The following is a 56,328-nucleotide window of genomic DNA, read 5'->3' on the forward strand; positions in this document are numbered from 1 at the left end:
GCTCCACTCCGCGGTTTGCGGGTGTTCGGTGCGCGAACACCGGTGTTCTGCGTACTGGGCTCTAGCGGGAAGCCGGCCCCACGATCCGCGGGTCGTGGAACGTGCCGCCGAAGACACGCTCGGAGGCCCCGGAGCGGTCGAGGTACGGGCTGATCCCACCGGCCTGGAACGGGTAGCCGGCACCGAGGATGAGCCCGAGGTCGATCTCCTCGACGTGCTCGACGACCTGGTCCTCGAGCATGCGGTGCAGCTCGTCGGCCAGGGCATCCTCGAACCGGCGCTGCATCTCCGCGGCGTCCACCGGCTTCGCGTCCTTCTTGGACGGCGCGACGAGCTTCACGGCGGCGGGGTCGTACCCGGTCGCGTTGCCCTTCTTGTCGCGGGTCAGGATCGTCCCGTGCTCGGCGATCTTCTTCAGGCCGTCGCCCGGGTAGAAGCGCTCGGGCCAGGCCGCGTGGTGCGAGTCGAGCACGTGCGCGCCGACGGGCAGGCCGACGAGTTCGAGCAGCTCGAACGGCGACATCGGCAGGCCGAGGGGCGCGGCACCCTGGGCGACGGTATCGAACGAGGTGCCCTCTTCGACGCCGCGCATCGCCTCGCCGAGCACCCGGGCGAGCACCCGGTTGACGACGAAGCCCGGCTGGTCTGCGGTGATGATCGCGGTCTTCTTGAGGGTCTTCGCGACGGCGAGGGCGGTGACGAGGGCCTCGTCCGAGGTCTTCGCCGCGCGCACCACCTCGAGCAGCGGCATGACCGCGACCGGGTTGAAGAAGTGGAAGCCGACGAGCCGCTCCGGGTTCGTCAGGACCGACGCCATCTCGTCGACGGAGAGGGACGACGTGTTCGTGGCGAGGATGGCGTCCGGTGCGATGACCTGTTCGATCTTCCGGAGGACCTCCTGCTTGACGGTCATCTCCTCGAAGACGGCCTCGATGACCCAGTCGGCGTCCGCGAAGGCGTCGTAGGACACCGACCCGCTGACGAGCGCGGTGATGCGGTTCGCGTCGTCGGGGGAGACCCGGCCCTTGTCGAGCAGCTTCGCGACCTCGCCGCGGATCCGCTCGACGCCGGCGTCGACTCGGGACTGGTCGACGTCGGTGATGACGACGGGGACACCGAGGCGACGGGCGAACAGCAGCGCGAACTGCGACGCCATCAGCCCGGCACCGAGGACGCCGACCTTCGTGATCTTCTTCGGTTCGACACCCTCGGGAGCGCCGACGGGCTTCTTCGCACGCTTCTGCACGAGATCGAAGGCGTACATCGAGGCCGCGAACTGGTCGCCCGAGATGAGGTCGGCGAGGGCCTCGTCCTCGTCGGCGAAGCGCTCGTCGAGCGAACCCGACTTGGCGGCGGCGACGAGGTCGAGCGCCCGGAACGGCGACTTCGGCACGGTGCCGATCTTCGAGGCGACCTGCCCGCGGGCGACCTTGACGACGGTGCCCCAGGCGGCCTTCTCGAGCATGCCCGGTTCGTTCTTGCGCACCACCTTGGTCGTTCCGCTGATCACGCGGTCCGCCCACGCCACGGACGAGGGCAGGAACGTGACGGACGGGACGAGCACGTCACCGATGCCGATCTCGACCGCGGCCGGACCGTCCATCAGGCGGTTGTTCTTGAGCGGGTTCTCGACGATGACGCGGAGCGCGCGCTCCGGGCCGATCAGGCGGGGGAGCAGCGTCGCGCCGCCCCAGCCGGGGATGATGCCGAGGAACACCTCGGGCAGGCCGATGCCCTGCGCCGCGGACGAGAACGCCCGGTACGTGCAGTGCAGCGCGATCTCGAGCCCACCGCCGAGCGCCAGGGTGTTCACGAACGCGAACGAGGGCACTCCCAGGTCCGAGAACTTGCGGAGCGTGGCGTGCCCGAGGGCGGCCAGGTCGTGGGCGGCCTCGCGCGACGGGACCGCCGCTGCCTGGGACAGGTCGGCCCCGGCGGCGAAGCAGTACTCCTTGCCGGTGATCGCGACGCCCTGGATCGTGCCGGCGGCGGCCTCGGTCTTCAGGGTGTCGAGCACGCCGGACAGCTCACGGAGCGTGCGCGGCCCGAGGGTATTCGGCCGCTTGTAGTCCTTGCCGTTGTCGAGCGTGATGAGCGCCAGCGTGCCGCCCGAGGGCATCGTGACGTGCTTGACGAACGAGTGCGTGACGACCTCGTCCTCGCTGAGTTCGGCCAGTCGGTCGTTGTCGACGATGGTCATGGTCACGCCCCCTTCCGAGCCGAACGCTCGGCCGACTTGCTGTGGTTCGGGTTCTCCCAGATGACGGTGCCGCCCTGGCCGAGCCCGATGCACATCGTGGTGATGCCGTACTTGACGTCCGGTCGCTCGGCGAACTGTGCGGCGAGCTGGTTCATCAGCCGGACACCACTCGACGCGAGCGGGTGGCCGACGGCGATCGCGCCGCCCCACGCGTTCACGTCCGGGGAGTCCTGGGCGATGCCGTAGTTGTCGAGGAACGCGAGCACCTGGACGGCGAACGCCTCGTTGATCTCGAACAGGCCGATGTCGTCGATCGACAGGCCGGCCTTCGCCAGGGCCTTGTCGGTCGCGGGGACCGGCCCGACGCCCATGACCTCGGGCTCGACGCCGGCGAAGGCGAACGAGACCATGCGCATCTTCGTCGACAGTCCGTGCTGCTTCGCACCGTCCTCGGACGCGAGCAGACTCATGGTGGCGCCGTCGTTCAGGCCCGCGGCGTTGCCGGCGGTGACCCGTCCGTGGGGCCGGAAGGGCGTCTTCAACGCGGCCAGGGCCTCCAGTGTGGTGCCCGGACGCGGCGGCTCGTCCGCCGAAACGATGTCCCAGCCGTCGCCCTTGTTGACCTCGACCGGGATAACGTCCGGCTGCAGCTTGCCGTTCGCCCAAGCGGCGGCGTAGCGCTGCTGGGACTGGACGGCGTAGGCGTCCGTGCGGTCCTTCGTGATCGCGGGGAAGCGGTCGTGCAGGCGTTCGGCGGTGGCGCCCATGACGAGGGCGTCGCTCGAGACCATGCGCTCCGCGACGAAACGCGGGTTCGGGTCGGCGTTGAAGCCCATCGGGTGCCGACCCATGTGCTCGACACCACCGGCGATCGCGATGTCCGCGGCGCCGAAGGCGATGGCGCCGGCGAGCGTCGTGACGCTCGTCATGGCACCGGCACACATCCGGTCGATCGCGTAGCCGGGCACCGACTTCGGCAGACCCGCGAGCATGCCGACCGTGCGCCCGAGCGTCAGCCCCTGGTCACCCTGCTGCGTGGTCGCCGCGACGGCGACGTCGTCCACCGCTGCTGTGTCGAAGGTGTTCCGGTCGAGCAGGCCGCGCATCGCGTGCACCGCGAGGTCGTCGGACCGGGTCTTCCAGAACACCCCCTTCTCGCCGGCTCGTCCGAACGGTGTGCGAACGCCGTCCACGAACACGACGTCTGATGCCTTTGGCAATCCGGGCCTCCCAGATCCTCATCGATCGGGCCGGAACGCAGGTCGCTCCGGCCTGGCCGGGCTTCGCCCGGCGACCCTCCCGACGCTATGCCCCCAGCCTGGGCGGCCGCATGCCGGTTGGGTGGTTCCTACGACTCGTCGTCGTTCGTCGCTGCGGGCCGCTGTGCGGCAGCGACAAAGGCCGACGCGATGATCGACGCGAGTTCCTCGACCTGCCACGGACGGGCGTCGTGCTCGGCGAGGGCGGCTCCGACCAGCTCGGTCGACGGCGGCGACGGCGGGGCCCACGACACGAGCCGGAGCGTCTCCGGTGTGAGCAGGTTCTCGAGCGGGATGTCGAGCTCCTCGGCACGCTTCGTCACCGCGGCACGTGCGGCCTTGTACCGGCGGTCGGCCGCCGGGTTGCGGTCCGCCCAGGCGCGGGGCGGGGGCAGCGTCGCCTCGCCGGCACCGCGCAGACGGGGGAGGTCCTCGGTGGTGCGACCTTCCTCGACGGCGGCCCACCAGCGGTCGAGCTCGGAACGGCTGGCGCGACCCGTGAAGGCCTTCAGCGCACCGAGTTCGGCGCGGGACTCGGGTGCGGCGGCCGCCGCGGCGACGATGGCGGCGTCGGGGATGGTGCGCCCGGGGGCGATGTCCGCCTGTCGGGCGTACTCGTCACGAGCGAGCCAGAGCGACCGGGCGATCGCCAGGGCTCGCGCCCCACGGAGCGCGTGCATGCCGGACAGTCGACGCCAGGGCTCGGCTCGGGCGGGCTTCGGCGCGCGGTGCAGGACCGCGTCGAACTCCTCCTGGGCGATCCGGGTCTTGCCGGCCTCGTCGAGCCTCTCGGCAAGGGCGTCGCGGAGGTCGGGCAGCAGCTCGACGTCGAGCGAGGCGTAGATGAGCCACGACTGCGGCAGGGGACGGGTCGACCAGTCGGCGGCCGAGTGCGCCTTCGCCAGGGTGATGCCGAGCAGTTGCTCGACGACGGCGCCGAGGCCGACGCGCGGGAACCCGGCGATCCGGGCGCCGAGTTCGGTGTCGAAGATGCGCGTGGGGACGAGGCCGACCTCCTGCAGGCACGGCAGGTCCTGCGAGGCGGCGTGGAACAGCCACTCCTCGTCGACGATGGCGGCCTGCAGCTCCGAGAAGTCGCCGATCGGGATCGGGTCGAACAGGAAGGCACCGGCACCGCGGCGGAACACCTGGATCAGGTACGCGCGCTGCGAGTAGCGGTAGCCGCTGGCTCGTTCGGCGTCGACTGCGACGGGGCCGTGGCCGGCGGCGATGGCGGCGACTGCCTCGAGGTAGTCCTCACGCGTGTCGATGACCTTGACGGCATCGTGCGAGGCCTCGAAGGCGGGGCCGGCAGCGGCGGCCGGAGCGGCCGAGCCGGCAGCTGGAGCGGCCGAGCCGGCAGCGGGGCCGGCGGCGTCCTGGGGAGCGGGGTCGGTCACTTGGCGAGCCTCCTCGGGGCCAGCAGGGTCACGCCGTCCGATGCGGGAGGCAGACCGGCGAGCATGGCGACGATGTCCTGCCAGGCCCGGACGTGTGCGGTGAGGTCGTCGCCGCGTGGTGTCCACGACGCGCGGAGTTCCAGCTGGGCGCCGTCGCCCTGTGCGGCGAGGTCGCCGTAGCCGCGCGAGATGATCTTGGTGGCCGTGCCCGAGGCGTGGTCGTACGTCGCACCGTGTGACTCGAGCGCGTCGACGAGCCAGCTCCAGGTGACGTCGGCGACGAACTCGTCGACGCCGATCTCAGGCTCGAGCGGCGCCTGCGCGAAGGAGACGACACGGAACGCGCCGCCCCAGCCCTCGGGCTCTTCCGGGTCGTACAGGGCGATGAACCGGCCGGTGCCCAGGTCCGACTCGACGCCGTGCGCGGTGCCGGACACGTCCGCCGCCAGGGCGATCGAGAACGGTGCGATCCGGGTCGGCGAGGGGATCTCGGTGACGGTGGTCTCGGCGCGGCCGCTGCCGCCGGACACGAACGCGCGGAGCCGCGCGAAGGCGTCGGGCTCTCGGGATTCGGACACACATGCAGACTAGGCTCCGGGCCATGTCCCGATCCGCGCGACCCGCCGAGGACGTCGTCCAGGAGACCGCTCGATCGGCCGGGTTCATCGCACTCGGCGCCGGCCTGGCAGCTGCCGCGGTGGGGACGGCCGTCATCGGTGGCTTCGTCGCCGCCGTCGCCCGTGCCGTCGTCACCCCCGACCGCAAGCGCAACGAACGCGTCCCGATCCACGCCGTCGACCCCGTCCGGAAGACCGTCACGATCGAACGCACCGCGGACACCGAGCTGCAGGGCCGCTACTCGCTCTGGTTCGGCGGCGGCACCGGCCACATGCGCGTCGGCGAGGTGCTCGGCACGACCGAGACCACCGTCACGCGCCGCATCATCGCGATCGACGCCGGCGACGCGACGGCCGCCCGCCGCGGTCGCTGGGGCGGCTGGTTCTACCTGACGCCCGGCGAGCTCGACGTGCCCGTGGAGGACGTCGACATCCCCACCCCGAACGGTCCCGCCCCCGCCTGGGTCGTCCGCGCCGACGACCCGGCAGCGCCGTGGGCCGTCCTGGTGCACGGCCGTGGCGTCACGCGCGCCGAGACCATCCGCGCCGTCCCGGTCTTCCGCGCCGCCGGCTACTCGGTCGTCCTCGCTTCGTGGCGGAACGACGGCGTCGCCCCGCCGAGCGTCGACGGCCGCTACGGCCTCGGCAGTACCGAGTGGGAGGACGTCGACTCCGTGCTCCGCTGGCTCACCGCGCAGGACGCCCAGAGCGTCGTGCTGATGGGCTGGTCGATGGGCGGCGCCGTCGTGCTGCAGACCCTGCTCCGCTCGCGCTTCGCCGGCCTGGTCGACGGCGTCGTGCTCGAGTCACCCGTCGTCGACTGGCACGCCGTCCTGAAGTCGCAGAGCCAGCTCCTGCGCCTGCCGCGTCCGGTCCGCAAGGTCGCCCAGCGGCTGCTCCGCACCCCGGTGCTGCACCGCCTCGCCGGCCTGCAGCAGCCGGTGGACCTGCGGGAGCTCGACATGGTCACCCGGTCCGCCGAGCTGACGGTGCCGATCCTGCTGCTGCACAGCGACGACGACGGGTTCGTGCCGTCCTCCGCGTCGCACGACCTGGCCCGCGCCCGACCCGACCTGGTCCGGCTCGAGGTGCAGACCACGGCCCGACACACCAAGCTCTGGAACCACGACGCCGACTGGTTCGACGCCCGCATCCTCGCGTGGCTCACCGAGGTGGTCCAGCGGCGCGGGGCGGCCAGCGCGCGGTAGACGCGACCGAAGGGCGGACGGGAGGCGCGGTGCCAGCTGGCACCGCGCCTCCCGTCCGTCGTTGCGTCCGTTCGGTCGCATCGTGAGCAGAAATGGTCGGGTCGCGATCACGCGCTCGACCATTCCTGCTCACGAAGGGGGTGGTCCGGCCGGAACGTCACGGTCTTCATCCGCTCGCTCTCACGGATCGATCACTTCGTCGAAGAGCGCGGACGAGCGCTCATCTCGTGGGCGTACGCATCTGCTTCGGTCTTGTAGATCTCGCCCCATGCAATGCTCGGAGGCATGGCACGGACAGGCGGATCGACGTCAGGGAGACAGATCTGCACGAAGTGCGGGAATGTGGGGAAGGTCCAGAGGTCTTCGTCCTCGAAGCGACTCCAGAGCAACAGCTCCCCGACACCCAGCGGGTGGCCGAGCTCCTGACCGTTCAGCGGCGGATCGCAGCTGACCATCAGCGCATGGTGACCGTTCGTGAGCTCGATCGGTCGTTCCACTTCGCACCGGAAGACGGACGAGAACCGCTTGCTGTCCATGGACGAGAGGAAGAAGACTTCTTGCATGTCAGAACTCCGGGTTGACGCCGCTGACGCGACCGAGCTGGGTCGCTCCCTTCTCGATGCCGTTCGGGAGGGGCCGCGCGACGTTCCTTCGAGCAGGAACTGCCCCGATCCCACGCGGTGATCGGGCGCGGTCTTCGCTGACGGTAGTCCTGCGACGTCGCGGTGGTTTGCAACAGGGTAGGACGGCGACCACGAGGCACCGGTCGCCTGGGCATCTCCGCCGGAGACACGACGCCCGGATCCTCGCGTGGCTCACCGAGGTGGTCCAGCGTCGCGGGCGGCCAGGCTGCGGTAGACGCAAGAGCAGACGGACGGGAGGCGCGGTGCCAGCTGTCACCGCGCCTCCCGTCCGTCCATGATGCCGTCTGCGAGACTCGAACCATGTGGCCGTTCCGCAACCGCCCCGAGCCGGTGCCCTCGTTGCCGACGAACCCCGTGCTGCAGCAGATCGTGCTGCGGGGCGGCGACCTGTCGGAGCCGCGTGACTGGGTGCACTTCGTGTACTTCCCGGACGAAGGCACCGCCAGGGCAGCCTCCGATCAGATCGCCGCCGCCGGGTGGAACGTCGCAGTCAAGCCGTCGGGTGCGGAGTGGTACGTCGCCGCCGATCAGCAGAACGTGCTCGTCGACGACGCCCGACTGGGTGAGGCGGTGCAGTTCTTCGCGAGCATCACCGCCGAGACGCCCGGCGCGCAGTGGGACGGCTACGAAGCGAGCATCTAGAGCGTCGGCTGCTGTCGCGGCCCGAACTCCTCGAGACGAGTCGCCGGTCGGCGCGGCTGCGCTGGGCCGTGCGTCAGGTCGGAGGTCATCCGGTCTCCTGTGTCGGGCGTGGACCCGGCGAGAGCCCGCCGACGCTCATGGCAGCGAGGACGTCAGTCCTGCCGGGCGCGAACGCCGTGATTCCGACCGAGGTGTCAGCCTGCACGATGCAGAGCCCCAGCTGCTCGTCGCCGAGCGGCACGAGCGCACGGGCGAACCCGTCGAGTCCGCGCACGTCGAAGCCCTTTTCGGCGGCCATCGTGTACTTCGTCAGGAAGGTCCGTGCTGTCGACAGCGCGCCCTGTTCGAAGATGCGGACCCGTTCGTCGGCCGGACACTGCGATACCACCTCGAGCGCCAGTCCCGCCCCCGGAGCGTCCGATGCGCGGAGCCGCGAGCACAGTTCCTGGACGGTGATGTGGACGAGACCCACGGATCGGTCGATCGCCGTGGCCGCCACGAGCGTTCGGTCCCTCGCACGCAACACGACCGTCACGAGTTCATCGCCGTGCTCGACCTGGCAGATCAGGACGAGTTCGTCCCCGAGGGCTTCGAGCGGGTCGATGAACGGTACGAGGTTCGCTTGCTTCTTCGAGTAGGTCCGCCGGATGACCGCTGCGAACGACCGTGCGGACACGTCGTAGACGAGCACATTGGTGTCCGGACCGACAGCGGCGAGGATGTCGACGACACGGTCCGGGAGCTCCACGGTCGGATCGTTGGTGACCGCTCGGAGATGACCGATCGAGATGTGCGGGGGAGCGCTTGTCACCGTCGGACCTCCGCGGACGACGGGCTGTGTCGGTACTGCACGTCGCCGTCGGGCAGGGCGTCGATGTCGACCCGTGCGCGCCCCGGTTCGCTGTAGTGCCAGGACGGACCTCGGCGGTTCGGCCAGCCCTCGAGCAACGCACCCGAGGCGAACCGAATGGCGATCCGCCCGCCCGTCACTGCACCGTCCGACACGACCTCGGTGTGCAGCGCGAGGAGGCCGAGCAGGGACGGTTTGTCACCGGGATCGAGGAACTCGTGCTCCCCGTCAGAGCCGGTCAGCGCGAAGTCGGTCTCGAACCGGAGCGACGCACCGTTCGAGAAGCGGATCGTCACGTCGGATTCGAGGCCGATGAAGTCGACGGTGTCGCCGGTGATGTCCAGCGCGAAGGGTTGGCGCGGAACGCCGCTCATCCTCGATCTCCTTCCGTACCTGTGCTCGTCCTTCCGGTCGGCGGATCGACACGAACCGGGCGACCCTTCGGCTCCGAGACGTGCCAGGACTCGAACTCGGCGTCCGGACCAGCGACGAGGGTCGCTCCTTCAGCGAAGACCAGCGTGAGCGTGTCGCCCTCGACGGATCGCCGAACGAGTTCTGTGCCGAACAGCCGCAGGATGGGGAGCAGCGAGTCCTTCCGCTCCGGATCGACGACCACGCTGCCCCCGGATCGGTCCGTGACGGTGAACGCAGATTCGAGCTGCACGCCGGAACCGTCGGTGAAGCGCAGCTCGAGCCGGAAGTCGACGCCGATGAAGTCGAGCGTGTCTGCAGGGATGACCGCCGGGATCGCCTCTTCGGAATTCCTCATGCCCTCGCCCCCCTGCGCGTCATTCCCCCCTGGTAATGACGGAGCCCTTCTTGCACGGACTCCGACCGGCATCTGGGGACCGGCACGCAGTCGCTGACAAGGATGTTGGGATCCACAGGCCGAACAATTCTGCGCCAGGAGATTGCGAAGCAATCGATCATTCCTCGAATGCAACTTGGTTGGTCCGGGGGATTTCCCGCGGCATTGCGTGGCTGAACCAGGGAGTTCGAGACTGTCAATCTTTCCATTTTTCGCCCATATGAGGATCTCCCCGCCGATTTCCGCCTGCCCATCCAGGTAACAGGATCTGCTGGGGAGGGGCCCGTCCGGCAGCTTGGCGATAGGGTGGTCGTCAAGGTCTATTTGCCAGATTCTCGGAGCAATTGTTCGAAATCCCCGAATCGTTTGTGCCTGATGCTGCAATGCCATTGATTCGGGTGTTTTGAGATGACTCAGGCAGATGCGCACGAGATCGTGCAGCCGTGATTCATCTTCTGTCCACGTCAACATATCGTCCTACATCCTGTAGCTGCCTCTTTGGGGATGTACACAGTGCCGACGCGAGAGATCCCCCCAGCAGTGCTTCCCCGCGCGGACCGATAGGGCCAAGAAAGTAAAGTTCGTCCTCGGTTGCCGTCCCGCTCTCCTCAGGCTCCCGGCTCGCGACCGTCAGGTGCTTACGAGGGCATTTCGGTCGAAGGTCCTGGAGCGCGGGTGGTCATCGCCGGTACTTGCGTTCCCGACCCGAACACTCGAGAAAATGTGGCCCCTATCTTGACCTGATCTGTGTCGATGATGATCGTCCACAACGAGCCGTCACTCATGTCGAGGCGGATGACTGCTTTGTCGATTTTGCCGACATCGGATGGGTGGAATCCGACGAACTCGCCCTCGATGAACTGATGTGTGGCTTCGGCGAGTCGCGCGAACGAGGCACTGTCGAGTACCGGATTTGGCAAGTGGGGCGCGCTAGACACTTGCTCCAGTTCCGCGACGTCCAGTCCGGGATCTGTCGACACGTTGACGAATATGTCCTCAGCCGTCCATGAAAGCTCGGGCAGATGGAGGGAGGCCACAACGTCGGCGAGGTCGAACCATTCGGTATCGCCCTGCTCGGATTCATGAGAAAAAAGTCGCAGCATTGGATCCGATTCAACTAGAAGAGGGGTAGGGCGGTCTTGCTGCGCGTGCGGCTTCCGCCCGTCGCATTGGGCTCGTACGGGTGGAAATGTGGGTTTGGATGGATTGCTGGTCGGTTGTGGTCAGTGAAATCAATGTCTCGAACGATCTCACCATCCCCGTCAAATTCTCGCGCCTGAGGATAGCTAGTCCCGCTCTTGCTCTCGCGCCAACCAAGTTCCGTGTGCGGGTACTCCGACTCCGGCAACCGAACTCCCTTCTGTGAGCTTGGTAGCGGTCGATGAGGGAACCAACTCCCGTCAGGAGTCTTCGGAACGGGGAGTTCGTCCCCGAGCTTGTTCACGGCTGTCGGCAGGTGCACCTTCGACATCGTGCCGCCGGTGGCCGCCGACGTCGCGGCACCTTCGGCCGCGTTCCGGAGCAGACCACCGGGGGTCACGGGCTGGCCACTCACCGCGTAGTTGGCGACGTTCTCGGCCGCACCTTCTGCTGCGTTCTTGACCAGCTGCTTGCCGATCAGGGCACCGGCACCACCGCCGACAGCACCGAAGGCCCCGCTGACGGCGACCTGGCCCCAGTTCACCTCGCCGGTGGTGGCCTTCTGGATGATGGTGTCGGCACCGGCGCTGATGAGCATCATGCCGACCGGACCGCCGACGCCGGTGGCGACGAGCACACCGCCGGCGACGACCATCGCGCCACCGGCGACGTACTCCCAGTTGTCCGCGAACCAGTCACCGGTCGCGGCTGCGGCACGTGCGAGCGGCCCCTGCTGCGCCGCCGCGTAGGCCTCGAGCTCCGCGTCGGTGATCGGCGCGAGGCCGAGCGGGTCGATCGCGTGCAGCGGGTCGTTGCCGGCGAACGAGTACGGGTTGCCGGCCCAGGCTGCTCCTGCTGGCGCGCTGACCGGGTCGACCGACAGGAAGCCGCGCGACGACGGGTCGTAGGCACGCGCCCCCATCCACTCGAGGCCGGCGACCTGCAGCGAACCGTCGGCGCCGAGGGCGATCCCGCCGGGCAGGCCCGAGCCGCCGAGGTCGGCGAGCGTCTGCCACGGATCGGCGTCGTCGGCTGCTCTCGTGGTGCGTCGACCGCTGGCGATCCAGCGGTCGTCCACCCCGATCAGGCCGCCGGGAGCGCGGAGCACCGGCCCGTCACCGACGGCCAAGAGCGTCGGTGCGAACGCGGCGGTGTCCCAGTCGATCGGGACGCCGTCGACACCGGCGAGTTCACCGAGGGCGTCGACGTGCAGGTCGGTCGTGGTGCTGCTTGCCGCGGTGGTCTCCGCCACCCCGGTGAGGTGACCCTGCGGGGTCCAGCCGTACGTGGTCGTCACGCCGTCGGCTCGGAGCGCCTGCACCCGACGACCAGCGCCGTCGTAGGCGTACTCGACTTCGGGCAGTCCGTCCGGAGCGCCGACCCTGCTCAGCTGTCCGGCGGCGTCGTGCGTGACCCGTCGGGCCCCGGAGTCCGTCCGTTCCTCGACCAGACGACCCGCCGCGTCGTAGACCCAGTCCGTGCGACCACCGTCGTGGACGGCGGCCACGAGCTGCGCGGCATCGTCGTGCTCGTAGGTGGTGCTCCCACCGGGTCCCTCGACGCGGGTGATGCGCCCGTCGGCGTCGCGTTCGATCGTGCTGGTGTCCGTGCCGTCCGCGTCGATGCGCGCGTGCCGGACCACGTGTCCGTTCGCGTACTCCCAGGTCTGCAGCTGATCGCCGGCGCGGGCCTGCAGGAGCCGCCCCGCCGCGTCGTGCTCGTACCGGACCTCGCCGAAGGCCGAGTGGTCGACGCGGACGACCCGTCCGGCCGCGTCGTGCTCGTACCGGGTCGTCGACCCGTCAGGGGACTGCACCGAGGTGCGGAGCCCGTCGGCATCGTGGGTCCACCGCGTTTCGCGCGCGCCGGTTGCGCGGCGGACGAGCTGGCCCAGTCGGCTGAACTCGAGGACGTGGGTGGCGGGGGAATCGGGACGGGTCCTGTCGGTGATCGTCACCGTGCGAGCACGCGCATCGCGGTCGATGCGGCCGATCAGCCGATCGCCGGCGTACTGCGCGGATTCCCGACCGGCCGCGTCGTACTCCCACCGCAGGACGCTCCCGTCCGGGTCGGTCTGGGTGAGCTGGCGCCCTGCCGCGTCGTAGGTCGCCGTCGTCGTGCGACCGAGCTGATCGGTGGACGAGGCCACCTTGTCGAGCTGCGTGTACGTGCGGACGGTCACCCCACCCAGCGGGTCGACGGTGCGGACGAGTCGTCCACGCTGGTCGTACTCGTATCGGGTGGTACCCCCGAGACCGTTCACCGCGGCGACGAGCTGTCCGGCGGCGTCGTACCGGAAGCTCCGCTGGCCGAAGCGGGTGTCCCGCACCGAGACCACGCGACCGACCCGGTCGTACCGGTACCTCGCGGTGCCGACTCCGGGGACGTCGGCGTGGACGACCCGACCCTGGCGGTCGTACTCGGTCCGGGCGACCTCGCCGGTCGGCAGGGTGCGCGCGACGACCCGGGAATCGGCGTCGTAGGTCAACGTGGTGCGTGCGCCGGCGGGGTCGATCGCGCTGACCGGGCGACCGCACGCGTCGTACTCGTACCGGGTGGTTCGGCCCGCCGGGGTGGTGACGGCGACGACGCGTCCGGCGAGGTCACGTTCGATCCGGGTGAGGCCCCCGTCCGCGTCGACGAGCTCGACCGCGCGACCGCAGGCGTCGTACGTCGTGAGTTCGGCGGACGTGTCCGCGTGCTCGAGCCGGGTCGGACGCCCGAACTCGTCGGTCGTCACGGAAACGGCGTCGAAGGCGTCGCGGACCGTGGAGACGCCGTCCGCGCGCGAGCGACGCACCTCGGTGCGGACACCGGTCGGGTCGACCGTGGCACCGAGGGCTCCGACCGCGTCGTACTCCCGCTTCCAGGTGCCGCCGGCCGGGTCGATCACGGCTTCGAGCCGGGAGAGCGCGTCGTGGACGAACGCCCACTCGGCGCCGTCGGGCAGGGTCATCGTCGACACGTTGCCGAACGCGTCGAAGTCCTTGGTGATGACGCGACCGAGCGGGTCCGTGGTGGACACGATCTCGCCGTGCTGGCCGTAGGTGACCTCGGTGCGGGCACCGGTCGGATCGATCGTCGCCGTGATCCGACCGCCGTCGCCGTGCTCGAACCGCCACAGCTCGCCGTCCGGGTCCTCACGTGCGGTGAGCAGTCCGGCGGCGTCGTAGCGGTACCGGGTCCGGTTGCCGAGCGGTGTGACCGCCTCGATGATCCGGCCTCCGGGGTCGCGGACCAACTGCGCGGTGTCGCCGACGGCGTTCTCGACCCCGATGAGCTCACCGGACGCATCGTGGTGGAAGGAGACGACGACGCCCATCGGATCGGTCGTTCCCACGAGCAGGCCGTCCCGCCACTCGAGCAGCGTGCGACCGCCGACAGGGTCGATGACGACGGAGGGGTTCCGGTCGTCGCCCGCGTACTCGTACTCGGCGACCCCGCCGTTCGCGGTGACCACCGTCGTCACGCGGTCCACAGCGTCGTACCCGAAGGTCAGGTCGGCGCCCTCCGGTGTCACGGTCCGGACGCGCCGTCCCCGCTCGTCGTACCCGTGGACGGTCACCTGACCATCGCGCTCGGTCACCGAGACGAGGTTGCCGTGCGGGTCGTACGACATCGACTGGCGCTGCCCGTCGGTGTCGATGATCCCGACGACGCGGCCCTTCCGGTCGGCGATCCAGGTGTTCGCGTGCTCCCCGTCGACGTCGGAGACCGAGGTGACCCGACCCGGCAGGTACGAGAACCGGACCCGTCGACCGAACGGTGTGCGCTGCTCGACGACCCGGCCGCGGTCGTCGTAGGTGTTCTCGCACTCGACCACACCCGTGGCAGCGGTCACGCGGTCGATCAGCCCGTCCGCGTTCCAGCGGTATCGACGACTGCCGACGGCATCGGTCGCCCGGACCAGCCGGCGGGCGTCGTCGTAGTGGTACTCCACGCGGCGTCCGTCCGAGGCGGTCGTCGACGCCACGCGGTCGCCCGCGTACTCGACGTCGACGAACCGCCCGAACACGTGCGACAGGCGCGTGATCCGGTCCTGCTCGTCGCGGCACACCGTCACGGCGGTGCCCGCTCCACGATCGCTGCTCAGCCACAGTCCGGACGGCGTGAACGCCCACCGACCGCCGGCGTTGTCCCGGACGACGAGCGAGTCCTGTTCGGCCCGGAGCCACAGGTCCTCGCCGACGCCGCGGCTCCACCCGTCACCCTGTCGCGGGAAGTCGACCTGCCGACCGTCGTCGAGCACGACCGAGGCGGCTTCGTCGGTGATCTTCAGCCGGGTGTCGAGGATCGAGGACCACCCGAGCCCGAACACCCCGGAGCGGCCGTCGAGCGAGTTGTACATGCGCGTGAGCCGGAGCGACGCGGCCTGCCCAGCGAACGACAGGTCGGTCTCGGGCTCGAGGAAGTTGCCGGTGGCCGTGTTGACCGGGTCGTCGGCGAACCCGTTGGTCGGGGGCGTCCCCATCGCCGAGAACGGTCCGATGGTGAAGTCGTCACGTCCGGCGTCGATCCCCGCCGCGGACAGGGCCGCCGCGATCGCCGCGTCCGACAGCGTCGCAGGCCCGGCACCACCACCGGCGGCCTCGAACTGCGCGGCGACGGTGCCCGCCGAGTCGGCGTCCTGCCCGTTCGCGGTGAGCCAGTCGTTGACGGCGGTCAGCAGCGACTGGGCGTTCAGCGTGCCCCAGCAGGGGTTGCACTCGGCCTCGTAGTCGGCCAGGGCGTTGCGGAACGTGGAGACGGCACCCGACAGGTCGGCGTCGAGCGTGCGGGTGGTCGCCTCGAAGGAGCGGAGGTCTGCGGGGGCGGCCGACGACGTCCCACCGCTGGCTCCACCGCCTGCGGGGATCTCGCGGCCCTTCACGCTGACCTCGTCCGCCTGCAGTCGCGGCTCCGGCTCGGGCTCCGGCGGCTTCGGGTCGTCCCCGCCGCCGAACCACGTCGAGATCTCGTGCCCGGCGCCGACGAAGAAGTTCTCCTCGCGTTCACGCTTGCGGGCTTCCCACTCCTTCGCCTGCTTCCGCCGGTCGTCCTCGTCCTTCGCGGCATCGCAGAGCTGCTGCACGAACCCCGACAGGCTCTGCAGCGATTCGACGAGCTTCGTCGCACTCCGCGAGGCGATGTCGGCGTTGTCCGCGAAGACCTCGGAGAAGTACCCCCGGAACTCCGCGCCCGCCGTCGTCACGGACGACGACCGTGAGCCGGACTGTCCCCCGATAGCCGACGCGAGCGCCGTCGACGCCGACTTGAGTGCATCCGCCGCGCTGTACGAGTAGCCGGTCGGATCGTTCCCGTGGATCTTCGCCATCGTCATTCCCCCCAGATGTTGACGGCCTCATCCTGTCACGGCGCGAGCGTGAGGTGCCAGAGGACGGCCTGCGTGCCGACGGCGTGACGGACGGGAGGCCCGTGGCGGTGTCGCCACGGGCCTCCCGTCCGTCACCGGGTCGCGTCTACGCGACCGCCGCCTGCACCTGCCGCTGCACGCGACCGAGCATGCCCACCATGCCGCGGATCCGAAGCGGGCTGACCGCTTCGGACAGGCCGATGGTCAACGGGTAGTCCGTCGGGACGGCGAGCACCTGCTCGACGGTCAGGCCGGACAGTCCCTGCGCCAGGATCGAGGCGAAGCCGCGCGTGGTCGGCGCCTCGCGCGGGGCGGTGGCGTGCATGCGGACGACGTCCGGAGCGTCGCCGTCCTCACCCACCGTCACCGTGATGAACACGGGGGACTGGCACTCCTCGACGCGTTCGAGCTCGTCCTCGTGCCCCTGCAGGCGTTCGGGCAGCGCGGGTAGCTCGTTCGAGAACTCGAGCAGGAGCTGCAGGCGGTCCTTCTGCCCGAGGGCGAGGAAGTCGTCGCGGATCTCGGCGAGGGTGGCGGGGAGTGGTGCGTCGGTGCTGGCGTTCATCGGTTCGGAACAGTACCCGGCTCGGATCCCTGCACGATGGGGACGCGGACGGCGCTGCCCCACTCGGTCCACGAGCCGTCGTAGTTGCGGACGTTGTCGTAGCCGAGCAGGTGCTGCAGGACGAACCAGGTGTGGCTCGAGCGCTCACCGATGCGGCAGTAGGCGATGACCTCGTCGGCGTCACCGATGCCGGCGCCGTCGCGGTAGACGGCGTCGAGCTCGTCCCGCGACTTGAACGTGCCGTCGGCGGCTGCGGCCGTCGCCCAGGGGATGTTCACGGCCGTGGGGACGTGGCCGCCGCGCAGCGCGCCCTCTTCCGGGTAGTCGGGCGCCGTCGTGCGCTCCCCGCTGTACTCCGGGGCGCTGCGGACGTCGATGAGCGGCTTGCCGAGGTGCGCGAGGACGTCGTCCTTGAAGGCACGGACGGGCTCGTCGTGGCGCTCGACGACGGGGTAGTCGACCGCCGTGACCGGGGCCTCGTCGGTGGTCAGGGCGCGGTCCTCGGCGATCCACTTGCCGCGACCGCCGTCGAGCAGGCGGACGTCCTCGTGGCCGAACAGGGTGAACACCCAGAGTGCGTACGCGGCCCACCAGTTGTTCTTGTCGCCGTAGATCACGACGGTGGTGTCGCGGCCGATGCCCTTGCCGCCGAGGAGCTCGGCGAACGCGGCGCCGTCGATGTAGTCGCGCTGCACCGGGTCGTTGAGGTCGGTGTGCCAGTCGATCTTCACGGCTCCCGGGATGTGCCCCGTCTCGTAGAGCAGGACGTCCTCGTCGGACTCGACGACCACCAGGTCGGGCGCGCCGGCACCGGCGTCGAGTTGCTCCTGCAGCCAACCGGTGGAGACGAGGCGCTCCGGGTGCGCGTAGGCGGCGAACTTCTCGGACGGGTCGACCGGTGCGGTCATCGGGGGTACCTCCAGGGGTGCGGGGGAGCGTGGTGCGGGGCGAGCGTGGTGCCCGGTGCGAGCTGCCGGCGCCGGACTAGGATCGGGCGTCGGTGCCTGTGGGCAACGGTACGCGGACGTACCGTTCCCCTGCCGCAACGTGACACCCCACGACATGCTTCCCGGAAGGGTTCCCCGATTGCCCGCTCACCTCGTCGACCGTGATCCCCAGGTGACCCCGCAGCAGATGGCTGCGGCGCTCGTGCCCCCGCCGCAGTTCACGGACGCGTCGTTCGACTCGTACCGGCCGGACCCGGACTACGACTCGCAGGCCTCGGTCCGCGATGCCGTCGCCGCGTTCGTGGCCACCGGTCCCGCGGACGCCCCGCGGCGCGGGCTGTTCGGGCGCCGGAAGCAGTCGGCGGAACCCGCGGCGAAGTCCGGCGTGTACCTGGACGGCGGGTTCGGTGTCGGCAAGACCCACCTGCTCGCAGCCGCCTACCACGCGGCCACCGGCCGGAAGACGTTCGGCACCTTCATCGAGTACACCGCGCTCGTGGGGGCCCTGGGGTTCCAGGGCACGGTCGACCTGCTCCGCGGCACCGCACTGGTGTGCATCGACGAGTTCGAGCTCGACGACCCGGGCGACACGATGGTGATGACCCGGCTCATCAAGGAGCTGACCGAGACCGGCACGCGCTTCGCCGCCACGTCGAACACGCCCCCGGGCGCCCTGGGCGAGGGTCGCTTCGCCGCGCAGGACTTCCTGCGCGAGATCCAGGCCATGTCGGACCGCTTCGACACCATGCGCATCGACGGCCTGGACTACCGCCGACGTGCCGTGGACGAGTCGGCGCAGGTCGTGTCCGACGTGCCGGCCGCGCTGCCGTCCGGCACCGTGACGCTCGACGACTTCGGTGCGGTGGTCGCCCACCTGGGTTCCGTGCACCCGTCGAAGTACGTCGCCCTGGTCGAGGACCTCGACGCCGTCGGGCTCACCGACGTCCGGGCGTTCACCGACCAGACCGACGCGCTGCGTTGGGTCGCACTGGTGGACCGCCTGTACGACGCACAGGTGCGGATCGTCGCCTCGGGGACCCCGCTCGACCAGGTGTACCCCGACGCGATGCTCGAGGGCGGCTACCGCAAGAAGTACCTGCGCGCGGCGTCCCGCGTGGTGGCGCTCACCCGGGCCTGAGCCTCCTTCGCCGTCAGACGGATCTGTCCACGGCGGTCTCCTGCCCCTCGCGCAGGGGACATCGGGCCGGCGGAAACACGACGTTTACAAACGGCGCGGTCGCGTTACATCCGCGAAACAGTTCGTGCTCCCTCGTGAAACCTCGCCTCGCCAGACTCTGTGACACCCGAGGCGGTCCAAGAGCCGCTCGTGCAATCGAGAGGTGAGCAGATGCTTGATCAGGGCAACACGACGTTCGTGTTGGTGATGGCTGCGCTGGTGTTGTTCATGACACCCGGCCTGGCCTTCTTCTACGGCGGCTTGGTGAAGGCCAAGTCCGTCATCTCCATGATGATGATGTCGTTCGGTGCGATCGCGCTCGTGAGCGTGCTCTGGGTGGTCTACGGCTACGCGATCGCCTTCGCCAACCACGGCGACGGCACCGCGGTCTCCGGCGTGGTCGGGTTCTTCAGCATCGACTGGAACCAGATCGGCCTCGGCCAGGCCTTCGAGGAGCACAGTCCTCGGACATCCAGGCGGCGTACCCGTCGATGGCCTTCGTCGGGTTCCAGGCGACGTTCGCGATCATCACCGTCGCACTCATCTCCGGCGCCATCGCCGACCGCGCCAAGTTCGGCGCGTGGATGGTCTTCGCCGGCGTGTGGGTCACGGTCGTCTACTTCCCGGTCGCCTCGTGGGTCTTCAACCTGACCTCCGGCTGGGCCGCCACGTGGGGCGTCATCGACTTCGCCGGTGGCACCGCGGTGCACATCAACGCCGGTGCCGCGGGTCTCGCCCTGGCGATCGTGCTCGGCAAGCGCGTCGGCTTCGCCAAGGGTGCGCACAAGCCGCACAACCCGCCCTTCGTCCTGCTCGGTGCCGCCATCCTGTGGTTCGGCTGGTTCGGCTTCAACGCCGGCTCCGAGGGCGCCGCTGACGGCATCGCCGCGATCGCCTGGGTGAACACCCTCGCAGCCCCGGCCGCCGCCATCCTCGGCTGGCTGCTCATCGAGAAGCTCAAGGACGGCAAGGCCACCTCGGTCGGTGCCGCATCGGGCGCCGTCACCGGCCTCGTCGCGATCACCCCGGCCTGTGCCGCGCTGACCCCGGGCTGGGGAATCCTGCTCGGCTTCCTCGCCGGCATCGTCTGCTGCTTCGCCATCGACTGGAAGTACCGCCTGGGCTTCGACGACTCGCTCGACGTGGTCGGCGTCCACCTGGTCGGCGGCATCTTCGGCACGCTGTTCCTCGGCTTCTTCGCCAACGACACCGGACTGATCTACTCCGGCTCGTTCGAGCAGCTCGGCAAGCAGGCCGCAGCGGCCCTCGCCGTCGGCGTCTACTCGTTCGTGCTCGCCCTGGTCATCGGGTTCGTGATCGAGAAGACGATGGGCTTCCGCGTCAAGACCGAGGACGAGGTCGCTGGCATCGACACCGCCGTCCACGGCGAAGAGGGTTACGTCCTCTACGAGCAGACCGACGACAGCCCGGTCAGCGTCCGCTAGACACCAGGCACCACCCGCACGACGACGGGCCCCGCGCACACAGCAGCGCGGGGCCCGTCGTCGTCTCGCTGGTCGCGTCCTGGTCGTGACCACGGACTGGAGGCGCGGTGCGGGTCGGACCCGCACCGCGCCTCCAGGCAGCTGGTCGCGTCAGCGACCCGTCGGTCCCGTCGGTCCCGTCGGTCCCGTCGGTTCCGTCGGTTCCGGTGGTCCCGCCGGTCCCGTCACCAGGCGTAGTCCTCCGGTGACGTCTGGTGCCCCGGGAAGATCTCGTCGAGACGGTCCAGCGCACGCTGGTCGAGGCGGATGTCGACGGCACGGACCGCGGACTCCCACTGCTCCATCGTGCGGGGGCCGGTGATCGGCGCGGTGACGCCGGGCTGGTGCAGCAGCCAGGCGAGGGCCAGCTCGCCCGGCGTGTGGCCGAGCTCCTTCGCGAACGACTCGTAGGAATGCAGCTGGTCGCGGTGGGCGTCGACGTACTCGGCGCTGCGGCCGGACAGGCGACGCGAGCCGTTCTCGGTCTTCTCGATGACGCCGCCGAGCAGACCGCCCTGCAGTGGCGACCAGGGGATCACGCCGAGGCCGTACGCACGCGCGGCCGGCAGGACCTCGCGCTCGACGTCGCGGACCACGAGGTTGTAGATCGACTGCTCGCTGACCAGGCCGAAGGTGTCCCGGCGCTTCGCAGCCTCCTGCGCCTGGGCGATGTGCCACCCGGCGAAGTTCGACGAGCCGACGTACAGGACCTTGCCCTGCTGCACGGCGACGTCGATCGCCTGCCAGATCTCGTCCCACGGCGTCGCACGGTCGACGTGGTGGAACTGGTACAGGTCGATGTGGTCGGTCTGCAGCCGCTGCAGGCTCGCGTCGAGCGACTGCCGGATGTTCAGGGCGCTGAGCTTGCCGCCGTTCGGCCAGTCGGTCATGTCGCCGTAGACCTTCGTGGCGAGGACCGTCTTCTCGCGGCGACCGCCACCCTTGGCGAACCACCGTCCGATGATCTCCTCGGTGGCACCCTTGCCCACCGAGCCGCCGTAGCCGTTGGCGGTGTCGAAGAAGTTGACGCCGAGCTCGTGGGCCCGGTCCATGATCGCGTGCGAGTCGTCTTCGCTGGTCTCCGGGCCGAAGTTCATCGTGCCGAGCACGGCGCGGGAGACCGACAGACCGGTGCGACCGAGGTGTGTGTAGTCCATGAGACGGGTCTACTCGTGACGCGCTGGTGGCGCCAGGCCCTGGGAGTACCGGTCGGCGGCTGGTGGCCGGTGCCCGGTGCCCGGTGGCTGGTGCCCCGTGCCCCGTGCCCGGTGCCCGGTGCCCGTCCGTGCTTGGTGCTCGTTGTGCTGGTCGGAGTAGTCAGGGGGGACCACTCGAGAGGAGCAGCCATGCCAGCCAAGGACGAGATCCCCAGCACCCTGCAGCGGTCCCCGGACCACGCGCAGGAGATCTTCGAGAAGACCCTGGACTCGGCGAACGAGACGTACGGCCCGGGCGAGCGGGCGCACCGCACGGCGTTCGCCGCCGTCAAGCACGAGTACGAGAAGGTCGGCGACCACTGGGAGGAGAAGGAGTCCTCCGGGCCGTCCGATTCCGGAGCCGCCGGCTCCCGCGGTTCCGGCAAGACCGAGGGCGGTGTCGACGCGAACGCCTCGAAGGCGCACCTGCTGGACGTCGCGAAGCGGCTCAACGTCAGCGGCCGCTCGAAGATGACGAAGGACGAGCTGGTCGAGGCGATCGGCAGGGCGAACGACCGAGCGACCGCTGCTGCGCGGAGGTGACGGCGGGCGGGGCCCGTCCATTCCCCAATCGGCATGCGGCGGTGGCGTGAGGGGGTAACGTGCCGACGATGAACATCCCAGCACTCCGCGGCAGCCGGATCCTCGGGTTCGGTCACCACCAGCCCGAACGCGTCCTGACCAACGACGAGCTCTCGACGATGGTCGACACGAACGACGAGTGGATCCGCACACGGACCGGCATCCAGACCCGTCGGATCGCCGGGCCCGACGACACCGTCACGTCGATGGCCGTCGAGGCCGGACGCCGTGCCCTCGCCGACGCCGGGGTGTCACCTTCGGCCGTCGGACTCGTCATCGTCGCCTCCACGACCCACCAGGACCGCGCACCGTACACGGCAGGTCGGGTGGCCGCCGCGCTGGGCATGACGAACGGTCCGGCGCCGATCGACATCAACACCGCGTGCAGTGGGTTCGAGTACGCGCTCGGGCTCGCCGACCAGTCCATCCGCACCGGTTCGGCCGACGTCGCCCTCGTCATCGGGTCGGAGGTGCTGTCCGGGATCGCCGACTGGACCGACCGGTCGACGTGCGTGCTCGTCGGCGACGGGGCCGGTGCCGCCGTGCTCGGGGTCGCCGAGACGCCGGAGATCGGCCCGGTGTCGTGGGGGAGCGTGCCGCACCTGCTCGACGCCGTCCGTGTCGAGGGGTCGCCGGGGCGCTTCAACCAGGAGGGGCGCTCGATCTACCGGTGGGCGATCACCGAGGCCGAGGGGCACGCCCGCAAGGTCGTCGAGGCCGCCGGGCTCTCGATGGACGACATCGAGGTGTTCGCGTTCCACCAGGCGAACCTGCGGATCATCGAGCCGCTCGTCACCGCGCTCGGCGGGGAGTCGAAGTTCGTCATCCGCGACGTCGTCGAGTCCGGGAACACCTCGGCGGCGAGTGTGCCGCTCGGGCTGTCGAAGGCGTGGGAGCGTGGTGACCTGCCGGAGGGGGTGCCTGCGCTGCTGTTCGGGTTCGGTGGCGGGTTCGCCCACGCCGGCCAGGTCGTGACGACGCCGGTGCGGTCCTTCTAGGCGCCGTTGCACGAACGGCCCGGGCTCGGCTGCTCAGCATCCGTGCCCGGGCCTCTCTCGGTCGTCTCGGCTAACGCTTCGAGCGGGCGTCGTCCTGGCCCGGCTCGGTCCAGAGGTCCTGGTCCCCGCCCGCGCCACGCTTCCACGGCAGGGCGCGGCGGGTCTTCTCCGCCGCGGGGGTCACGGTCAGCACGATCGGGAACTCCGCCGGCGGCATGCCGAACCCGGTCCGCGACGCCTGGATCACCTTGCGCCCGAGTGCGTGGTTCCCCAGTCCGCCGACGGCCGCGCCGATGCCGAACGGCAGCGCCCGTCCGAGGACGGAACCGCCCTGCCGGACGGCGAATCGCTTGATGAACTGGTCACGGACCTGTCCGCCGATGCCGTTGACCACCTGCTTCGGGAGCGAGGACGTCACCATCTCCCCCCAGAACGCCGTCCGGGCCTGACCGCCGGCTGCCTGTCCGGCGAGCTGCTTGATGAGCTGCGTGCCCGGCGCGCCGAGGATCATCGCCATCACGAGTGTGCGGGCGCGCTCCGGGTCGTCCAGCGCGATGCCGTGCACCTCGGTCACCGACTGTGCGAACAGCGCGGTGGTCTCGAGGAACCCGACCGTCTCGGCACCGCTCAGGCCGAGCGCGGCGGCCATCCCGACGCCGGGGATCACCGCACTCGCACCGACCGCGGCGCCACCGGTGGTGACCGCGGCCAGGTACTGCCGCTCGAGGATCTGGATCACCTCGGCGGGGGTCGCGTCGGGCTTGCGACGACGGATCGCGTTGACGTGCGCGACCACGACGGGGCGCTGCACGCTGATGACCCGGTCGAGCCACTTCGCCCAGCCGGTGGGCTGGACCTGCTGCGTACGGGGGGCGGACGGGGAGGGGGAGACCGGTGCGGTCGGCAGGGGCACGATCGACTGGTCCTTCGGGGCTCGGGCCATGGCTTCACCGTACGCCGCGCACGTGAGAGGGTCGCTGGATGGACACCGACCCCGCGCAGCCAGCCCTCGACGATGCCCGTCGTGCAGCCGGGTTCCTGCCCGTCGCAGAGGTCACCGCCCTCGCGCCCGCGGTCCGGGTGCTCGACCCGGCGTCCGTCCTGGTCGGAGTGGGCGTGTCGGTCCTGCCCGGCGTGGTGCTGTACCCGTCCACGACGCTCGAGACCCGGCACGGTGGGGCGATCACGGTGGCATCCGGGGCACGCCTGGGCCCCGGATCCGTGACCGTCGTCGCGTCGGCGGCGGCCGTGCACATCGGCGAGGGAGCCGAACTCGGTCCGGGACCGGTGACCATCGTCGCGGACGGGTCCGACGTCCTGGTCGGTGGTCGGGCTCGCCTGACCGCCGGGTGTCTCGTCGAGGGGCCGGCTCGCATCGGCGCGGGGGCGCAGGTGCTCGGTCCGGTGTCCGTGCGGGACGTCGAGCTCGAGGAGGGCGGCGACCACCGCGAACCCGACCCGGACCACCGCGGCGGCGTGGTCAAGGGCACCGGGCCGATCCGCGGCGTGCGCGTGGGAGTCGGCGAGGTGGTGGTCGGTGGGGTGGTGGACACCGGGGCGGTCGACACCGGGGGATCGTCCGCTCGGCCGACGGTCGAGCGTCAGCGCAGGTACCACCCGGATGCGCCGCACCGCCCGGATGCGCCACACCGCCCGAGCTGATCGTCGGGCACGCACCCTCAGCACGGGACGCCCGCGCGCCGGAGGGCAGCCCGCACCCGGTCGGGCTGCATCAGGTCCGCCCACGAGAGCCGCACGACCGCCCGGACCTCGGGGAACGACCGGATGAAGTCCTCACGACGTTTCTCGCGCCAGTGCGCGTCGGAGGTGGATCGCCCGTCGAGCAGCGCGGGGTCCTCGTACTTCGCGCGGCCGTCGACCTCGACCACGACGCCCTGGTCGGGGAACCAGAAGTCCACGATCGCCGTGACCGATCCGGCCCGGGCGAACACGTGCTGCTGCACCGGTTCCGGCACCCCGAGTTCCCGGAAGCGCACGCGGCACACCGACTCCGCTGGTGACCCCGACAGCGCCGACCCCATCCCCACCGCGATCCCCGTTTTGGTCCGGGCCGAGGCCAGCGACGCGTGTTCCGCGTCCAGCGCCTCACGGTCGGCGAGCCCACGGGAGAGCACGGCATCGACGACGGGGAGTGCTTCGAGCAAGGAGCGCGTCGCAGCGACGTCGATGGCGGTCCTCGCGGCCGTCGTCACGGGTGTCGCCTGCTGATCGACGAGGACTCCGGGTGGCCGCCCCTGTGCACCGTGCCGGACGAACCACGCCGTGACGCGGGTGTGCGTCGTGGTCGGATCGGCGAGGTGCACCTTGGGTGGTGCTGTCCCGATCAGCGGGAGTCCGAGGACTGCGCACGCAGACTGGTGTGAGACGACATCGGTTGCTCGGAGTCGGTGCGCCGAGGCTCGGACGAGCACGTGGTGCTGCTCGCCGGGATGCATCCCGTCGAGTGCGTCCGGGCGGACGAGGACGCCGGGGCGGAGGCGTTCGTACCGTCCGCGGCGGACATCGCGCTCGAGTGCACGGCGTTCGGCGGAGGTCGCACCCGTCGTGCGGATCAGTTCGACGTCGTTCGCTCTGGACATGGCACCAGGCTCGCCGAGCCTCGTGGCCCAGCGCTCGTCATCGCCGGATCTGTGGAGGGCCGGCCGGCGACGATGACCTGTGCAGGACTGATCAGCTGCAATGCGCGTGCATCTTGCGACGATCCACGCGTCGAACGACTCGTGTCTTGTCGTCACATGCACGCGCACCATCTGCGTGCACATCTTCCGACGATCCACGCGTCGAACGACTGGTGGAATGTCGCAGAACGCGTGCGAAGCCGCGCAGCGCCGCGCCGCGCACCGCCCGCGGCTACACCCGCGCGAGCTCCGCCCGCAGCGGCAGGTCCTGCTCCTCGAGGATGACCTGCGCGCCCACGGCCGTCCGGGCGTTCACGACGATCGGCGCGAGCAGGTTCACCGTGGTGCCGGACGCGCCGGGGTTCGCGACGACGAGCAGCATCGCGTCGGCGGGGTCGGTCAGCCCGAGCCCGGCGGCCTGCTCGTCGGTGAGTTCCGGCGCGTACGTCGGCAGGTGCACCGCGGCGTCGAGCAGGAACAGCCGTGCGTCGTCGCCGACGAGCGTGAACAGCCCCTCGGCACCGTCGACCGGCGACAGCTCGAAGGCCGCGGCGGGGGCGAGCCCGAACGGCGGGACGGCGAAGGTCAGGGAGATGCTCATCGGAGGTAGTCCATCAGGGTCGGCTGCAGGACCTTCGCGGTGACGGCGAGGGCTGCCTGGTAGTTGGTCTGCTGCACCTGCAGGTCGAGGACGGCCTTCGCGAGGTCCACGTCCTCGATGCCCGCGCGGCGGCTCTCGAGCGAGACGGTCGCGGACTTCAGCGAGTCCTGCGCCGCGAGTGCGGCGGCGTGCCGGACGCCGACGTCGGCCTGGGCGCCGCGGACGGTCCCGAGCGCCGTGTCGACGTCCCCGATGCGAGCGTTCACGTTCACCCCGTTCTGCAGGTCACTGACGATGGAGTCGATCATGCCGAACACCGAGTCGTCGCCGGACCCGAAGACCGCGGTGCCGGCGGTGTCGACCCGCACCGTGGTGCCGTCGCCGACCCGACGGGACACGTCGGTGCCCGATGCCGCCCAACCCGCCGCGGGGTCGTAGGCGACAGCGGCGGTCGACGATCCCGCGAACACCGAACGGGTGCCGTAGGTGGTGTTGGCACGTGCCTCGAGGTCGGCCTTGAGCGACCGGAACTGCGTGATGAACGCGTCGCGGTCGGTGTCGCTCATGGTGCCCGAGTTCGCGGCCTGCACCGTGAGGTCGCGGACGTTGTTGAGCACCGAGTACACGCCGGACAGCGCGCTGTCCGTGGTCGCGAGCCACGCCGCGGCGTCGTTCGCGTTCCGCGAGTATTGGGCGGCTGCGGCCTGCTCCTTGCGCACCTGCATCGACGACGCGGTGCCGACCGGGTCGTCCGAGGGCTTCTGGATCGCACGCAGCGTCGTGGCCTGGTCGGTGAGCTCGGCGACCCGCGCGGCACCGGCCTGCAGCCGGGCCGAGGCGGCCGCCATCGACATCTGGGTGGTCACACGGGTGATCACGATCAGCCCCTCCCGACGAGTCCGACGCGGTTGATGATGGTGTCGAGCATCTCGTCGACCGCCGTCAGGACGCGCGCCGCGCCCTGGTACGCGTGCTGGTAGCTCAGCAGGTTGACGTTCTCCTCGTCGAGGTCGACGCCCGCGCTCGACTGCTGCTGGTTGCGCGCGTTGGTGAGCGCGAGCCCGGCCATCGTCGATTCCGACGTTGCCGACCTGGAGGCGGTGCCCACCCCCGCCACGAACGTCGCCCAGACCTGGTCGGCACCGTCCGACGACGCCCCGAGTCGTGCGAGCGCGTCGGCGAACGAGTCGTCGAGTTCCCCCGCCGCGTTCCGCGTCGCCAGCCCGCTGGCGTCCGTGGGGACGACGCCGAGTGCCTGGGCGGCGGGGACTCCGGCCGCCACGGAGAAGAAGGGTGCGCCGGTGGTGCCGGCCGGGGTGGTCCCGGCGGCGTGCAGGGCGTTCACGGTGGTGGCGAGTCGCGTGGCCACGGCGTCGTAGGACGCGGCGGCCTCGGCGAGTGCGCCGCCGGTACCGGTACCGGTGCCGGACGCGGGTGCGAGGACCGCGAGTGCTCCACCGATCGACCCGCCGCTCAGCCCGACCGCCCCGGCCGTACCGGTGGTCCAGGTCAGGGTGACCGCTGTGCCGTCGGCCAGACGCTCGCCGCCACCGAGGGCGACCGAGCGGGCGTCGGTGCCCTGCACGATCGGGTTGCCGCCGAGGAGCACGTCGACGGTGCCGTCGGCGTTCGTCCGGGTGGTGCCGCCGGCGAGCGTGGCGATCTGCTGCGTGAGCTGGTCACGCTGGTCGAGCAGCTCGTTCGCGTTGCCGCCCGAGGCGAGCGCGGTGCGGATCCGGCCGTTGAGGTCGGCGACCTGCTCCGCGGCGCCGTTCAGCTGCGCGACCTGTCCGGTCAGGGTGCCGCGCACCGAGGACCACTGCGCGTCGACGGCCTTCGAACCGGCGGCCAGGGCGGCGACGACGGTGCCGGCGGCCCCGAGAACGGCACTGGCGGCACCCGGGTCGTCGGGGTGGCTGGCGAGTTCGCTCCAGGACGACCAGAACGCGTCGAGCTTGGCGCTCAGGCCGTCCTTGCCGGGCTCGTGCAACCCGGTCTCGAGGGCGGAGAGCGCCGTGGCACGGGCATCGGCGTAGGCCGACGAACCGGCGGCGACGCGGACGCCGGCGTCGAGGGTCAGCGATGCCAGGCGGGCGATGCCGTCGACCGAGACGCCCTGGCCGGCGAGGGCCGCGGTGCCCCGCATGAACCCGGTCTGGGTCGCGGGGATCGAGTTCTGCGTGACGCGCTGTCGCGTGTAGCCGGCGGTGCCGGCGTTCGCGATGTTCTGGCCGGTGACGTCGATGCCGGCACGGGCCGCGGCGAGGCCGGAGTACGCGGTCGCGAGGGATCCGAAGGTGCTGACCACGGTGCTACAGCGTCCCCTCGAACAGGCGTGCGCCGTCCTGGCCCGCGCCGGACGTGCCACTGGCGTCGTAGGTGGCGGCGCCGGTGACGGTCCCCGCCAGGGTCTCCTCGGTGGCCTGGGCGGCGGCACGCAGGAACCGGTCGTTCTCGTCGCGCAGGGCGCCGATCTGAGTGGTCAGTTCGACCATCGCGGTGAGGTGCGACGACAGGATCTCGCCCCACGGCCCGTTCGGTGCAGCGGCGACGACGTCGCGCAGGGGAGCGTCGGCGGGGACGCCCCACTCCTCGGCGACCTCGGCGCTCTGCGCGGCACGCTCGAGGCCGGTGCTGCGGAGCCGGTCGAGGACCTGCTCGACCTCGCGGCTGGCGTGCGACACCCAGCGGGAGCGGCCCGCGGTGAGCAGCAGCTGCTCCTCCTCGAGCTTGAAGGTCAGCAGTTCGAGCAGCTCGCGTTCGCGCCAGAGCACGGCGGACAGGTCGTTCACGCTCATCAGCTCCTCCCGGGTGGTGGTTCGTCGGGGGTGGTCCCCGGTCCGTCATCCTGCGGACACCGGGATCTATCGACGTCCCTGCACGGGCCGTAAGCCCCGCCGGGGAGTGCGTGGACCGGACATCGGCCCGCGCATGCCCCGACGGCCCCAGTTGGGGGACGAGAACGACCGTTCTCTTCCCGGAGTCCCCACAAATGCCGACCGCGAAACACCGGGAACACCCCCGCACTGGGGACTGATCCACCCCCGTACAGCGCATTGCCAGCCGATACATTCGGAACGCACCCCGGGGGACACCCGGAACCGCTCGGCAACGATGCGGCGTGCACCGCTCGGAGGGACCCGAGCGGCTCTTCGGCGTACGTACCGGCCATCCGAGGCCGGCGTCCGTCGCGCCCACGGACGGGTGAGCCGACACACGTCAGGTCGACCAGGGGAACAGCATGGACCGCACCGAACGCAACGCGATGATCGTGGAGCACCTCCCGCTCGTGGGCTACATCGTGGCCGACGTCCGCTCCCGGGCGACGCACCTGGACCGCGACGACCTCGCCGCCGTCGGCTCGCTCGCACTCGTCGCAGCGGCCGAGGCCTTCGACCCCACCCTCGGCGTGCCGTTCGGCGCCTACGCCCGCACCCGGATCACCGGTGCGCTGGCCGACGACATGCGCTCGGCCGACTGGGCGTCCCGTGGCACCCGGAAGCGGATCCGCGAGACCCTGGCCACGCAGGAGGCGCTGTCCGCACGCCTTGGCCGGAGCGTCGGTGCGCAGGAGATCGCGGACGCCATGGGTGTCGACAAGCAGACCGCCGTGGACGCGATGAGCGACGCCGCCCGGACGGTCGCGCCGCTCGACGAGACCGTCCACGACCTCGTGGCCGCGGACCTGCCGCTGCCCGGGGACGACCTGCTCGAGACCGAGAAGCGCCGGTACCTCCGCGCCGCGGTCGAGGCCCTGCCGGAGCGGATGCGCTTCATCGTCGAGGCCGTGTACTTCGGCGACCGTTCGGTCACCGACGTCGCCGCCGAGCTCGGCATCACGCACTCGGCCGTCTCGCAGCAGCGCTCCGAGGCGATGCGCCTGCTGCACGACGGACTCGCCGCCCACTACGGCGACGGCACGACCGTCGAGCCGGCGAGCCGCACCACCGCGGCCCGCCGGAGCGCCTACCTCGCCCGTGTCGCCACGAACGCCGCCGCCGGTGTCGCCCGTGCCGTGCACGACGCCGCGTCCGGCCCGGCCGTCGCGGCGAGTTGAGACGTCGGCGGAAACTTCTCCGCCGATCCCCTAACGACTCCCGGCAACCGGTCGAGAGTCATCCATGTCAGCCCACGGACGGGCCGACGCACGACCCACATTCACGGAGGAAACCACCATGGGTATGTCCATCAACACCAACCTCTCGGCACTCAACACGTACCGGAACCTCAACGCGACGCAGAACGACCTGTCGAAGTCCCTCGAGAAGCTCTCGTCGGGTCTCCGCATCAACCGTGCTGCCGACGACGCTGCCGGTCTGTCGATCTCCGAGGGGCTGAAGTCCCAGGTCGGTGGCCTCACGGTCGCCGCCCGCAACGCGCAGGACGGCATCTCCGTCGTGCAGACCGCTGAAGGTGGCCTCACCGAGACCCACTCGATCCTCCAGCGCATGCGCGACCTGGCCGTGCAGGCCGGCAACGACTCGAACAACGAGGACTCCCGCGCAGCGATCACCACCGAGGTCGGCGAGCTCACCAAGGAGCTCACCCGCATCTCGGAGTCGACCAACTTCAACGGCATCAACCTGCTCGACGGCTCCGCCGGCACCGCAGGCGTCCTGAAGTTCCAGGTCGGCGCGAACGGCGACGCGGCGAGCCAGATCGACGTGGACCTGTCGAAGTCGAACGTGGAGTCCGTGTCGACCGCGGTCGGCGCGCTCACCTTCGACTCGGCGACGAACGCTCAGGCCGCCATCACCGCGATCGACGAGCAGATCAAGTACGTCTCCTCGGCTCGTTCGAGCATCGGTGCCGTCCAGAACCGCTTCGACCACGCCATCAACGTGACGAACGTGGCCAAGGAGAACCTCACCGCTGCCTCCTCGCGCATCACCGACGTCGACATGGCGGAGGAGATGGTCAAGTACACGCGCGACAACATCCTCAGCCAGGCCGGCACCTCGATGCTCGCGCAGGCGAACCAGAGCACCCAGGGCGTGCTCTCGCTCCTGCGCTAGCCATCACGTGGTTCGCCCTCCGGGCCCCTCGGGCGCGGAGGGCGAACCCCGCCGTCCTGACCACCTCCACGACGCCAGGGAGTGTCGACGATGTCCTCGTCCGTGTCCTCGAGCACCAGCCTCGCGATCGACGGTCTGGTCAGCGGTCTCAAGACGACCGACCTCATCAACTCGCTGATGAGCGTCGAGGGGGTCCCGCAGACCCTGCTCAAGAACAAGCTGACCACCACCAACTCGTTCATCTCGTCACTGCAGACGCTCAACGGGTTGATCCAGGGCCTCGCCACCAAGGCCGCGGACGCCGCGAAGGCCTCGTCGCTCGACCTCTTCGCCGCGACGAGCACCGCGCCGACCGTCACCGCCGTCACCGGGACCGGGGCGACCGCCGGCTCCATCAGCTTCACCGTCGGTTCGACCGCCTCGGCCCAGGTCGGGGTGACGGCCGCGATGTCGTCGTGGTCGACCGGTGCGCAGCCGATCACGATCGTCGGCGCGGATGGCAAGTCCACCACCGTGACACCGGCGTCCGGTTCGCTCGACGACGCCGTGTCCGCCCTGAACAAGTCCGGTGCGGGCGTCACCGCGACGAAGGTCTCCGCCGGCACCGACGCCGACGGCACCAAGCTCTACCGCCTGCAGCTCACGTCCGCCAAGACCGGCTCGGCCGGTGGCTTCCAGGTGTACCGGGGCGGCGCCGACGACGTGGCAGCGGGCACCGCGACGAACGTCCTCAGCGAGACCGGTGCCGCCGTCGTCACCGCGGCCACCGACGCCAGCGTCACCCTCTGGGCCGGCACCGCCGCCGCGCAGACGGTCACCAGCGCCACGAACACCTTCACCGGACTCGTCCCCGGGCTCGACGTCACCGTGTCGAAGGTCACCACCGACCCGGTCACGGTGACGGTCGCGCAGGACACCACCAAGGCCCAGTCCGTGGCCTCCGGGCTCGTCGACGCGATGAACGCGGTCGCGGCCTACTACAAGACGAACACCGCGGTGTCGAGCTCGACCAGCGCGACGAGCGGCACCACGACGACGAAGGCCGGCGTCCTGCTCGGCGACGGTGCGTCCCGCGATGCCGTGCAGCGGCTCACGAGCACGATGTCCGCCCCGGTCGACGGCAAGTCGCCGTCGACGATCGGCATCGTGATCACGAAGGACGGCAGCTTCACCTTCGACCCCGAGGTCTTCCAGAAGGCACTCGCCGCCGACCCGAAGGCCACCCAGGCGATGCTCTCCGGGGTCGCCGCGAACGTCGGCGCCGCGGCCACCGCCGCCTCCGACAAGTACGACGGCTCGGTCACCACGTCCATCACCGGACAACAGGCCGTCGCCAAGGACCTCAACACCCAGATCGACAGCTGGACCGACCGGCTGACGATGCGCCGGGCCGCCCTGCAGACCCTCTACTCATCCCTCGAGACCAGCCTCAGCAAGCTCCAGTCGCAGTCGAGTTGGCTCGCCAGCCAGCTGGCCTCGACGTCGAGCTGACGGGAACGACCATGACCTTCGACTTCCAGGCAGCCGCCTTCCGCCAGGCCGCCCAGCCGCGCACCGTCACCGACCAGCGTCGCGCTCAGTACACGAACGAGGCCGTGCTGTCGGCGACGCCGGCGCAGCTCGTGACGATGCTCTACGACCGGCTGCTGCTCGACCTGCACCGTGCTGAGGCCGCGCAGGTCGCCGCCGACTGGGAGGCCGCCCGCGAGCAGCTCCTGCACGCCCAGGCGATCGTCGGCGAACTCTCGAGCACCCTCCGGATCGACGTCTGGGACGGCGGTGAGGGGCTGCTCGCCGTCTACAACTACGCCTCCACCTCGCTCATCACGGCGAACGTGCACCGCGACGTGCAGGCCACCCGCGACTGCATCCGGATCCTCGAGCCGCTCCGCCAGTCGTGGCACGAGGCGGCCGCGTCGCTCCCCGCGACGCCTGCCACGCAGCAGCCGACCGGGGGAGCCCTCGGTGTCGCCTGATCCCTCCGAAGAGCTGTCGCCTGAGCAGACGGACGGACGAGCCGCATGGGAGGCCCTCCTCACCTCCATGGAGCACGACGCCGCCGGGCAGGCGGCCGATCCCACGGCCGTGGCCGGGTGGTCGGAGCCGGCCGGGCTGGGACCGCTGCCGCGTGACCTGGTGGGACGGGCCTCCCGGCTGCTCGCCGCGCAGCGGGACCGCATGACGGTGCTCGAGGCGGACCGCCGCTCGACGCTGGAGCACCTCGGTGCCCTGCGCGCCGTCGACGCCACGCGCGAGCCCCGCGGCTCCGTGTACCTCGACGCTTCCGCCTGACCCGCGCCCCCACACCAGTTCTGCGACAGAGCACCCGTCGATCGACGGGTGCTCTGTCGCATCTCGAGTGCTCCGCCCCGCAGTACCCGCCCCCCGTTCGGGGCGACGCCTAACGCGGCGGACGGCGGGCTCCGATAGCGCCACTCGAGCACGGATCGCTCACCAGTTCGGCCAGGGATCGGCCACCACCGCACGGCGACGTCGCACCGACGACGCCTGACGAGGGGACCCCCGTGTTCGATTCCGTGACGAGCGTCGCGCTGCAGAGCGCACTCGACGGTCTGTCGATGCGCCAGAAGGTGATCGCGAACAACATCGCGAACATCAACACGACGAACTACCACGCCGAGAAGGTCCAGTTCGAGGACGCCCTGGCGAAGTCGATCGTGGACGGCGACGGCGCCACCACGCCGACGATGGCGCGCAGCCTCGAGCCGACGAACACGAACGGCAACAACGTCAACCTCGACGAGGAGACTCTGTCGAACATCGACACCGTGCTGCGGTACCAGTTCGCCACGCAGGCGATGAACTCCGAGCTCACGAGCGTCCGTGCGGCGATGCGGACGAACTCGTGACGACCTTCGACGCGATCGGCATCGCGAGCACCGGCCTGACCGTGCACCGGAAGTGGCTCGACGCCGTCTCGGACAACATCGCCAACGCGAACACCGTGAAGTCGATGGACGACACCGCGTTCCAGGCGCGGTACGTCGAGGTGCAGGAGGGCGCCGGCGTCTCGGGCGCCTACGTCAAGGGCGCCGCGTTCGGCAGCGCCGCCGGCCGTGTGACCTACGACCCGGACAACCCGCTCGCGAACGAGGAGGGCTACGTCCGCATGCCCGACATCGACCTCGGCACGCAGATGGCGGACCTCATCATGGCCCAGCGCGGCTACCAGGCGAACGCCGCCGTGGTGGACCGTGCCAAGACCGCCTACGAGGCGGCACTGCAGATCGGGAAGAACTGATGCCCATCGACGCCGTGAACGGTGTGACCACCAACGCGATGACGAACGCCCTGACGAGTGTGTCGGGGACGTCCAGCGACAGCACGACCACGACCGGTGCCGCCGGCGCGACGACCGACGGCAGCGGGTTCGCCGCGAGCCTCGGCAACGCCGTCGACGGGTTGCAGTCGCTGCAGAGCGACTCGAAGACCCTCGCGCTCAAGGCCGTGACCGGCAACCTCGACAACATCCACGACGCCACGATCGCCGCGACCCGCGCGCAGGTCACGCTCGAGCTCGTCTCCGCCGTCCGCAACAAGGGCGTCGACGCCTTCAACGAGATCATGAGGATGCAGGCCTGATGCCCGTCGCCGTCAAGAACGTCTTCGCGCGCCTCAGCGCCTACGTGCAGGGCTTCTCCGCCGCCCAGCGCACCATCGCGATCCTGGCGATCGCGGCGCTCGTGCTCGGCGGGATCGCCCTCGCGTCCTGGCTCGGCAAGGCGTCCTACGCGCCGCTCTTCACCGGGCTCGCCGCGGCGGACGCGAGCTCCATCACGGACCAGCTGCAGACCGACGGTGTGCCGTTCCAGCTCACCGACGGCGGTGCGACGATCCTCGTGCCGCAGGCGCAGGTGTACTCGGAGCGGCTCAAGGCGGCGTCGAACGGCCTGCCGTCGTCGAACGAGGGTGGCTACTCGCTGCTCGACAAGATGGGCGTGACGAGCTCGGAGTTCCAGCAGGACGTCACCTACAAGCGCGCGATGGAGGGCGAGCTCGCCAAGACCATCGGTGCGATGGACGGCGTGCAGACCGCCACCGTGCAGCTCGCGATCCCGGAGAAGTCGGTGTTCGTCTCCGAGGAGAAGGACCCGACCGCGTCGGTGTTCATCGCGACCGACAACGGCACACAGCTGAGCACCGACCAGGTGCAGGCCATCGTGCACCTGACGAGCGCCTCGGTCGAGGGCATGCAGCCCACCGACGTCTCGGTCGTCGACGCGAAGGGCCAGACCCTGTCCGCGGTCGGCACCGGTGCGACCGGCAGCGGCGCCGACCAGGCCGCCGACTACGACGCGGCGACGAGCAAGAAGATCCAGGACCTGCTCGACACCACGCTCGGCGTCGGCAACGCGACCGTCGTGGTCTCCGGGACGATGAACCAGGAGTCCGGCACCCGGACGTCCGAGAGCTACACGTCTCCCACGTCGGGCCCGGTCGCACTGAACGAGTCGAGCACCACCGAGGAGTACGGCGCGGGCTCGGGCGCAGGGAGCGGCGCGACGGGGGTCCTCGGCCCGGACAACATCGCCGTCCCGAACGGCACCGCGACGAGCGGCACCGGCGACGACGGGTACAAGAACGAGTCGGCGACGAAGAACAACGCCGTCGACCACACCACCGAGACCACGCAGATCCCCTCGGGCGGGCTCGACCGGCAGACCATCTCGGTCGCGCTGAACTCGAAGGCCGCCGCCGTGCAGAACGCGAACCTGCAGAGCATCAACGACCTGGTCTCGGCCGCCGCGGGTGTCGACCAGAACCGTGGCGACCAGGTCAAGGTCGCGATGATGGACTTCGACACGAGCGCCTCCGACCAGGCCGCCAAGGCCCTCGAGGCGCAGCAGAAGGCCGACCAGCAGGAAGCACTGTGGTCGTCGATCCGCACCGCCGGGATCGTGATCGGCATCGTCCTCGCCGTCATCGCGGTCATGTTCTTCGTCGCCCGCCGCAACCGGAAGCAGGAGCGCGAGGCCGTCGACCTCGGCGAGCTCGACGCCTTCGCCGGCGAGACGTTCCAGCTGCCCCTCGCGATGGACGGCGTCGACGACCGCGCCACGCTCGGCGCCGGTGACGCCCCGACCGCCGTGCTGTCGGCGATGCCCGCCGGCGACGCCCCCACCGAGGTGCTCACGACCGAGGAGATCACCGCCGAGCGCCGCCGTCAGGACATCTCCGCCCTGGCCGAGCGCGACCCGAAGCGCACCGCCGAGCTCCTGCGCGGGCTGCTGGACGACCGGGCACCGGTGTGAGCGCGCTCATGCCGAGCCCCGGCGGCGGTTCCGGACCGAGCGACCGTGCCCTGACCGGTGCGCAGAAGGTCGCGCTCATCCTCATGCAGATGGAGACCGACCGCGCCGCCGAGGTGATGAAGCAGTTCACCGAGATGGAGGCCGAGGAGATCTCCGCCGAGATCGTCCGGATGCGCCGCGTCGAGGACACCGTGGTGGACCAGACGCTGTCCGAGTTCCACCGGATCACGATGAGCGGCCGGCTGCAGAAGCGCGGCGGCAAGGAGACCGCCCTCGGGCTGCTCGAGGCGTCGTTCGGCGCCGAGCGGGCCGCCGGGGTGATGGACCGTCTGGCCTCGAACCTCGCCGGCCAGTCGTTCGACTTCCTCGACGACGCCGAACCCGGCCAGGTCATCTCCCTGCTCGAGGGCGAGCTGCCGCAGACGATCGCCCTCGTGCTCGCCCACCTGGGCCCCGGTCAGGCCAGTGCCGTGCTCGCCGGGATCGACGAGCGTGTCCGCACCGACGTCGCCCAGGCCTTCGCGACCATGGGCAGCGCGACCCCCGAGGCCGTCGGCATCGTCGCCGGTGTGCTGCGCCAGCGTGCCGGGGCCGTCGTGTCGCCGCGCGAGAGCGTCGAGGTCGTCGGTGGGATCGCGCCCCTGGTCGACATCATCAACCGCTCGGACGTCGCGACCGAGAAGGCCGTGCTCGAGGGACTCGAAGCCCGCGACCCGGAGCTCGCGGAGGACATCCGCTCCCGCATGCTCACCTTCGAGGACATCGTGAAGCTCGAGTCCCGCGACATCCAGCAGGTGCTGCGCGGCATCGACTCGAAGATCCTCGCGACCGCCATGAAGGGCGCAGCCGGACCGGTCGTGGAGACCATCCGCGCGAACGTGTCCGAGCGCAACCGCGAACTGCTCGACGACGAACTGCAGGCCATGGGTCCGGTCCGCGTCTCGCAGGTCGAGGAAGCCCGCGCCGAGGTCGTCCGGTCCGTGCGCGAGCTCGAGGCACAGGGCGTCGTCACCGTGCACCGCGCCGAGGAGGACGAGCTCGTTGACTGACACCGTCGTGCACCGCGTCGACTTCCCGGTGCTCGCCGACGCCGCCGGCCGCGAGCGCGCGTCGAGCGCGGACGTCCGCGGGCACGCGGCCGGCTACACCGCCGGTCTGCGGGCCGCGCAGGCCGAGACCGACGCCCTGCGCGCCCGGCTCGAGGCCGAGCACGCCGCGCGGATCACCGCCCTGCAGGCCGACACCGCACGCCGGATCGCGGTCCTCGACGCCGCCACGAACGCCATGCTCTCCACGGTCGCACCCGTCCTGGCGGACGCCGAGGCGTCCGTCGCGAGTGCGGCAGTCGACCTGGCCGAGGCGATCGTCGGCAACGTGGTCCGCGCTTCCAGGCCAGCCCACGACGCGACCGTCACCGACGGTCCGGACGGACAGAGCAGCCGGGAGGCCCGGATCGCGTCCGGCGCCGAAGTCACCGTCCGGCGGGCGCTCGCGTCCGTGGACCGCACGGTCCCGGTGGCCGTCCGGCTGAGCCCGGCGGACGCCGCGCGCGTCGCCGGCCTCGACCTGCCGGTGCCGGTCGTCGCGGACGGCGCCCTGCGCGACGGCGACGCCGTCGTCGACCTGCCGGACGGCATGCTCGACGCGCGCATCGCCACAGCGCTCGACCGCGCACGCACCGCCCTCGGAGTCGACGCGTCGGGAGCCGGCCGGTGACCGCCACGCTGCTCCGTCCGCGGGGTCTCGACGAGGCGCTCCTGCGGGCCGCACCCCAGCGGGTCGGTGTCGTCACGAGCGCCGTCGGCCTGGGGCTGACGATCGCCGGACTCGACGCCCGCGTCGGCGAGGTCGTCACGGTCGGCACCGAGGACGGCGAACAGACCGCGGTCGAGGTCGTCGCCACCGATGCCTCCGGCGTCCGCTGCATGCCGCTCGGCCGCCTGACCGGCGTGACCGCGGGCACCCCGGCGCGTCCGACCGGCCGTCCGGTGCTCGTGCCGACCGGACCCGGTCTGTTCGGCCGCGTGCTCGACGGACTCGGCCGACCGATCGACGACCGCGGCCCGCTCGAGGGCCCCGGCGGCGAACCGGTCACCCGGGTCCCGCTCGACCACGACACCCCGAGCGCGATGGCCCGGACCCGCATCGACACCCCGATGCAGCTCGGCGTCCGCGTGCTCGACACCCTGACCACCGTCGGCCGCGGGCAGCGCATGGGCCTGTTCGCCGGGTCCGGCGTGGGCAAGTCCTCGCTGCTGTCGATGATCGCGCGCGGGAGCGACGCGGCCGTCAACGTCATCGCCCTGGTGGGGGAGCGCGGCCGTGAGGTGCGCGAGTTCCTGGAGGACGACCTGGGACCCGAGGGGCTCGCCCGCTCGATCGTCGTCGTGTCGACCTCCGACGAACCAGCGCTGATGCGCCTGCGCGCCGCGTTCGTGGCCACCCGCATCGCGGAGTCGTTCCGCGACGCCGGGCAGGACGTCGTGCTCATGATGGACTCGCTCACCCGCGTCGCGATGGCGCAGCGCGAGATCGGCCTGTCGGTGGGGGAGCCGCCGGCCACCCGGGGCTACCCGCCGTCGACGTTCTCGGTGCTCGCGGGACTGCTCGAGCGCGCCGGCACCGACCGGGTCGGCAGCATCACCGGCATGTACACCGTGCTGGTCGACGGCGACGACCACAACGAGCCGATCGCCGACGCAGCCCGGAGCATCCTGGACGGCCACGTCGTGCTCGACCGCACGCTCGCGATCACCGGACACTTCCCGTCGGTCGACGCCCTCGGCTCGGTGTCCCGCGTCGCCTCGAAGGTCACCCGACCCGAGCAGCGTGCCGCCGCCACCGCGCTGCGGAAGGTGATGGCCGCCCGTGCCGGCGCCCAGGACCTGCTCGACGTCGGTGCATACCAGCGCGGATCGAACCCGCTCGTGGACGCGGCCGTCGACCACCAGGGATCGATCGACGCGTTCCTGCGCCAGGGCATGGACGAGCGGGCGACCGCCGACGCTTCCTGGCAGCGCCTCGGTGGCCTGGTGCAGCAGCTGGGGGTGTCGTGATGGCCCGCCGTTTCCCGCTCGCCGGACTCCTGCGCCTGCGCCACACCGAACAGGACCGTGCCGCCGCCACGCTGGCCGCCGCGAACGAACGCGTCCGTGACGCGGCCGACGCCCGGATCGCCGCACGCCGCAGCCTCGCCGACAGCGAGGACGCCCAGCCCATCCAGGACGCCGCCACCCTGAGCGCCGTCGCCGCAGCCCGCGCCGCGACCCGCGGGATGCTCGAGGAGCTCGACGCCGTGGTGCAGAACCGCCGTGCCGACGCCGACCTGGCGCAGCAGGAGTACACCGCCGCCCGTCGCGCCGCCGTCGGCCTCGAGAAGCTCGAGGGCAAGCACACCGAGCAGCAGGCGGCCGAGGAACTCCGGACCGAACAGAACGCCCTCGACGAGATCGCGGCACGACGCCGCACGGAAGGTGGTGCCCGATGAGCGTCGAAGCGGTGCTCTCCCGGATCTCGGAGATCCGGTCCCAGATCGACACGCTGCGTGGCGGGACGGCCACGGCTGCCCCGACCGCCTCGGCCACCAGCGGCGCCGCAGGGTCCTCGGCCTTCGCCGACGCCCTCGCCACCGCCGACGGCACGACCGGCGCCGCGAGCGCTGCCGGTGCGACCGCCGCAGCGAGCCCGACTGCCACCCATGCCCCCGCGACCTCGGTCGACGCCGGGGCCGGCACCCTCGCCACCGGCAGCGGTGCGACCGGGGCCGACGTGGTGGCCGATGCGAAGAAGTACCTCGGCGTGCCGTACGTGTTCGGCGGGGAGACGACCGCGGGCATGGACTGCTCGGGCCTGGTGCAGACGGTCTTCAAGGACCTCGGGGTCACGATGCCCCGGGTCGTGCCGGACCAGGCGAAGATGGGCGTCGAGGTCGGCTCCCTGAAGGACGCGCTGCCCGGCGACCTGATCATCCCGAAGGGCGAGGGCCACGTCGTCATCTACGTCGGCGACGGCAAGGTGCTGCACGCGCCGCGCCCCGGCAAGGACGTCCGGATCGTCGACAACTGGTACTCCGACGCCGACATCGCGACCATCCGCCGGATCGTCCCCGCACAGGCGGCCCCGGCGGCCGTCGCCGCGCCGAGCGCCTCGGCAGCGCGCTCCGCGACCGACCTGCAGACGGCCGCGCTGCTGTCCATGATGCAGTCCGGGAGCGCCGCATGAGCCTGACCATCGCCACCCAGCCGTCCCTGCCCACCGCACCGGGCTCCACCCGGGGTGCACCGTCCGACCCCGCTGCTGCCGGGTCCTTCGGCGCGGCACTGACCGCCGCCGCCGCGACCGAGCGGCGTCCCGGCGACGGCGCCGCCGACCGGGACGACGCCGACGGCCGCACGGCGGACGCTTCGGCAGGGACGCCGAGCACGGTGTCCACGTCCACGTCCACGTCCACGTCGACGTCGGGCCAGACGGTGCCCGCGACCGGTTCCCCGTCGGTCGATGCGCAGGCGCTGCTCGCAGCCGGACTCGTGGCCGCACCGGTCGTTCCGGCGGGCCTCCCAGACGACACGGGGGACGAGTCGGCCCCGAGCACTGCCGACACGCCCCACGGCGACCCACACGTCGTCGTGGCCGCAGCGGCGACCGCCGGAACGACCACGACTCCGCTGTCGCCGGAGGGGGACACCTCGACGCCCGTCCCGTCGACCCCGGCGCCGCCCACCGCCCCCACCACGTCGACCCCGCGGCGGGCACCGGGATCGGGGTGGGCACGGGAGACCGCTGTCGCAGCGACGGCGGGCCCGGTGACCACCGCCGCGGCGACCCCTGCCGTGACGCCCGCTGGCACCGCGTCTCCGGCCGCTGCCGCGACGACCGTCGCAGGCGGCACCCCCGCCACGGCCGCCGTCTCGACGACCACAGCCGCGACCGCCCCGGCGACCACCGCCCCGACGGCCGCTGCCGCCATCGCGGCCCCCGCCGCCGACCGCACCGCTGACGGCGACACCGCCACCGTGACGCCGGGCCAGGCGCCGGTCGTCACGGCCGCCCCGGCGGCCGGCCCCGGCTCCCGAGCCGGCCACGGGACGGAGCAGCAGGCGTCGACGCCGGGTGATCCGGGCCTCCCGGCCGTCACTCCGACGCGCGGTGGCGAGACGCCGTTCGTCATGTCGACGACGCCGACCACCGCGCCGGCCGCGACGACCACGCCGACTCCGGCACCGCTCGCCCAGCAGCTGGCGCGACCGGTGTTCTCGCTCGCACAGGCCGGCCCCGGCGAGCACGTCGTCACCGTGCAGGTCGTGCCGGACAGCCTCGGCCCGGTCACGGTCCGCGCGCACGTCACCGCGCACGGCATGCACGTCGAGCTGTTCGCCGCGTCGGACGCCGGCCGCGAGGCCGTCCGCCAGGTCCTGCCGGACCTGCGGCGCGACGCGGCGGGCACCGGTGTGAGCACCACGCTCGACCTGTCGTCGCAGAACCAGCCGCAGGACGCGCCGGGTCGCGACGAGCGTCCGGGCACGCGTGCACTGCCTGGCGACCCCGGCCTGGAGGCGCGGGTCACCCCGCGTCCGCAGCCCACCGCCCACACGCCCTCCATCCGCACCGCGGGACTCGACGTCCTCGCCTGATCCGGCTCACGAACAGGAACGCACCATGCCCATCGACGGCATCACCGGCAGCGTGGACCCGACCGCGCAGGCCGCGGCCCTCGCCGCGAACTCCACCGCCCAGAAGTCCCAGACGATGGACTCCGAGGTCTTCATGAAGCTGCTCGTCACGCAGCTGCGCAACCAGGACCCGTCGTCGCCGATGGACACCAACCAGATGATCAGCCAGCAGACGCAGCTCGCGATGATGGAGCAGATCACCAACCAGACCACGACGGGGAACGAGAACTTCTCGCTCCAGATGCGCATCGCCGCAGCGAACCTCGTCGGCAAGCAGGTCAGCTACACCGACGCCGACTCGGGCAAGTCCGTCACCGGGACCGCCTCGGCCGTGTCGTACGCGAACAGCGTCCCCACGGTCACCGTGAACGGGAAGGAGGTCGCTCTCGACGTGATCTCCGGCATCACCACCACCGCTCCGGCGTCCTGACGCCCGCTCCTCCTTCCTCGTACTTCCTCGCACTTCCTGCCTCTCCGAAAGGACGCACCATGCTCCGCTCGCTCTACTCCGGGATCTCCGGCCTCCGCTCCCACCAGCAGATGCTCGACGTCACCGGCAACAACATCGCCAACGTCAACACCGTCGGCTTCAAGTCGTCGACCACCGTCTTCCAGGACACCCTGTCGCAGATGACCCAGGGTGCCGGTGGGCCGCAGACCGGCATCGGCGGCACGAACCCGGCCCAGATCGGCCTGGGCGTGCAGGTCGCCGGCGTCTCCACGAACTTCTCCCAGGGCTCGGCGCAGGCCACCGGCAAGGCGACCGACCTGATGATCTCGGGCGACGGCTTCTTCGTCACCCGCCTGGGCAACGACACCGTCTACACCCGCGCGGGTGCGTTCGACTTCGACGCGGACGGCCGCCTGGTCACCGCCGACGGCAAGATCGTGCAGGGCTACCCGGCCACGAACGGCGTCGTCAACGAGAACGGCCAGCTGTCCGACATCACGCTGCCGCTCGAAGCAGCAGCCCCGGCGGTCCGCACCACCGCTGCCACCGTCGCCGGCAACCTGCCGTCCGAGACCGCCGTCGGCCAGACCATCACGCGCGAGGCCACCGTGTACGACGCCTCGGGTGCGAAGCACACGATGTCGCTCGCCTACACGCGCACCGCCGACGGCTGGGACGTCACCGGGCGCAACGGCCAGGGCACCACGGCGACGACCTCGCTGACCTTCGGTACCGACGGCAAACTGACCGCCGGCGGCACCCTCGCCGTCGGTGGCATCCGGGTCGACATGGGCGACCTGACCGGGTTCGCCTCGCTCAACACCGCGGCGATCGGCTCGCAGAACGGCCGCGAGGCCGGGGCGCTGCAGGGCTACTCGATCTCGAAGGACGGCACCGTCACCGGCACGTTCTCGAACGGCGCGTCGCTCGCCCTCGGCCGCATCGCGCTGGCCACGTTCGCCAACCCGGCCGGCCTCGAGAAGACCGGGGCGTCGGGCTACCGTGCCACGGCGAACTCGGGTGGCGCGACGGTCGGCGGTCCCGGCTCGGCGGGCGTCGGTTCGCTCGCGGCGGGGACGCTCGAGATGTCGAACGTCGACCTGTCGCAGGAGTTCACGAACCTGATCGTCGCGCAGCGCGGGTTCCAGGCGAACGCCCGCATCATCACCACCTCGGACGAGGTGCTGCAGGAGCTGACGAACCTGAAGCGCTAGGCGCGGGGGTCCGCGTCGCCGGGCGCTCGCGTCGCCGGGCGCTCGCGTCGCCGGGCGCTCGCGTCGCGGGCGCTTGGTGAGCAGGAACGGTCGGGTGCTGAAGGGGGACTCGACCGTTCCTGCTCACCATCGTTCGTGGTGCAGGGAGTTCGGCGACGGTCCGTGACGAAACGGCGCGTCGCGACGTCTCATCGGTGCGATGCGCGAGAACCCCGACACCGACCACCAGTCCGACCACCGCTGCCGCAGCGTCTTCGACCGCTGGCGGTGCGATCGACCACGCGGCCACGACGGCGTGCACGAGTCGCGTGCTCCCGGCGCCCGTACGAGTTGGAACGACGCGCTGACCGGGCGGCGGTTCTCGGACGTCTGAGCCGGAGTGCTGTCCGGTGCACCACGCGTCGTCCGGAACGGTGGCGTCCAGGGCACGGCACGGGTATGGTCAGCAGATGCTGACCATTGCCTCGCGGCACGACGTGCTGAACCGTCTCGGGCGGGCCCTCTCCGATCCCACGCGTGCGCGGATCCTGCTCCGGCTGCTCGACGAACCCGGCTACCCGGCGCGGCTCGCCGAGGAACTCGAGCTGACGCGGACGAACGTGTCGAACCACCTGGCGTGCCTGCGCGGCTGCGGGATCGTCGTCGCCGTGCCCGAGGGGCGTCGGACCCGGTACGAGATCGCGGACCGCAACCTCACCCGCGCGCTCGAGTCCCTGGTCGACGTGGTGCTGGCGGTGGACGTCGCCGACGACGGCCGGACCGCGGACGACGGATGCGCGGTCGAGCGGTGACCACCGCTGCGCTGTCGCTCTCGCCCGTCCGCGTCGTGGTGCTGCGGCGGCGGATCCGGTGGATCGTCGCGGCGACCATCGCCTACAACGTGATCGAGGCCGTCGTGGCGATCGCCGCCGGCTCGGTTGCCTCCTCCACCGCGCTGATCGGCTTCGGGCTCGACTCGATCGTCGAGGTCCTGTCGGCAGCGGCCGTCGCATGGCAGTTCGCCGGGCGCGACCCGGAGGCCCGGGAACGAACGGCGCTGCAGGTGATCGCGGTCTCGTTCTTCGGGCTCGCCGTCGTGGTCGGTGTCGATGCCGTCCTGACCTTCACGGGTGTCCGGTCCCCGGAGCACAGTCCGGTCGGCATCGTCCTGGCGGCGGTGAGCTTGGCGGTCATGCCGTTCCTGAGCCTGGTCGAACGGCGGACCGGACGCGAACTCGGCTCGGCGTCGGCGATCGCCGACTCGAAGCAGACGCTGATCTGCAGCTACCTGTCGGCGGCGGTGCTGCTCGGCCTGCTGGCGAACAGCCTGTTCGGCTGGTGGTGGGCCGATCCGCTCGCCGGACTCGCCGTGGTGGTCTTCGCCGTGCGCGAGGGGCTCGAAGCCTGGCGTGGAGACTCGTGCAAGCAGCCCGTCTCGGCCCTGACGGGGGAGCGCGAGGGCGACGGCTGCGACTGCTGCTGAGCGGTGTCCGAGGGCGATCGGGAACTCAGCCGGCTTCGGCCTCGCGCACGTGGCTGACGGCATCGCCGACGATGTGGGCGATGTGCTCGTCGTGCAGCGAGTACACGGCGTTCCGTCCGATGCGCTCGACCTGCACGATGCCCGCGAGCCGCAGCGTGCGGAGGTGCTGGGACACCAGGGGCTGCGAGAGCTCGGTCGTGTCGGCGAGGGAGCCGACGTCGGAAGACCGGGAGATCAAGGCCGACAGGATCCGGAGTCGGGCGGGCGAGGACAGCGCCTTGAAGAGTTCGGCCGCTGCTTCGATCCCGTCTGACATGGACTCATGTAAGCGCACGCGCGTTCGTGCATGCAACACGACGGCCCCGGCGCGGTGCGTCGGGGCCGTCGTGCAGGTCCGTTGATCGGTGCTGATCACGGGCCTGCGCTGATCAGGATCAGTGCTCGTCGTAGTGGTCGCCGTGCTGGGCGTGCTTGTGACCGTCGTGGACGAAGTCGACGTGGTCCTCGTGCTGGACCGCCTCGTGGCCGCAGCCGTCCTGGTGGGTGTGCTCGGCGATAGTGTGCTCTGCGCTGTTCTCGTGCTCGGCCATGGTGACCTCCTGCTGATCGTCGGTTGGGATGCCCTCAGCGTAGATCACACATGCAGAAGTTGCAATACATTTATAGATGAGAACCGATGTCAGGCGGGGAAGCGCTGGGCGCCCGCGGTGGCCGACGTCGGCAGGGCGTCACGGGGGATCGCCACTCCGGCGGCGAGCGCCGATGTCCACTCCGCGGTCGGTGCGACGGCGGCGAGGTTCGACTGCAGCAGTGCCATCAGCGTGCGGTGCACCGTCTCGGCGGACACGGCCCCGCCGGCGTTGGCGATGTTGATCGCGCCGGTCGCGTCGGACAGCACCTCGACCGCGACGCCGAGCGCCTCCGCCTCGGCGGCCGAGGCGATGATGCAGTTGTTCGTCATGAAGCCAACCAGGGTGACCGTGTCGACCCCCCCGCTCCTGCAGCCAGGCGAGCAGGTCCGTGTGGGCGAAGACCGAGCTGAACTGCTTCGTGACCTGGTGCCACTCGGGCGTCCGTCGTCGCTCGATCTCGGGGTGCAGGGCGAACGCCTCCGTCGTCGGGTTGAACACCGGCGCAGCGTCGCCGGCGGTGTGCTGGACGACGACGATCGGCGTGCCGGCAGCGGTCGCGGCGTCGATCGCGGTCGTGATCTGCGCGAGTGCGTCGCGGACGGGCGGGAACCGGACCTCGAGCGGACCGCTGAAGTACTCCAGCTGGATGTCGACGAGGACGAGGGCGCGCTGGGGATCGGACACGGGAGCTCCTTGGGTCGGTGGGCGTACTCGACGATCCTCGTCCTACGATGCGCTCGGCGCGATTGGCACGTGTGCACCGGTACGATGGATCCAGGCCAAACCGGAGGAGTCCCGCGTGCGGATCGCCATCTACGCCTTCGACGGCATCACGATGTTCCACCTGTCGGTCCCGCAGATGGTGTTCGACGAGGTCACCCGCCTCGGGCTCGCCGACTGGCAGACCGTCGTCTTCTCCGACCGGCCCGGTTCGGTCCGGACCGCCGAGGGGCTGACGCTCGGCCCGGTTCAGGGGCTCGACGCCGCGGCGGACGCCGACCTGGTCGTGGTGCCGTCCTGGACCGACGACGGCACCCGCCTGCCGACACCGACGGAGCGCGCGGTCGTCGAGGCGCACGCGCGGGGATCGGTGGTGGTCGGCCTGTGCCTCGGGTCGATCGCGGTCGCCGGTGCCGGGCTCCTCGCGGGACGCAGCGCCGTCACGCACTGGCGCGAGGTCGACCGGTTCGCCACCGCGCACCCCGACGTCACCGTGGACTCCGACGTGCTCTACGTCGATCACGGGGACGTGCTGACCTCGGCGGGCACGGCCTCCGGGCTGGACGCGTGCCTGCACGTCGTGCGGACGCGGTTGGGCGCCGAGGCGGCGAACCGGGTCGCGCGGAGCCTGGTCGTCGCGCCGCACCGCGAAGGCGGGCAGGCCCAGTACATCGAGCGGCCGGTCGTGCAGCACAGGGGCGACGATCCGGTGGCGACGGCATCGGCCTGGGCGGTCGAGCACCTGGACGAGGAGCTCGGCGTCGACCGACTCGCTGCGGCGGCCCACATGAGCCGCCGCAGCTTCGTCCGGGCCTTCAGGGTGTCGACCGGCACCACCCCGGCGGCCTGGGTACGGAGTCGCCGTCTGGACGAGGCCCGTCGGCTGCTCGAGACCACCGACCTGCCCGTCGACCGGATCGCCGCAGCGTGCGGGTTCGGCAACCCGGTGACGCTGCGGCAGAACTTCGCCGTGGCCTTCGGCAGCACGCCCTCGAGCTACCGCCGACGGTTCGACGCGCGGCCCTGACCGGCCGTCCGAGCGAAAGCGTTCCTTCCCCTCACGGCCGCAACGGGAACAGGGAACGGGCGTACCTGGTCAGAACGACAGACCGGGTACGCCCGTTTCGACCAGGTGTGCCCGGAGTCGCTCTACGACGACGTGGGCGGTGACGCCACCGATTCGATGCCGTCCAGCCGTGCCTCTTCCGCGTCGTACCCGGCGCGCACCTGACGCAGCACCAGGTCGTCGATCTCGTCGGCGTCGCGCAGGCGCAACAGGGTCCTCGCCTTGTGCTGGACGAGTGCGAGCTCGAGGGCGACCGCGTTGTCGTGCCGCTGCAGCGCCGGGTGGTCGTCGTCGTCCCCTTCGCGGGCTTCGATCACGTCGAGATGCGCCTCGTACTCCTTCCGCAGGCGATCGACGGTGGCACGATCGGCTCCGGTCGACCGTGCGAGACGGGGGAGCGCATCGAGCGCCTCCTCGATCGCGGTGCGTTCGGCGTAGCGACGTTCCTCGCTGACGGACTCGTCCTCGGGCAGCGCGGCCCGACGCAGGACGGCCGGCAGCACGAGCGCCTGCCCGACGATCGTGACGATGACCACGCCGGCGGTGACGAAGACGATGAGGTCGCGCTCGGGGAAGTCACCGCCGGACTCGAGCGTGCGCGGCACGGCGACGGCCATGGCGAGTGACACCGCGCCCCGGAACCCGGCGAACCCGCTGACGAGCCGGTCGCGGTGCCCTTCGCGCGGTTCCCCGCCGGTGCGTCGGGTGACGAGCCAGATGGTCCCGCCCGCGGCGTTCAGGAACGCGAACCGCACGATGACGAGCAGCACCGCGACCGCGAAGACGATCCCGGTCCCGCGCAGCAGGTCGGCGGGGTCGAGCGCGCGTGCGGCGACCATCGCCTCGATGCCGACCAGGACGAAGAGTGCGCCGTTGAGCAGGAAGGTCAGGAACGACCAGAACGCGCGCACCTGCTGGCGGGTCTCAGCACGGTCGAGCTTGGGACCGACCTGGCTGACGACGATGCCGGCAGCCACGACGGCGAGCACGCCGGAAGCGCCGATGGCCTCGGCGGCCAGGAAGGCTGCGAAGGGCACGAGCAGGGTGACGAGGTTCTCGAGCACGACGGTGTCGACGCGCCGCAGCACCATCGTCCCGATCCACGCGGCGGCGAGCCCGGCGGCGACCCCGCCGATGTAGGACAGGACGAGCATGCCGGACACGCCCCAGAACGTGAGCTCCTGCGTGCCGACGGTGACGGCCACCGCGATGCCGTAGACGACGAGGGTGGTGCCGTCGTTCACCAGGCTCTCGGCGCGGAGCACCGTGACGTTCCGCCGCGGCAGCATCTTCGTGAGCACACCGACCGCGGTCGCGTCGGTCGGGGCGACCGCGGCGCCGAGCACCCAGGCTGGCCCCCACGGCATCCCGAGCAGGTGCAGCAGCACGGCGACGGCACCTGCGGTCACCACGACCAGCAGGGTGCCCATCAGGACGATGCCGCGCAGGTTCTTCCGGATCTCGCGGAGCGACGTCGTCAGGCTCTCCCAGTAGAGCAGCGCCGGCAGGAACAGCAGCAGCACGGCCTCGGCGGGGAGCTCGACGTCCGCGAACTCCGGCACGAGCCCGAGCAGCGCGCCGAAGACCAGGAGCAGCACGGGTGGTGCGATCCGGATCCGGTCGGCCACGGCCGCCGTCAGTGCGATGGCGAGGCCGAGCACGACCACCAGTTCCGGTCCCAGCACGTGCACTCCGATCGTCGTCCGACCCGCCAGTCAACGCCGATCCACGGTGGATCCTTCCAGAACAGCCGGACGACGCGCCGCACCACAGCCGGACGGCGCGCCGCACGACACCGCACGACGCGTCACGAGCCGCCGCTCACACCGCCCGCGGCCGCCGCACCACCCGCCGCCACCACGGTCGCCACGGCAGGGAGCTCACCAGCGCCGACCCGATCACGACGGTCCCGAACCACCCCACGACGACGCCCGGTATCGGCACGAGCAGACTCGCCCAAAGCAGCACCGACAGCACCCCGAGGACGTACGCCGCCCCGGCCTTCAGGTACCGCAGCCGCTTGAGGCCAGCGGCCTCGTCGACCCGCGAGGTCAGGCGGGCCAGGAACACCGCCCCGACCCCGATCGCACCGACGGCGACCGCTGCCTGCTCGAGTGCCCCGAGCCCGTCCGACCCGAGCGGGCCGGAGCCGGACAAGCTGTACACGCCGTCGAGGATCTCGAAGAGCATGAACACCACGAGCCCCCGCTCGAACACGACCGTCGACGCGTAGAGGTGGATGCGCCAGGCTCCGCGGCCCACCCCGATCGACGCCGTGTCCGACCCGCCGCCGCCGGGGCCGCTGCGCAGAGCCCACGCCGCCGTCCGCTTCGACACGAGGTACGCGGCGATGCCGGCCACCCCGCCGAGCGCGACCGGCAGCAGCGCACCGGCGACCCAGCCGGAACGCGCGCCGACGAGCACGGAGGTCACGACGACCCCGGTCGCAGCGGTGACCAGCGACCACACACGGGGTCGCGCGACGGAGGCGAGTCTCGCCTCCAGGCTGCCCAGCCACGACCTGCGGGACGCGCGGTCGGTGTTGAACAGGTACTCGGCGAAGACCTGCCAGATGAACGCGGCGCCGAAGGCGGCGAGGGCGGGACGCACCTCGGCCAGGTGCGCGGAGAACGAGCCGGGCGCGAAGACGGCTTCCTCCACCGAGCTCGCCGGGTCGGTCGCGTCACCGACCGCGACGGCGGCCGGCGGCAGGAGCAGGCGCATCGCGAGCACGCCCGCGACGATGCCGAGCGACAGGAACAGTCGACGGGCGGGGGAGTGCAGCCGGCCGGCGATGCCGGCCATCGGCACGGACGAGTCCGCGGCCATCGCGATCTCGAGGAACGCGAGGGCGACGAAGGCCAGCGCTGCGGCGGGGCCGAGCACCAGCCAGGCCGCCGCGGCGGCCGCGACGGTGATGAGCAGGGGGACGGTCAGGAGAGATCTCGTGGCCATCTGCCCATCCAGCACGGTCGGGCTGGGCGGCGCATGGAGCGCTCCTGGGCATCGGCCTGGAGGCCCGTGGGGACCCCGTCAGACGGGTGACGCCCCGTCCCCACTTGCGGGGACGGGGGAAGGGGGGTGGGAACGCAAAACACCGGTGTTCGCGTGTTGAACCGCGGTTTACGCGTGTTCAACCGGCGAACACCGGTGTCGAGCGGGGGTCCAGCGTCAGTCGTGGAACGTCTCGATGGACGCGCCGAGCGAGTTGAGGCGCTCCTGCAGCTGCTCGTAGCCACGGGCGATGATGCCGACGTTGCGCAGGACGCTCTCACCCTTCGCCGCGAGCATCGCCAGCAGGATCACCACGGCGGGCCGCAGCGCCGGCGGGCAGCTGATCTCGGCACCGGAGAAGTGCGTCGGCCCGGTGACGTCGAGGCGGTGCGGGTCACGCAGCGTGACGCTCGCGCCCAGGCGGGTGAGGTCGAGCAGGTGGATCGCCCGGCCCTCGTAGACCCAGTCGTGCACGAGCGTCGTGCCCTCCGCCATGGCCGCGATGACCACGAAGAACGGCAGGTTGTCGATGTTCAGGCCGGGGAACGGCATCGCGTGGATCTTGTCGATCGGCGCGTGCAGCTCGGACGGGTACACCGTGATGTCGACGAGGCGGGTGCGGCCGTTGGCGGCGGCGTACTCCTCGGTGACGTCGAAGCGCAGGCCCATCTCGGCCAGGGTCGCGAGCTCGATCTCGAGGAACTCGATCGGTGCCCGGGTCACGGTGAGGGTCGACGCGGTGACGATCCCGGCGGTCAGCAGGCTCATCGCCTCAACCGGGTCCTCGCTCGGCCAGTAGTCCACGACCTCGTCGATGCGGCTCTTGCCGGTGATGCGCAGCGTGGTGGTGCCGATGCCCTCGATCTGCACCCCGAGCAGCTCGAGGAAGAAGCAGAGGTCCTGCACCATGTAGTTGGGGCTGGCGTTCCGGATGACGGTCTCGCCGTCGCGGGCAGCAGCGGCCAGGATCGCGTTCTCGGTCACGGTGTCGCCGCGCTCGGTGAGCACGACCGACTTGGTGGGGACGGCCTGGTTGGCGACGTCGACCTCGTACCAACCGGAGGTCGCCTCGACGTCCACGCCGAACGGACGGAGCGCGATGAGGTGCGGCTCGACCGTTCGGGTGCCGAGGTCGCAGCCGCCGGCGTAGGGCAGACGGAAGGACTCGTACCGGCCGCTGAGCGGGCCGAGGAACATGAGCACGCTGCGGGTGCGGCGGGCGGCGTCGGCGTCAATCGCGTCGAGGTGCAGGTCGTCGGGGGCGACGATCTCGAGGGTCTCACCGTCCTCCGACCAGGTGACGCTCGCGCCGAGGCTGCGGAGCACGTCGATGATGCGGTCGACCTCGACGATCCGGGCGACCTTGTGCAGTCGGGTCACGCCGCGGTTGAGCAGCGAGGCGCAGAGCAGTGCCACGGCGGCGTTCTTGCTCGAGTTCACCGCGATGGAGCCGCTGAGCTTCCGGCCGCCCTGGACGCGCAGGTGGGCACGCTGCGGGGCGCCGCCGATCGAGACGATCTGCTGGTCGAGGGCGTCGCTGATGCGGGTCAGCATCTCGAGGGACAGGTTCTGGCCGCCCTGCTCGATGCGGTTGATCGCGCTCTGGCTGGTGCCGACGCGTTCGGCGAGTTGGGCCTGCGTCATGCTGCGGCCCTTGCGGGCGCCCCGGATCAGGGCGCCGACCTCACGGAGGGGTGCTGCGGTCGCCGGAGATGCCGGCGAGACGACGGTGGTGGTGTCGGTCATGCGCGCCACGCTAACACGCTCATGAGATAAACCAGTGGAAGATCGACACCCGACACGCGTCCAGAGGTCTCGAATACGTCACAGTTGGGAATTTCGGGGGACGAAACTGCTCAGGGATCGGTCAGGGTGCCCCGGACGATGGAGTCACCGGAGTGCGCCGGATCACCGTCGTCGGCCTCGGCCGAGACGTCCACGACCGGGAACTCCGCGGTGTCGACGCCGTCGGGCACCGTGAAGCGGCCCTGGTCGCCGTCGAGGTAGCCGACGCTCACCAGTCCGCCGAGGTCCGACCGCATCATCCAGACCTCGCGCAGCGGACCGGTGCCGGAGCGACCACGCTCTCCGTGCAGGTCGACGAGCAGGGTCACCCGGCCGTCCCGGTCACGTTCGAGCTCGGCACGGCCGGTCGTCCCCGACCAACCGGGCAGCGCTTCGAGCTCGGTGTTCGCCAGGACGGTCTCGGTGTCGCCGCGGGGGAGTCCGGGGACGATCCCCGACGCCACACCGATGCCGAGGACGACGGCGAGCACGCCGACGCCGGCGATCGCGGTGGCGAGGGCTCGGCGACGACGCGGACGGGATCCGGGCCGGCGGGCCCCGGCGTGGTGCTCCGCGTCGGACCGGCTGCCGACGGCCGCCCCTTCGGATGCGTGTTCGCCCGCTCGTCCGGGTTCGGTCGCCGGCACCGCAGCCTGTTGTGGCGTCCGGGCGATCTCGGCCGCGATCCGGTCCCACACGTGCTCCGGGGGCGCCGCGAGCGTGACGTCCTCCGACGCGCGGGTCACCGCGGCGACCCGCTGCAGCGCGGCCACTTCGTTGCGGCACCGGTCGCACGACGCCAGGTGTTCGGCGACGTCGTCCGCGGCGACCTGGTCGGAGACCGCGAGCATCGCCAGCGTCTCGTCGTCGACGTGCTTCATTCGATCACCTCCAGACGTGTTCGGAGCCGAGCCAGACTTCGGTGGATGTGGCTCTTGACGGTGCCGAGCGGCAGTTCGAGCCGTTCGGCGATCTCACGATGGCTGAGGTCGTCGTAGAACGCCAGCCGCATCACGCGTCGTGGGACCTCGTCGAGCCGCTCGAGCTCGCCGGCGACGAGTGCGCGCTCGGCCAGGTCGAAGGCCGGTTCCGGCGCCGGGGTGGTCTCCTCGACCACGTCCGGGTCGGCGGCGCTGGCGTGCCGTCGGCGCTCGTTCTGCGCGTCGGCGATGCAGTTCCGGGTGATGCCGACCAGCCATGCGCCGAGCGGGGCGCGGCCGGGGTCGTAGCTCGTGCTGCGCTGCCAGGCCTTCACGAAGACCTGCTGCGTGACGTCCTCCGCGGCGGCCGGGTCGGCCAGGGCACGCAGGGCCAGCGAGTACACGAGCGACGACCACCGTTCGTAGACGGCCCGCAGGGCGTGTTCACCCCCGGCGCGGAACGCGTCGGAGAGCTCGCTGTCGTCCGGGAGGATGGTCGTCACGTCTTCCTGTCGCTGGCGTGGTCGTCGTCGACCACGATCCGATCGTAGGGGGCGGATCGTCGCCACGGTCAGGCCGGGACCGCGGTGACGACGAGGTTGCTCTCGTAGTGTCCGGTGACTGCGTCGAAGGTCCCGCCGCAGGTCACCAGGACGAGCCGTCGTGGTCCGTCGTCACGGAACACCTCGCCCCAGGGGAGTCCCTGCTTCTCGAGCATGCTGACGGAGTCGATCCGCCACGTGGTCTCGGCACCGTCCGCGTCGGTCAGGGTGACCCGGGTGCCGGACGGGGCGTCGCCGAGCCGTGAGAACGGGCCGATGCCGTAGCCGACCGCGTCGACGTGGGCCGCGATGACGACGGTGCCCTCGGCGGACGACGGTGCGGCACCGAAGCGGTACCAGCCCGCGGTCGCCGGGTCGGGCGGGAGCGCCATCGCGCCGTCCTCGTCGACCCCCTCGGGGCGGATCGGCGCGCTGATGCCGGCGTGGTCGACGGTGATGGTGGTCGGGGCGGGGGCGTCCCGGACCGGGGGGATGGTCGCGGCCTGCTGCGGTACCTCGGTCGAGAACGCGGACGGGACCGGTGTGGGCGTGGTGGTCGGCAGGACGGACGGCTGCCCGCCGGGGGTGGTCCCGGCCGACGAGCACCCGGTCAGGGCGGCGGCCGCCACGGCGACGACGAGCGTCACCGTGGCGGACCGCACGGGGCGTGGCACGTTCAGCGGCGGGTCGCTGCGTGCGGGCGGCGGAGCACCACGGCCCCGATCGCGGCAGCGGCGGCCAGTGCGGCCGCCGCTGCGCCGACCAGGGGCAGGGGGCCCTGGTCGTTCGTGGCCACGAGACCGGCGTTCCCGGCGGGGACGCCGTTCGGCGTGCCACCCAGGTCCGCGATCGTCTGCGTGGCGAGGGCGAGGTCGTCGTCGTCCAGGCTGCCCCAGGCGTAGACGATGGTCGACGAGCCCGCGGTGACCGCGACGTCCGCCGGGCCGATCACGGGGTCGGTGGTCCCGGTGGCGGCGACGGTCGCCGACACGGTGCCGGCCGGCAGCTCGAGTGCCTGCTCGTCGGGGTTCGACAGGTTCGACACGACGGCCTTCCCACCGGCGAGGACGTCGACGGCCGGTGCGGCGGCGACGTGGCGGACGACCAGGCGTCCCTGGCCGGCCGCGACGGCCGAGGTGTCGTTGGTGAACACCGTGGCGGTCGGCGACCCGTCCGTGGCGTCGTGGGCAACGGCGGTGTAGTTGCCACCGGCCTCGAACGAGACGTCCGCCGGGCCGATGATCGGCTTCGACGCGTCGGTGGCGTCCGAGGCGGTGATCGCGAGCTGGTGCGCACCGGCCGGCACCATCATGGGGCCGGCGAGGGTGCCCGGGGTGAAGTCGTCGATGGCACGTTCGCCGTCGAGGTAGACGTCGACGGTGACGTCCGGGACGGCGTGGAGGACCGAGAGCGTCGCCTCACCGGTGGCGGCAGTCGCAGCGGTCGCGGGCAGTACAGCCGCGGCGGCGGCGAACAGGACACCGGCGCTCAGGCCGGTGGCGAGTGTCTTGCGCATGACGTGTCTCCTTCGGGCCTGTCCGGGCCGGTGCGGACGACGTCGTCCTCGACGTCGTACCCCCACTACCGCCGGAGCAGCCCGATTGGATGCAGCGATCTCCTGGGGATCACCTGAGACGGCGCCAGACCCCTGCGTTGCCCGGACGCGACCAGGTCTCGGGATCGCCCGTGACGGCCTCGTCCCCGGCTCCCCGGTCGGTGAGCCGGTACGCGGAGTCCGGCGTCCACCCTGCGACGACGCTCGCGCGGCTGCCGTCGACCGGCACGGCGAGCCCGGACGTGCGGAACCAGCCCGCGACGGTCAGGTGCACGACGTCGTACTCGGTGGCCACCGCGGACCAGTCCGGCAGCACCCAGTCACCCTGCCGTCCGGTCGCCACGGCCCAGTCGTTCCGTCGGGTGGTCCGCGTCACGTCGAGCGGCCATCGGCGGCACAGCGCAGCCCAGTCGGCGGGACCGTCGACGGTGCACACGCGCGCCGCGGCATCGGGAGGCACGGCCGAGACGACGGCGTGTTCCTGCCCGAAGGAGTCCTCGACCGCCCAGAGTGCCAGCGGCCCGGCGGACGGGAACGGCGCTCGCGTGTGCTGCGCGAGCGGCCACGGCGGGGTCGTCCACCACACCCCGCTGGCCACCCCCGGGTTCCCTCCGGAGTCCTCACGACGCAGCTCCTGGGACCAGTCGGCGAGCGCCTCTGCCGCTCCCGGACGTCGGGGCTGGTCGTCCTCGTCGAACTCGACGGTCCATGCTCCGCCCT

At 71.2% G+C, this 56,328-nt stretch carries 57 protein-coding genes and 2 pseudogenes (1 of these 59 only partly in view); 28 read left to right on the top strand and 31 right to left on the bottom strand.

Annotated features, from left to right (window positions below):
* Positions 1–61: 61 nt before the first annotated feature.
* From OE229_RS10930 to OE229_RS10945, 4 genes are all read right to left on the bottom strand, one after another.
* A complete protein-coding gene (locus tag OE229_RS10930; protein WP_209135685.1) occupies positions 62–2,200 on the bottom strand; it encodes a 3-hydroxyacyl-CoA dehydrogenase NAD-binding domain-containing protein in 2,139 nt (712 codons plus the stop codon).
* Positions 2,201–2,202: 2 nt separating this feature from the next.
* A complete protein-coding gene (locus OE229_RS10935; RefSeq protein ID WP_182065363.1) occupies positions 2,203–3,420 on the bottom strand; it encodes a thiolase family protein in 1,218 nt (405 codons plus the stop codon).
* Between the two features lie 128 nt (positions 3,421–3,548).
* Positions 3,549–4,859, bottom strand: coding sequence for an HRDC domain-containing protein (locus OE229_RS10940; protein WP_410007311.1), 1,311 nt, complete (start codon positions 4,857–4,859; stop codon positions 3,549–3,551).
* Complete coding sequence (locus OE229_RS10945) at positions 4,856–5,437, bottom strand: DUF3000 domain-containing protein (RefSeq protein WP_182065364.1); 582 nt, start codon at positions 5,435–5,437, stop codon at positions 4,856–4,858. Before OE229_RS10945 ends, OE229_RS10940 begins: the two co-directional genes overlap by 4 nt.
* A gap of 23 nt (positions 5,438–5,460) precedes the next feature.
* Here OE229_RS10945 and OE229_RS10950 point away from each other — a divergent pair, with 23 nt between their 5' ends.
* Positions 5,461–6,684, top strand: a complete 1,224-nt coding sequence (locus OE229_RS10950) for an alpha/beta fold hydrolase (protein ID WP_182065365.1) — start codon at positions 5,461–5,463, stop codon at positions 6,682–6,684.
* Between the two features lie 191 nt (positions 6,685–6,875).
* On the opposite strand, the gene OE229_RS10955 is transcribed toward OE229_RS10950, so the two are convergent.
* Entirely contained in the window at positions 6,876–7,247 is a 372-nt protein-coding gene (locus OE229_RS10955) for a hypothetical protein (protein WP_262138018.1), read from the bottom strand.
* Positions 7,248–7,628: 381 nt separating this feature from the next.
* On the opposite strand from OE229_RS10955, the gene OE229_RS10960 reads away from it, so the two are divergent.
* Positions 7,629–7,970 carry a ribonuclease E inhibitor RraB gene (locus tag OE229_RS10960; protein WP_182065367.1) on the top strand — a complete coding sequence of 114 codons (342 nt, stop codon included), beginning with the start codon at positions 7,629–7,631 and terminating at the stop codon, positions 7,968–7,970.
* A gap of 85 nt (positions 7,971–8,055) precedes the next feature.
* On the opposite strand, the gene OE229_RS10965 is transcribed toward OE229_RS10960, so the two are convergent.
* The 7 genes from OE229_RS10965 to OE229_RS10995 all read right to left on the bottom strand — a co-directional run bounded on the left by OE229_RS10965 (position 8,056) and on the right by OE229_RS10995 (position 17,594).
* On the bottom strand, positions 8,056–8,718 hold the full coding sequence (locus OE229_RS10965) for a hypothetical protein (RefSeq protein WP_262138019.1): 663 nt from the start codon (positions 8,716–8,718) through the stop codon (positions 8,056–8,058).
* 59 nt (positions 8,719–8,777) lie between these two features.
* The gene (locus OE229_RS10970) at positions 8,778–9,194 is read right to left on the bottom strand and encodes a DUF6188 family protein (protein WP_262138020.1); all 417 of its coding nucleotides are present in this window, start codon (positions 9,192–9,194) and stop codon (positions 8,778–8,780) included.
* Complete coding sequence (locus OE229_RS10975; protein WP_182065370.1) at positions 9,191–9,589, bottom strand: DUF6188 family protein; 399 nt, start codon at positions 9,587–9,589, stop codon at positions 9,191–9,193. The genes OE229_RS10970 and OE229_RS10975 overlap by 4 nt, the downstream gene beginning before the upstream one ends.
* A gap of 677 nt (positions 9,590–10,266) precedes the next feature.
* Positions 10,267–10,731 carry a hypothetical protein gene (locus tag OE229_RS10980; RefSeq protein ID WP_182065371.1) on the bottom strand — a complete coding sequence of 155 codons (465 nt, stop codon included), beginning with the start codon at positions 10,729–10,731 and terminating at the stop codon, positions 10,267–10,269.
* A 14-nt stretch (positions 10,732–10,745) separates the two neighbouring features.
* Positions 10,746–16,082, bottom strand: coding sequence for a DUF6531 domain-containing protein (locus OE229_RS10985; RefSeq protein ID WP_262138022.1), 5,337 nt, complete (start codon positions 16,080–16,082; stop codon positions 10,746–10,748).
* 145 nt (positions 16,083–16,227) lie between these two features.
* Positions 16,228–16,686 (bottom strand): SufE family protein, encoded by a 459-nt coding sequence (locus OE229_RS10990; protein ID WP_027465483.1) that lies wholly within the window; start codon positions 16,684–16,686, stop codon positions 16,228–16,230.
* The gene (locus tag OE229_RS10995; RefSeq protein WP_262138023.1) at positions 16,683–17,594 is read right to left on the bottom strand and encodes a sulfurtransferase; all 912 of its coding nucleotides are present in this window, start codon (positions 17,592–17,594) and stop codon (positions 16,683–16,685) included. The genes OE229_RS10990 and OE229_RS10995 overlap by 4 nt, the downstream gene beginning before the upstream one ends.
* Positions 17,595–17,748: 154 nt before the next feature.
* Between OE229_RS10995 and zapE the strand changes: the two genes are divergently transcribed.
* Both zapE and OE229_RS11005 read left to right on the top strand, forming a co-directional pair.
* Positions 17,749–18,771, top strand: coding sequence for a cell division protein ZapE (gene zapE / locus OE229_RS11000; RefSeq protein WP_410007312.1), 1,023 nt, complete (start codon positions 17,749–17,751; stop codon positions 18,769–18,771).
* Between the two features lie 210 nt (positions 18,772–18,981).
* Positions 18,982–20,255, top strand: a pseudogene (locus OE229_RS11005) (ammonium transporter).
* Between the two features lie 224 nt (positions 20,256–20,479).
* Here the strand turns inward: OE229_RS11005 and OE229_RS11010 are convergent.
* Positions 20,480–21,451, bottom strand: a complete 972-nt coding sequence (locus tag OE229_RS11010; protein WP_262138024.1) for an aldo/keto reductase — start codon at positions 21,449–21,451, stop codon at positions 20,480–20,482.
* 189 nt (positions 21,452–21,640) lie between these two features.
* Between OE229_RS11010 and OE229_RS11015 the strand changes: the two genes are divergently transcribed.
* On the top strand, positions 21,641–22,033 hold the full coding sequence (locus OE229_RS11015) for a ChaB family protein (RefSeq protein WP_262138025.1): 393 nt from the start codon (positions 21,641–21,643) through the stop codon (positions 22,031–22,033).
* A 68-nt stretch (positions 22,034–22,101) separates the two neighbouring features.
* The gene (locus OE229_RS11020) at positions 22,102–23,070 is read left to right on the top strand and encodes a beta-ketoacyl-ACP synthase III (RefSeq protein WP_209135677.1); all 969 of its coding nucleotides are present in this window, start codon (positions 22,102–22,104) and stop codon (positions 23,068–23,070) included.
* Between the two features lie 70 nt (positions 23,071–23,140).
* On the opposite strand, the gene OE229_RS11025 is transcribed toward OE229_RS11020, so the two are convergent.
* The gene (locus OE229_RS11025) at positions 23,141–24,013 is read right to left on the bottom strand and encodes a hypothetical protein (RefSeq protein WP_262138026.1); all 873 of its coding nucleotides are present in this window, start codon (positions 24,011–24,013) and stop codon (positions 23,141–23,143) included.
* A gap of 38 nt (positions 24,014–24,051) precedes the next feature.
* Between OE229_RS11025 and OE229_RS11030 the strand changes: the two genes are divergently transcribed.
* On the top strand, positions 24,052–24,732 hold the full coding sequence (locus tag OE229_RS11030) for a hypothetical protein (protein WP_262138027.1): 681 nt from the start codon (positions 24,052–24,054) through the stop codon (positions 24,730–24,732).
* 17 nt (positions 24,733–24,749) lie between these two features.
* On the opposite strand, the gene OE229_RS11035 is transcribed toward OE229_RS11030, so the two are convergent.
* The 5 genes from OE229_RS11035 to OE229_RS11055 all read right to left on the bottom strand — a co-directional run bounded on the left by OE229_RS11035 (position 24,750) and on the right by OE229_RS11055 (position 29,108).
* Positions 24,750–25,670 (bottom strand): hypothetical protein, encoded by a 921-nt coding sequence (locus tag OE229_RS11035; protein WP_262138028.1) that lies wholly within the window; start codon positions 25,668–25,670, stop codon positions 24,750–24,752.
* Between the two features lie 271 nt (positions 25,671–25,941).
* Positions 25,942–26,310, bottom strand: coding sequence for a flagellar assembly protein FliW (fliW, locus tag OE229_RS11040; RefSeq protein WP_259577738.1), 369 nt, complete (start codon positions 26,308–26,310; stop codon positions 25,942–25,944).
* Positions 26,307–27,188 (bottom strand): flagellin N-terminal helical domain-containing protein, encoded by an 882-nt coding sequence (locus tag OE229_RS11045; RefSeq protein ID WP_259577740.1) that lies wholly within the window; start codon positions 27,186–27,188, stop codon positions 26,307–26,309. Before OE229_RS11045 ends, fliW begins: the two co-directional genes overlap by 4 nt.
* 2 nt (positions 27,189–27,190) lie before the next feature.
* Positions 27,191–28,618, bottom strand: coding sequence for a flagellar hook-associated protein FlgK (gene flgK, locus OE229_RS11050; protein ID WP_262138029.1), 1,428 nt, complete (start codon positions 28,616–28,618; stop codon positions 27,191–27,193).
* 4 nt (positions 28,619–28,622) lie between these two features.
* The gene (locus OE229_RS11055; protein WP_071403931.1) at positions 28,623–29,108 is read right to left on the bottom strand and encodes a flagellar protein FlgN; all 486 of its coding nucleotides are present in this window, start codon (positions 29,106–29,108) and stop codon (positions 28,623–28,625) included.
* Positions 29,109–29,551: 443 nt separating this feature from the next.
* Between OE229_RS11055 and OE229_RS11060 the strand changes: the two genes are divergently transcribed.
* The 20 genes from OE229_RS11060 to OE229_RS11155 all read left to right on the top strand — a co-directional run bounded on the left by OE229_RS11060 (position 29,552) and on the right by OE229_RS11155 (position 45,394).
* On the top strand, positions 29,552–30,367 hold the full coding sequence (locus OE229_RS11060) for a sigma-70 family RNA polymerase sigma factor (RefSeq protein ID WP_182065397.1): 816 nt from the start codon (positions 29,552–29,554) through the stop codon (positions 30,365–30,367).
* A gap of 118 nt (positions 30,368–30,485) precedes the next feature.
* A complete protein-coding gene (locus OE229_RS11065; RefSeq protein ID WP_182065398.1) occupies positions 30,486–31,325 on the top strand; it encodes a flagellin N-terminal helical domain-containing protein in 840 nt (279 codons plus the stop codon).
* Positions 31,326–31,427: 102 nt separating this feature from the next.
* Entirely contained in the window at positions 31,428–32,816 is a 1,389-nt protein-coding gene (gene fliD / locus OE229_RS11070) for a flagellar filament capping protein FliD (protein WP_262138030.1), read from the top strand.
* An 11-nt stretch (positions 32,817–32,827) separates the two neighbouring features.
* Complete coding sequence (gene fliS / locus OE229_RS11075; protein WP_084740422.1) at positions 32,828–33,301, top strand: flagellar export chaperone FliS; 474 nt, start codon at positions 32,828–32,830, stop codon at positions 33,299–33,301.
* A gap of 67 nt (positions 33,302–33,368) precedes the next feature.
* Positions 33,369–33,617: a hypothetical protein gene (locus tag OE229_RS11080; protein WP_182065401.1), complete on the top strand. Its 249-nt coding sequence runs from the start codon at positions 33,369–33,371 to the stop codon at positions 33,615–33,617.
* Positions 33,618–33,850: 233 nt separating this feature from the next.
* Positions 33,851–34,195: a flagellar basal body protein gene (locus OE229_RS11085; protein ID WP_017886135.1), complete on the top strand. Its 345-nt coding sequence runs from the start codon at positions 33,851–33,853 to the stop codon at positions 34,193–34,195.
* The gene (locus OE229_RS11090; RefSeq protein ID WP_017886136.1) at positions 34,192–34,587 is read left to right on the top strand and encodes a flagellar basal body rod protein FlgC; all 396 of its coding nucleotides are present in this window, start codon (positions 34,192–34,194) and stop codon (positions 34,585–34,587) included. Before OE229_RS11085 ends, OE229_RS11090 begins: the two co-directional genes overlap by 4 nt.
* On the top strand, positions 34,587–34,928 hold the full coding sequence (gene fliE, locus OE229_RS11095) for a flagellar hook-basal body complex protein FliE (RefSeq protein WP_262138032.1): 342 nt from the start codon (positions 34,587–34,589) through the stop codon (positions 34,926–34,928). Before OE229_RS11090 ends, fliE begins: the two co-directional genes overlap by 1 nt.
* A complete protein-coding gene (gene fliF, locus OE229_RS11100) occupies positions 34,928–36,598 on the top strand; it encodes a flagellar basal-body MS-ring/collar protein FliF (RefSeq protein ID WP_262138034.1) in 1,671 nt (556 codons plus the stop codon). The genes fliE and fliF overlap by 1 nt, the downstream gene beginning before the upstream one ends.
* 8 nt (positions 36,599–36,606) lie before the next feature.
* Positions 36,607–37,647, top strand: a complete 1,041-nt coding sequence (fliG, locus tag OE229_RS11105) for a flagellar motor switch protein FliG (RefSeq protein ID WP_071244891.1) — start codon at positions 36,607–36,609, stop codon at positions 37,645–37,647.
* On the top strand, positions 37,640–38,314 hold the full coding sequence (locus OE229_RS11110) for a FliH/SctL family protein (RefSeq protein ID WP_262138036.1): 675 nt from the start codon (positions 37,640–37,642) through the stop codon (positions 38,312–38,314). Before fliG ends, OE229_RS11110 begins: the two co-directional genes overlap by 8 nt.
* The gene (locus tag OE229_RS11115) at positions 38,311–39,654 is read left to right on the top strand and encodes a FliI/YscN family ATPase (protein WP_182065407.1); all 1,344 of its coding nucleotides are present in this window, start codon (positions 38,311–38,313) and stop codon (positions 39,652–39,654) included. Before OE229_RS11110 ends, OE229_RS11115 begins: the two co-directional genes overlap by 4 nt.
* Positions 39,654–40,085: a flagellar FliJ family protein gene (locus tag OE229_RS11120; RefSeq protein ID WP_262138039.1), complete on the top strand. Its 432-nt coding sequence runs from the start codon at positions 39,654–39,656 to the stop codon at positions 40,083–40,085. The genes OE229_RS11115 and OE229_RS11120 overlap by 1 nt, the downstream gene beginning before the upstream one ends.
* Positions 40,082–40,819 carry a C40 family peptidase gene (locus OE229_RS11125; RefSeq protein WP_262138041.1) on the top strand — a complete coding sequence of 246 codons (738 nt, stop codon included), beginning with the start codon at positions 40,082–40,084 and terminating at the stop codon, positions 40,817–40,819. Before OE229_RS11120 ends, OE229_RS11125 begins: the two co-directional genes overlap by 4 nt.
* On the top strand, positions 40,816–42,228 hold the full coding sequence (locus OE229_RS11130; protein ID WP_262138042.1) for a flagellar hook-length control protein FliK: 1,413 nt from the start codon (positions 40,816–40,818) through the stop codon (positions 42,226–42,228). The genes OE229_RS11125 and OE229_RS11130 overlap by 4 nt, the downstream gene beginning before the upstream one ends.
* Positions 42,229–42,253: 25 nt before the next feature.
* Positions 42,254–42,697 carry a flagellar hook assembly protein FlgD gene (locus OE229_RS11135; RefSeq protein WP_027465521.1) on the top strand — a complete coding sequence of 148 codons (444 nt, stop codon included), beginning with the start codon at positions 42,254–42,256 and terminating at the stop codon, positions 42,695–42,697.
* Between the two features lie 59 nt (positions 42,698–42,756).
* Entirely contained in the window at positions 42,757–43,932 is a 1,176-nt protein-coding gene (locus OE229_RS11140) for a flagellar hook protein FlgE (protein WP_173033710.1), read from the top strand.
* A 199-nt stretch (positions 43,933–44,131) separates the two neighbouring features.
* Complete coding sequence (locus OE229_RS11145) at positions 44,132–44,305, top strand: hypothetical protein (protein ID WP_262138043.1); 174 nt, start codon at positions 44,132–44,134, stop codon at positions 44,303–44,305.
* Between the two features lie 76 nt (positions 44,306–44,381).
* Positions 44,382–44,723, top strand: coding sequence for a Cd(II)/Pb(II)-sensing metalloregulatory transcriptional regulator CmtR (gene cmtR, locus OE229_RS11150; RefSeq protein ID WP_182065415.1), 342 nt, complete (start codon positions 44,382–44,384; stop codon positions 44,721–44,723).
* Positions 44,720–45,394, top strand: a complete 675-nt coding sequence (locus OE229_RS11155; RefSeq protein ID WP_410007313.1) for a cation diffusion facilitator family transporter — start codon at positions 44,720–44,722, stop codon at positions 45,392–45,394. The genes cmtR and OE229_RS11155 overlap by 4 nt, the downstream gene beginning before the upstream one ends.
* A 25-nt stretch (positions 45,395–45,419) precedes the next feature.
* Here OE229_RS11155 and OE229_RS11160 read toward each other — a convergent pair whose 3' ends face one another.
* The 4 genes and pseudogenes from OE229_RS11160 to OE229_RS11175 all read right to left on the bottom strand — a co-directional run.
* Positions 45,420–45,710: an ArsR/SmtB family transcription factor gene (locus OE229_RS11160; protein WP_262138045.1), complete on the bottom strand. Its 291-nt coding sequence runs from the start codon at positions 45,708–45,710 to the stop codon at positions 45,420–45,422.
* A 118-nt stretch (positions 45,711–45,828) separates the two neighbouring features.
* Entirely contained in the window at positions 45,829–45,984 is a 156-nt protein-coding gene (locus OE229_RS11165; RefSeq protein WP_262138046.1) for a zinc transporter permease, read from the bottom strand.
* An 89-nt stretch (positions 45,985–46,073) separates the two neighbouring features.
* Entirely contained in the window at positions 46,074–46,355 is a 282-nt protein-coding gene (locus OE229_RS11170) for a cysteine hydrolase family protein (RefSeq protein WP_262138047.1), read from the bottom strand.
* A gap of 88 nt (positions 46,356–46,443) precedes the next feature.
* Positions 46,444–46,710: pseudogene (locus OE229_RS11175) on the bottom strand (isochorismatase family protein); the annotation flags it as partial.
* Between the two features lie 115 nt (positions 46,711–46,825).
* Between OE229_RS11175 and OE229_RS11180 the strand changes: the two are divergent.
* Positions 46,826–47,773: a GlxA family transcriptional regulator gene (locus OE229_RS11180; protein WP_262138049.1), complete on the top strand. Its 948-nt coding sequence runs from the start codon at positions 46,826–46,828 to the stop codon at positions 47,771–47,773.
* A 122-nt stretch (positions 47,774–47,895) separates the two neighbouring features.
* Here the strand turns inward: OE229_RS11180 and OE229_RS11185 are convergent, their stop codons facing one another.
* The 8 genes from OE229_RS11185 to OE229_RS11220 all read right to left on the bottom strand — a co-directional run.
* Positions 47,896–49,497 (bottom strand): Na+/H+ antiporter, encoded by a 1,602-nt coding sequence (locus OE229_RS11185; protein ID WP_027465526.1) that lies wholly within the window; start codon positions 49,495–49,497, stop codon positions 47,896–47,898.
* Positions 49,498–49,633: 136 nt separating this feature from the next.
* Entirely contained in the window at positions 49,634–50,767 is a 1,134-nt protein-coding gene (locus tag OE229_RS11190; RefSeq protein ID WP_262138053.1) for a DUF475 domain-containing protein, read from the bottom strand.
* Positions 50,768–50,983: 216 nt separating this feature from the next.
* The gene (locus OE229_RS11195) at positions 50,984–52,552 is read right to left on the bottom strand and encodes a helix-turn-helix domain-containing protein (protein WP_181431587.1); all 1,569 of its coding nucleotides are present in this window, start codon (positions 52,550–52,552) and stop codon (positions 50,984–50,986) included.
* Positions 52,553–52,662: 110 nt separating this feature from the next.
* The gene (locus OE229_RS11200) at positions 52,663–53,472 is read right to left on the bottom strand and encodes an anti-sigma factor (protein ID WP_262138054.1); all 810 of its coding nucleotides are present in this window, start codon (positions 53,470–53,472) and stop codon (positions 52,663–52,665) included.
* Positions 53,469–54,014 carry an RNA polymerase sigma factor gene (locus OE229_RS11205; RefSeq protein WP_071244624.1) on the bottom strand — a complete coding sequence of 182 codons (546 nt, stop codon included), beginning with the start codon at positions 54,012–54,014 and terminating at the stop codon, positions 53,469–53,471. The genes OE229_RS11200 and OE229_RS11205 overlap by 4 nt, the downstream gene beginning before the upstream one ends.
* A 68-nt stretch (positions 54,015–54,082) precedes the next feature.
* Positions 54,083–54,715: a class F sortase gene (locus tag OE229_RS11210; protein WP_262138056.1), complete on the bottom strand. Its 633-nt coding sequence runs from the start codon at positions 54,713–54,715 to the stop codon at positions 54,083–54,085.
* 14 nt (positions 54,716–54,729) lie between these two features.
* Positions 54,730–55,569 carry a DUF4397 domain-containing protein gene (locus tag OE229_RS11215; protein ID WP_262138058.1) on the bottom strand — a complete coding sequence of 280 codons (840 nt, stop codon included), beginning with the start codon at positions 55,567–55,569 and terminating at the stop codon, positions 54,730–54,732.
* A 109-nt stretch (positions 55,570–55,678) separates the two neighbouring features.
* Positions 55,679–56,328: the 3' portion of a hypothetical protein gene (locus OE229_RS11220; RefSeq protein WP_262138060.1), read on the bottom strand. 430 nt of this gene lie beyond the right edge of the window; 650 of the gene's 1,080 nt are visible here — the last part of the coding sequence; its start codon lies off the right edge, out of view; its stop codon occupies positions 55,679–55,681.

This window comes from Curtobacterium poinsettiae (assembly GCF_025677645.1).
GTDB classification, from domain to species: Bacteria; Actinomycetota; Actinomycetes; order Actinomycetales; family Microbacteriaceae; genus Curtobacterium; species Curtobacterium poinsettiae_A.

Bases quoted from the DNA above. Each gene is read 5' to 3' on its own strand.
- OE229_RS10930 (WP_209135685.1), bottom strand. From the start codon at position 2,200: ATGACCATCGTCGACAACGACCGACTGGCCGAACTCAGCGAGGACGAG.
- OE229_RS10950 (WP_182065365.1), top strand. From the start codon at position 5,461: ATGTCCCGATCCGCGCGACCCGCCGAGGACGTCGTCCAGGAGACCGCT.
- OE229_RS10955 (WP_262138018.1), bottom strand. From the start codon at position 7,247: ATGCAAGAAGTCTTCTTCCTCTCGTCCATGGACAGCAAGCGGTTCTCG.
- OE229_RS10960 (WP_182065367.1), top strand. From the start codon at position 7,629: ATGTGGCCGTTCCGCAACCGCCCCGAGCCGGTGCCCTCGTTGCCGACG.
- OE229_RS10970 (WP_262138020.1), bottom strand. From the start codon at position 9,194: ATGAGCGGCGTTCCGCGCCAACCCTTCGCGCTGGACATCACCGGCGAC.
- OE229_RS10975 (WP_182065370.1), bottom strand. From the start codon at position 9,589: ATGAGGAATTCCGAAGAGGCGATCCCGGCGGTCATCCCTGCAGACACG.
- OE229_RS10980 (WP_182065371.1), bottom strand. From the start codon at position 10,731: ATGCTGCGACTTTTTTCTCATGAATCCGAGCAGGGCGATACCGAATGG.
- OE229_RS10985 (WP_262138022.1), bottom strand. From the start codon at position 16,082: ATGGCGAAGATCCACGGGAACGATCCGACCGGCTACTCGTACAGCGCG.
- OE229_RS10990 (WP_027465483.1), bottom strand. From the start codon at position 16,686: ATGAACGCCAGCACCGACGCACCACTCCCCGCCACCCTCGCCGAGATC.
- OE229_RS10995 (WP_262138023.1), bottom strand. From the start codon at position 17,594: ATGACCGCACCGGTCGACCCGTCCGAGAAGTTCGCCGCCTACGCGCAC.
- zapE (WP_410007312.1), top strand. From the start codon at position 17,749: ATGCTTCCCGGAAGGGTTCCCCGATTGCCCGCTCACCTCGTCGACCGT.
- OE229_RS11010 (WP_262138024.1), bottom strand. From the start codon at position 21,451: ATGGACTACACACACCTCGGTCGCACCGGTCTGTCGGTCTCCCGCGCC.
- OE229_RS11015 (WP_262138025.1), top strand. From the start codon at position 21,641: ATGCCAGCCAAGGACGAGATCCCCAGCACCCTGCAGCGGTCCCCGGAC.
- OE229_RS11020 (WP_209135677.1), top strand. From the start codon at position 22,102: ATGAACATCCCAGCACTCCGCGGCAGCCGGATCCTCGGGTTCGGTCAC.
- OE229_RS11025 (WP_262138026.1), bottom strand. From the start codon at position 24,013: ATGGCCCGAGCCCCGAAGGACCAGTCGATCGTGCCCCTGCCGACCGCA.
- OE229_RS11030 (WP_262138027.1), top strand. From the start codon at position 24,052: ATGGACACCGACCCCGCGCAGCCAGCCCTCGACGATGCCCGTCGTGCA.
- OE229_RS11035 (WP_262138028.1), bottom strand. From the start codon at position 25,670: ATGTCCAGAGCGAACGACGTCGAACTGATCCGCACGACGGGTGCGACC.
- fliW (WP_259577738.1), bottom strand. From the start codon at position 26,310: ATGAGCATCTCCCTGACCTTCGCCGTCCCGCCGTTCGGGCTCGCCCCC.
- OE229_RS11055 (WP_071403931.1), bottom strand. From the start codon at position 29,108: ATGAGCGTGAACGACCTGTCCGCCGTGCTCTGGCGCGAACGCGAGCTG.
- OE229_RS11060 (WP_182065397.1), top strand. From the start codon at position 29,552: ATGGACCGCACCGAACGCAACGCGATGATCGTGGAGCACCTCCCGCTC.
- OE229_RS11065 (WP_182065398.1), top strand. From the start codon at position 30,486: ATGGGTATGTCCATCAACACCAACCTCTCGGCACTCAACACGTACCGG.
- fliS (WP_084740422.1), top strand. From the start codon at position 32,828: ATGACCTTCGACTTCCAGGCAGCCGCCTTCCGCCAGGCCGCCCAGCCG.
- OE229_RS11080 (WP_182065401.1), top strand. From the start codon at position 33,369: ATGGAGCACGACGCCGCCGGGCAGGCGGCCGATCCCACGGCCGTGGCC.
- fliE (WP_262138032.1), top strand. From the start codon at position 34,587: ATGCCCATCGACGCCGTGAACGGTGTGACCACCAACGCGATGACGAAC.
- fliF (WP_262138034.1), top strand. From the start codon at position 34,928: ATGCCCGTCGCCGTCAAGAACGTCTTCGCGCGCCTCAGCGCCTACGTG.
- fliG (WP_071244891.1), top strand. From the start codon at position 36,607: ATGCCGAGCCCCGGCGGCGGTTCCGGACCGAGCGACCGTGCCCTGACC.
- OE229_RS11120 (WP_262138039.1), top strand. From the start codon at position 39,654: ATGGCCCGCCGTTTCCCGCTCGCCGGACTCCTGCGCCTGCGCCACACC.
- OE229_RS11125 (WP_262138041.1), top strand. From the start codon at position 40,082: ATGAGCGTCGAAGCGGTGCTCTCCCGGATCTCGGAGATCCGGTCCCAG.
- OE229_RS11130 (WP_262138042.1), top strand. From the start codon at position 40,816: ATGAGCCTGACCATCGCCACCCAGCCGTCCCTGCCCACCGCACCGGGC.
- OE229_RS11135 (WP_027465521.1), top strand. From the start codon at position 42,254: ATGCCCATCGACGGCATCACCGGCAGCGTGGACCCGACCGCGCAGGCC.
- OE229_RS11140 (WP_173033710.1), top strand. From the start codon at position 42,757: ATGCTCCGCTCGCTCTACTCCGGGATCTCCGGCCTCCGCTCCCACCAG.
- OE229_RS11145 (WP_262138043.1), top strand. From the start codon at position 44,132: ATGCGCGAGAACCCCGACACCGACCACCAGTCCGACCACCGCTGCCGC.
- cmtR (WP_182065415.1), top strand. From the start codon at position 44,382: ATGCTGACCATTGCCTCGCGGCACGACGTGCTGAACCGTCTCGGGCGG.
- OE229_RS11160 (WP_262138045.1), bottom strand. From the start codon at position 45,710: ATGTCAGACGGGATCGAAGCAGCGGCCGAACTCTTCAAGGCGCTGTCC.
- OE229_RS11165 (WP_262138046.1), bottom strand. From the start codon at position 45,984: ATGGCCGAGCACGAGAACAGCGCAGAGCACACTATCGCCGAGCACACC.
- OE229_RS11170 (WP_262138047.1), bottom strand. From the start codon at position 46,355: ATGACGAACAACTGCATCATCGCCTCGGCCGCCGAGGCGGAGGCGCTC.
- OE229_RS11190 (WP_262138053.1), bottom strand. From the start codon at position 50,767: ATGGCCACGAGATCTCTCCTGACCGTCCCCCTGCTCATCACCGTCGCG.
- OE229_RS11195 (WP_181431587.1), bottom strand. From the start codon at position 52,552: ATGACCGACACCACCACCGTCGTCTCGCCGGCATCTCCGGCGACCGCA.
- OE229_RS11200 (WP_262138054.1), bottom strand. From the start codon at position 53,472: ATGAAGCACGTCGACGACGAGACGCTGGCGATGCTCGCGGTCTCCGAC.
- OE229_RS11215 (WP_262138058.1), bottom strand. From the start codon at position 55,569: ATGCGCAAGACACTCGCCACCGGCCTGAGCGCCGGTGTCCTGTTCGCC.